At 61.6% G+C, this 57,500-nt stretch carries 53 protein-coding genes and 1 other RNA gene (1 of these 54 running past the window's edge); 42 read left to right on the forward strand and 12 right to left on the reverse strand.

The annotated features are described in order from the left end of the window. Window positions 1-258: 258 nt before the first annotated feature. Together NCT04_RS01710 and NCT04_RS01715 are read left to right on the forward strand one after the other, a co-directional pair. Window positions 259-705, forward strand: a complete 447-nt coding sequence (locus NCT04_RS01710; protein ID WP_250462915.1) for a CHRD domain-containing protein — start codon at window positions 259-261, stop codon at window positions 703-705. 31 nt (window positions 706-736) lie between these two features. Next, complete coding sequence (locus NCT04_RS01715) at window positions 737-1,666, forward strand: alpha/beta hydrolase (RefSeq protein ID WP_250462918.1); 930 nt, start codon at window positions 737-739, stop codon at window positions 1,664-1,666. Here NCT04_RS01715 and NCT04_RS01720 read toward each other — a convergent pair. Further along, window positions 1,636-2,484, reverse strand: coding sequence for an EcsC family protein (locus tag NCT04_RS01720; protein WP_244826944.1), 849 nt, complete (start codon window positions 2,482-2,484; stop codon window positions 1,636-1,638). The two genes, NCT04_RS01715 and NCT04_RS01720, sit on opposite strands and share 31 nt — an antisense overlap. 113 nt (window positions 2,485-2,597) lie before the next feature. Between NCT04_RS01720 and NCT04_RS01725 the strand changes: the two genes are divergently transcribed. Together NCT04_RS01725 and NCT04_RS01730 are read left to right on the forward strand one after the other, a co-directional pair. Next, window positions 2,598-4,193, forward strand: coding sequence for an MDR family MFS transporter (locus NCT04_RS01725; RefSeq protein ID WP_244826945.1), 1,596 nt, complete (start codon window positions 2,598-2,600; stop codon window positions 4,191-4,193). Window positions 4,194-4,213: 20 nt separating this feature from the next. Next, a complete protein-coding gene (locus NCT04_RS01730) occupies window positions 4,214-4,693 on the forward strand; it encodes a MarR family winged helix-turn-helix transcriptional regulator (RefSeq protein WP_250462921.1) in 480 nt (159 codons plus the stop codon). A gap of 4 nt (window positions 4,694-4,697) precedes the next feature. Here NCT04_RS01730 and NCT04_RS01735 read toward each other — a convergent pair whose 3' ends face one another. Continuing rightward, window positions 4,698-5,972, reverse strand: coding sequence for an amino acid deaminase (locus NCT04_RS01735; RefSeq protein ID WP_250462924.1), 1,275 nt, complete (start codon window positions 5,970-5,972; stop codon window positions 4,698-4,700). Window positions 5,973-6,116: 144 nt separating this feature from the next. Here NCT04_RS01735 and NCT04_RS01740 point away from each other — a divergent pair, with 144 nt between their 5' ends. The 3 genes from NCT04_RS01740 to NCT04_RS01750 are packed head-to-tail and all read left to right on the forward strand — an operon-like array spanning window position 6,117 to window position 8,917. Then, complete coding sequence (locus tag NCT04_RS01740) at window positions 6,117-7,004, forward strand: MurR/RpiR family transcriptional regulator (RefSeq protein WP_250462928.1); 888 nt, start codon at window positions 6,117-6,119, stop codon at window positions 7,002-7,004. 1 nt (window position 7,005) lies between these two features. Next, entirely contained in the window at window positions 7,006-8,499 is a 1,494-nt protein-coding gene (locus tag NCT04_RS01745) for an N-acyl-D-amino-acid deacylase family protein (protein WP_250462931.1), read from the forward strand. Window positions 8,500-8,530: 31 nt separating this feature from the next. Then, on the forward strand, window positions 8,531-8,917 hold the full coding sequence (locus NCT04_RS01750; RefSeq protein ID WP_244826950.1) for a RidA family protein: 387 nt from the start codon (window positions 8,531-8,533) through the stop codon (window positions 8,915-8,917). Window positions 8,918-8,960: 43 nt separating this feature from the next. On the opposite strand, the gene queF is transcribed toward NCT04_RS01750, so the two are convergent. Genes queF through ilvA form a run of 3 tightly spaced genes read right to left on the reverse strand, consistent with a single transcriptional unit; the run spans window position 8,961 to window position 12,294 of the window. Further along, window positions 8,961-9,785, reverse strand: coding sequence for an NADPH-dependent 7-cyano-7-deazaguanine reductase QueF (gene queF, locus NCT04_RS01755; protein ID WP_244826952.1), 825 nt, complete (start codon window positions 9,783-9,785; stop codon window positions 8,961-8,963). Next, a complete protein-coding gene (locus tag NCT04_RS01760; RefSeq protein WP_250462936.1) occupies window positions 9,782-10,699 on the reverse strand; it encodes a 5'-nucleotidase in 918 nt (305 codons plus the stop codon). Before NCT04_RS01760 ends, queF begins: the two co-directional genes overlap by 4 nt. An 11-nt stretch (window positions 10,700-10,710) precedes the next feature. Beyond that, the gene (gene ilvA / locus NCT04_RS01765; RefSeq protein ID WP_350029989.1) at window positions 10,711-12,294 is read right to left on the reverse strand and encodes a threonine ammonia-lyase, biosynthetic; all 1,584 of its coding nucleotides are present in this window, start codon (window positions 12,292-12,294) and stop codon (window positions 10,711-10,713) included. Window positions 12,295-12,765: 471 nt separating this feature from the next. On the opposite strand from ilvA, the gene NCT04_RS01770 reads away from it, so the two are divergent. From NCT04_RS01770 to NCT04_RS01855, 18 genes are all read left to right on the forward strand, one after another. Then, on the forward strand, window positions 12,766-16,863 hold the full coding sequence (locus NCT04_RS01770) for a DUF3683 domain-containing protein (RefSeq protein WP_250462938.1): 4,098 nt from the start codon (window positions 12,766-12,768) through the stop codon (window positions 16,861-16,863). Window positions 16,864-16,899: 36 nt separating this feature from the next. Further along, a complete protein-coding gene (locus NCT04_RS01775) occupies window positions 16,900-17,334 on the forward strand; it encodes an HIT family protein (RefSeq protein ID WP_250462942.1) in 435 nt (144 codons plus the stop codon). A gap of 29 nt (window positions 17,335-17,363) precedes the next feature. Beyond that, complete coding sequence (locus NCT04_RS01780) at window positions 17,364-17,774, forward strand: gamma-butyrobetaine hydroxylase family protein (RefSeq protein ID WP_250462945.1); 411 nt, start codon at window positions 17,364-17,366, stop codon at window positions 17,772-17,774. 94 nt (window positions 17,775-17,868) lie between these two features. Then, window positions 17,869-18,600 (forward strand): bifunctional demethylmenaquinone methyltransferase/2-methoxy-6-polyprenyl-1,4-benzoquinol methylase UbiE, encoded by a 732-nt coding sequence (ubiE, locus tag NCT04_RS01785; RefSeq protein ID WP_244826958.1) that lies wholly within the window; start codon window positions 17,869-17,871, stop codon window positions 18,598-18,600. 25 nt (window positions 18,601-18,625) lie between these two features. After that, entirely contained in the window at window positions 18,626-19,630 is a 1,005-nt protein-coding gene (locus NCT04_RS01790; protein WP_250462948.1) for a Tim44 domain-containing protein, read from the forward strand. A gap of 124 nt (window positions 19,631-19,754) precedes the next feature. After that, complete coding sequence (locus tag NCT04_RS01795; RefSeq protein WP_244826960.1) at window positions 19,755-20,447, forward strand: ubiquinone biosynthesis accessory factor UbiJ; 693 nt, start codon at window positions 19,755-19,757, stop codon at window positions 20,445-20,447. Window positions 20,448-20,468: 21 nt separating this feature from the next. Next, complete coding sequence (gene ubiB, locus NCT04_RS01800; protein WP_250462951.1) at window positions 20,469-22,046, forward strand: ubiquinone biosynthesis regulatory protein kinase UbiB; 1,578 nt, start codon at window positions 20,469-20,471, stop codon at window positions 22,044-22,046. Further along, a complete protein-coding gene (locus NCT04_RS01805; RefSeq protein ID WP_250462954.1) occupies window positions 22,043-22,651 on the forward strand; it encodes a class I SAM-dependent methyltransferase in 609 nt (202 codons plus the stop codon). The genes ubiB and NCT04_RS01805 overlap by 4 nt, the downstream gene beginning before the upstream one ends. 134 nt (window positions 22,652-22,785) lie before the next feature. Next, on the forward strand, window positions 22,786-23,175 hold the full coding sequence (locus NCT04_RS01810) for an FmdB family zinc ribbon protein (protein ID WP_250462957.1): 390 nt from the start codon (window positions 22,786-22,788) through the stop codon (window positions 23,173-23,175). Window positions 23,176-23,328: 153 nt separating this feature from the next. After that, complete coding sequence (locus NCT04_RS01815; protein ID WP_244826964.1) at window positions 23,329-23,991, forward strand: DUF502 domain-containing protein; 663 nt, start codon at window positions 23,329-23,331, stop codon at window positions 23,989-23,991. Window positions 23,992-24,089: 98 nt separating this feature from the next. Then, window positions 24,090-25,892 carry an aspartate--tRNA ligase gene (gene aspS / locus NCT04_RS01820; protein ID WP_250462960.1) on the forward strand — a complete coding sequence of 601 codons (1,803 nt, stop codon included), beginning with the start codon at window positions 24,090-24,092 and terminating at the stop codon, window positions 25,890-25,892. A gap of 110 nt (window positions 25,893-26,002) precedes the next feature. After that, a complete protein-coding gene (nudB, locus tag NCT04_RS01825) occupies window positions 26,003-26,479 on the forward strand; it encodes a dihydroneopterin triphosphate diphosphatase (RefSeq protein WP_250462963.1) in 477 nt (158 codons plus the stop codon). Then, the gene (locus NCT04_RS01830; protein WP_250463024.1) at window positions 26,479-27,756 is read left to right on the forward strand and encodes a phospholipase D-like domain-containing protein; all 1,278 of its coding nucleotides are present in this window, start codon (window positions 26,479-26,481) and stop codon (window positions 27,754-27,756) included. Before nudB ends, NCT04_RS01830 begins: the two co-directional genes overlap by 1 nt. 293 nt (window positions 27,757-28,049) lie before the next feature. Next, window positions 28,050-28,727 carry a TetR/AcrR family transcriptional regulator gene (locus tag NCT04_RS01835; RefSeq protein WP_244826967.1) on the forward strand — a complete coding sequence of 226 codons (678 nt, stop codon included), beginning with the start codon at window positions 28,050-28,052 and terminating at the stop codon, window positions 28,725-28,727. Window positions 28,728-28,796: 69 nt separating this feature from the next. Beyond that, complete coding sequence (locus tag NCT04_RS01840) at window positions 28,797-30,584, forward strand: acyl-CoA dehydrogenase C-terminal domain-containing protein (protein WP_250462965.1); 1,788 nt, start codon at window positions 28,797-28,799, stop codon at window positions 30,582-30,584. 372 nt (window positions 30,585-30,956) lie between these two features. Beyond that, window positions 30,957-33,386: a 3-hydroxyacyl-CoA dehydrogenase/enoyl-CoA hydratase family protein gene (locus tag NCT04_RS01845; RefSeq protein ID WP_250462968.1), complete on the forward strand. Its 2,430-nt coding sequence runs from the start codon at window positions 30,957-30,959 to the stop codon at window positions 33,384-33,386. A gap of 27 nt (window positions 33,387-33,413) precedes the next feature. Then, a complete protein-coding gene (locus NCT04_RS01850) occupies window positions 33,414-34,613 on the forward strand; it encodes an acetyl-CoA C-acyltransferase (RefSeq protein WP_250462971.1) in 1,200 nt (399 codons plus the stop codon). 56 nt (window positions 34,614-34,669) lie between these two features. Further along, on the forward strand, window positions 34,670-35,434 hold the full coding sequence (locus NCT04_RS01855; RefSeq protein WP_250462974.1) for an enoyl-CoA hydratase: 765 nt from the start codon (window positions 34,670-34,672) through the stop codon (window positions 35,432-35,434). Between the two features lie 27 nt (window positions 35,435-35,461). On the opposite strand, the gene fdhD is transcribed toward NCT04_RS01855, so the two are convergent. Next, on the reverse strand, window positions 35,462-36,289 hold the full coding sequence (gene fdhD, locus NCT04_RS01860) for a formate dehydrogenase accessory sulfurtransferase FdhD (protein ID WP_250462976.1): 828 nt from the start codon (window positions 36,287-36,289) through the stop codon (window positions 35,462-35,464). A gap of 203 nt (window positions 36,290-36,492) precedes the next feature. On the opposite strand from fdhD, the gene NCT04_RS01865 reads away from it, so the two are divergent. Then, window positions 36,493-36,972, forward strand: coding sequence for a nitrate reductase associated protein (locus NCT04_RS01865; protein ID WP_244826973.1), 480 nt, complete (start codon window positions 36,493-36,495; stop codon window positions 36,970-36,972). A gap of 15 nt (window positions 36,973-36,987) precedes the next feature. Here the strand turns inward: NCT04_RS01865 and NCT04_RS01870 are convergent, their stop codons facing one another. Then, complete coding sequence (locus NCT04_RS01870) at window positions 36,988-37,383, reverse strand: acyl-CoA thioesterase (RefSeq protein ID WP_244826974.1); 396 nt, start codon at window positions 37,381-37,383, stop codon at window positions 36,988-36,990. A gap of 215 nt (window positions 37,384-37,598) precedes the next feature. On the opposite strand from NCT04_RS01870, the gene NCT04_RS01875 reads away from it, so the two are divergent. Beyond that, window positions 37,599-39,482: an ABCB family ABC transporter ATP-binding protein/permease gene (locus tag NCT04_RS01875; protein WP_250462979.1), complete on the forward strand. Its 1,884-nt coding sequence runs from the start codon at window positions 37,599-37,601 to the stop codon at window positions 39,480-39,482. A 23-nt stretch (window positions 39,483-39,505) separates the two neighbouring features. On the opposite strand, the gene NCT04_RS01880 is transcribed toward NCT04_RS01875, so the two are convergent. Next, on the reverse strand, window positions 39,506-40,894 hold the full coding sequence (locus tag NCT04_RS01880; protein ID WP_250462980.1) for an MFS transporter: 1,389 nt from the start codon (window positions 40,892-40,894) through the stop codon (window positions 39,506-39,508). A gap of 372 nt (window positions 40,895-41,266) precedes the next feature. On the opposite strand from NCT04_RS01880, the gene NCT04_RS01885 reads away from it, so the two are divergent. From NCT04_RS01885 to NCT04_RS01910, 6 genes are all read left to right on the forward strand, one after another. Next, window positions 41,267-42,238 carry a LysR family transcriptional regulator gene (locus NCT04_RS01885; protein ID WP_244826978.1) on the forward strand — a complete coding sequence of 324 codons (972 nt, stop codon included), beginning with the start codon at window positions 41,267-41,269 and terminating at the stop codon, window positions 42,236-42,238. 109 nt (window positions 42,239-42,347) lie between these two features. After that, window positions 42,348-43,661, forward strand: a complete 1,314-nt coding sequence (locus tag NCT04_RS01890) for a Glu/Leu/Phe/Val family dehydrogenase (RefSeq protein WP_250462984.1) — start codon at window positions 42,348-42,350, stop codon at window positions 43,659-43,661. A 309-nt stretch (window positions 43,662-43,970) separates the two neighbouring features. Beyond that, window positions 43,971-44,864, forward strand: a complete 894-nt coding sequence (locus NCT04_RS01895) for a glutamate/aspartate ABC transporter substrate-binding protein (RefSeq protein WP_244826980.1) — start codon at window positions 43,971-43,973, stop codon at window positions 44,862-44,864. Between the two features lie 69 nt (window positions 44,865-44,933). Beyond that, on the forward strand, window positions 44,934-45,674 hold the full coding sequence (locus NCT04_RS01900) for an amino acid ABC transporter permease (protein WP_250462988.1): 741 nt from the start codon (window positions 44,934-44,936) through the stop codon (window positions 45,672-45,674). Then, window positions 45,674-46,351, forward strand: coding sequence for a glutamate/aspartate ABC transporter permease GltK (gene gltK, locus NCT04_RS01905; protein ID WP_244826982.1), 678 nt, complete (start codon window positions 45,674-45,676; stop codon window positions 46,349-46,351). Before NCT04_RS01900 ends, gltK begins: the two co-directional genes overlap by 1 nt. Further along, entirely contained in the window at window positions 46,348-47,073 is a 726-nt protein-coding gene (locus tag NCT04_RS01910) for an amino acid ABC transporter ATP-binding protein (RefSeq protein ID WP_250462991.1), read from the forward strand. Before gltK ends, NCT04_RS01910 begins: the two co-directional genes overlap by 4 nt. 71 nt (window positions 47,074-47,144) lie before the next feature. Here the strand turns inward: NCT04_RS01910 and NCT04_RS01915 are convergent, their stop codons facing one another. Continuing rightward, complete coding sequence (locus NCT04_RS01915; RefSeq protein WP_250462994.1) at window positions 47,145-48,047, reverse strand: class II glutamine amidotransferase; 903 nt, start codon at window positions 48,045-48,047, stop codon at window positions 47,145-47,147. 188 nt (window positions 48,048-48,235) lie between these two features. Here NCT04_RS01915 and pyrC point away from each other — a divergent pair, with 188 nt between their 5' ends. From pyrC to rnpB, 3 genes are all read left to right on the forward strand, one after another. Then, a complete protein-coding gene (gene pyrC, locus NCT04_RS01920; RefSeq protein WP_250462998.1) occupies window positions 48,236-49,321 on the forward strand; it encodes a dihydroorotase in 1,086 nt (361 codons plus the stop codon). Further along, complete coding sequence (locus NCT04_RS01925) at window positions 49,322-50,158, forward strand: DUF3025 domain-containing protein (protein ID WP_250463001.1); 837 nt, start codon at window positions 49,322-49,324, stop codon at window positions 50,156-50,158. Window positions 50,159-50,248: 90 nt separating this feature from the next. Continuing rightward, window positions 50,249-50,663, forward strand: an RNA gene (rnpB, locus tag NCT04_RS01930) — RNase P RNA component class A. Window positions 50,664-50,727: 64 nt separating this feature from the next. Here the strand turns inward: rnpB and NCT04_RS01935 are convergent. Then, complete coding sequence (locus NCT04_RS01935; RefSeq protein ID WP_244826987.1) at window positions 50,728-51,150, reverse strand: OsmC family protein; 423 nt, start codon at window positions 51,148-51,150, stop codon at window positions 50,728-50,730. Window positions 51,151-51,789: 639 nt separating this feature from the next. On the opposite strand from NCT04_RS01935, the gene rplM reads away from it, so the two are divergent. From rplM to erpA, 3 genes are all read left to right on the forward strand, one after another. Further along, complete coding sequence (gene rplM, locus NCT04_RS01940; RefSeq protein WP_244826988.1) at window positions 51,790-52,218, forward strand: 50S ribosomal protein L13; 429 nt, start codon at window positions 51,790-51,792, stop codon at window positions 52,216-52,218. A gap of 11 nt (window positions 52,219-52,229) precedes the next feature. Continuing rightward, a complete protein-coding gene (gene rpsI / locus NCT04_RS01945; protein WP_244826989.1) occupies window positions 52,230-52,622 on the forward strand; it encodes a 30S ribosomal protein S9 in 393 nt (130 codons plus the stop codon). Window positions 52,623-52,830: 208 nt separating this feature from the next. Then, entirely contained in the window at window positions 52,831-53,196 is a 366-nt protein-coding gene (gene erpA, locus NCT04_RS01950; RefSeq protein WP_244826990.1) for an iron-sulfur cluster insertion protein ErpA, read from the forward strand. A gap of 68 nt (window positions 53,197-53,264) precedes the next feature. Here the strand turns inward: erpA and NCT04_RS01955 are convergent, their stop codons facing one another. Further along, on the reverse strand, window positions 53,265-54,395 hold the full coding sequence (locus NCT04_RS01955) for an anhydro-N-acetylmuramic acid kinase (protein ID WP_309964158.1): 1,131 nt from the start codon (window positions 54,393-54,395) through the stop codon (window positions 53,265-53,267). Between the two features lie 291 nt (window positions 54,396-54,686). Between NCT04_RS01955 and tyrS the strand changes: the two genes are divergently transcribed. The 3 genes from tyrS to NCT04_RS01970 are packed head-to-tail and all read left to right on the forward strand — an operon-like array spanning window position 54,687 to window position 57,048. Next, entirely contained in the window at window positions 54,687-55,934 is a 1,248-nt protein-coding gene (gene tyrS / locus NCT04_RS01960) for a tyrosine--tRNA ligase (protein WP_250463004.1), read from the forward strand. Then, window positions 55,931-56,404 (forward strand): D-aminoacyl-tRNA deacylase, encoded by a 474-nt coding sequence (dtd, locus tag NCT04_RS01965; protein ID WP_250463006.1) that lies wholly within the window; start codon window positions 55,931-55,933, stop codon window positions 56,402-56,404. Before tyrS ends, dtd begins: the two co-directional genes overlap by 4 nt. After that, window positions 56,401-57,048 (forward strand): histidine phosphatase family protein, encoded by a 648-nt coding sequence (locus NCT04_RS01970; RefSeq protein WP_250463009.1) that lies wholly within the window; start codon window positions 56,401-56,403, stop codon window positions 57,046-57,048. Before dtd ends, NCT04_RS01970 begins: the two co-directional genes overlap by 4 nt. Window positions 57,049-57,051: 3 nt before the next feature. Here the strand turns inward: NCT04_RS01970 and ruvB are convergent, their stop codons facing one another. Next, window positions 57,052-57,500 carry the final stretch of a Holliday junction branch migration DNA helicase RuvB gene (gene ruvB, locus NCT04_RS01975; protein WP_244826994.1) on the reverse strand. Its footprint extends 610 nt past the window's final position, so 449 of the gene's 1,059 nt are visible here — the last part of the coding sequence; the start codon falls outside the window, past its right edge — the gene reads right to left on this strand; the stop codon is at window positions 57,052-57,054.

The raw sequence follows: 57,500 nt of genomic DNA on the forward strand, positions 1-57,500 counted from the left end.
AACAACGCGAAGACGGCACCGGCTATATCGAACCCCACACCCAAACGGACGAACCCGACGCATCGACGACCCCGCTGCATGGAACGACCCAAGACGAGCAGACCGCCCCCCCCCCCGCCCCCCCCCCTTTTTGCATTCGCGCGCGCGAACGGCGTACGCTGGAAAACATCGATCATCCGAATGCTCTACCATGGCGATGCCGTAAGCGCATCAACGATATGAAAGCGAAGCGCTTGGCCGTCACCAAGGAGAGCCAGAATGATCCCGACATGCAGACCACATGTCCGCTGCATCGCAGCCATGATGTGCACGTTGCTCGCATCCTCGGCGGCATTCGCCGATACCATCGCGCTGAAGGCAAATCTGCAGCCATCGAGCGAAGTCCCGCCGCGCGTCAGCAAAGGCCACGGCATGCTCGACGCCACGTTCGACACCGACACCAAGGTCATCACCTGGACCGCGACTTACGCCGAGCTTTCCGGCCCGGTCACGATGGCCCACTTCCACGGTCCCGCGCCCGTCGGTCAGAACGCGAAGCCGCAAGTACCCGCCGACAAACATGCGCTCGCCAGTCCGATGAAAGGTCGGGCCACGCTCACCGAGCAGCAGGTCACGGACCTCATGGCCGGGCAGTGGTATTTCAACATTCACACACAGGAAAACCCGACCGGCGAGCTTCGCGGTCAGGTGATGCCATCGAACTGATCGGCGCGACTCAAAGCCTGAGCCCGCTACGATGAGTTGGCAAAGCGCGTTCGCATGCTGGCTGCTCAAGCGGCAAATGCGGCCGGAAACGGCGAAGCCGACACTCGATGTCGAGCGCGCGCGGACCTACGCATCGCGCCGAATCTGGTTGCCGCGTGTACCGAAGGGATGGCGACTCGATATCGAGCCGGATGGCGAATGGTTGCGCCGCGAGAGCGCCGCGCGTGATCGGCGAACGGTGCTTTATCTCCACGGCGGCGGCTATTACTTTTGCTCGCCGCGCAGTCATCGAGCGATCACGTTCGGTCTTGCGACGCGTGCGGATGCCGACGTGTTTTCGCTCGATTACCGGCTGGCTCCCGAGCATCGCTTTCCGGCCGCGCTCGATGACGCCGTTGCCGCTTACCGCCGCCTGCTCGCGTCGGGCATCGATGCAAAATCGATCGTCATTGCGGGCGATTCGGCCGGCGGTGGCCTCGCGCTCGCCACATTGCTCGCGCTTCGCGATGCACGGGTTCAATTGCCCGCCGGCGCGGTTCTGTTTTCGCCGTGGACCGACCTGACCTGCGGCGGCGCGTCGATGCAAGCAAACGAAGGCCGTGACCCGATGTTCCACGCATCGGTCTTCCCGCGCGTGGCCGCGCTCTATCTCGGCGATGCCAATTCGCGTGATCCCTACGCGTCACCGCTTTTCGGCGATTATCGAGGCCTGCCGCCGCTCCTGATTCAAGCAGGCGACACCGAATTGCTTCTCGACGATGCCACGCGCGTCGCGAAAATAGCGCGCGAAACCAACGTGGATGTGCAATTGCAAATCTGGCGCAACGTCCCGCATATTTTCCAGATCTGGGCGCCATTCATGCCCGAAGCGCGCGATGCACTTACGCAAGCCGCGCGTTTCATAGCGACCACGACGAGCGCCGGCAACGCTCAGCGCCCGCCGATCACCTCGATGGTCTGATACGCGCGCTCGACCGCCGCCGTTCCGTATTGCCGTTCGAGTCTGCGCACAGTGAAGTGTCCGAGCGCCATCTGCTGAAAATGGTCGATGAACACGGTGTTGACCATGGCGCCGAGAACCGCGCCGATGGCCGGAATCGACTTGGCCGCGACCTGCTCGCTGACCTGCACCGAGAAGCGCGACGCGATGGTCTGCAAGAATTTGAGCAGCGCCGTCGAGCCATGACTGCTCAATCCCTTGGCCGCGATTTCGTTGGTCGCGCGCGAGATGGACTGCGCGAGCGCGCCGCGAACGATGAAATAGCCGATGTCGGCGTTATCGTCGTCTTTGTGGGTGCCGCCCATGCCGAGCACCATCATGCATTGCAACTGCGTCTCCACGCGATGCACGTCCTCGCCTTCGCTGCGCGCGATGTCGCAAATCGAGCGAAACATCAACGTGGTCGTGACGGGCAACTCGACGGGCAGCGCAAACAAGCCGAATGCGCCGCCCGCCGCGCCCGTCGTCGCGACGGCGAGTTTGTGCATCAGATTGCGCGGTTTGTCCGGCGGCGGCGCGAGCAGCGAGTCGGACGGCGCGCTGTTGCCGAGCGTGCGCAGCGCAAGCTGCAGGCATTTCTTGAGCGCGACTTGCGTGGCTTCGTCGACTTTCCCCTGAGCCGAGGCTGGAAGCCGTCCCATGAGTTTTTCGATCGGCGCGCCGACCACGCTCGCTAGTTTCATCGTGAGCGAAGGGCTTTCGAGCGCCTCCTTCGCGCGGGACAGAGCGGTGAAATCTTCGGCAGTAAGCGGCGAAGTGATGATGGGCGTCGGTTGCATACGAAAAATGTCCGGGAACGTGCATGAAGAGAGCGGTGGGCCACACGGCTTAGAGCACGCGAGCGTGCTATGATTCCCCATTCTTTGACTCGTCAATAATTGCGTCCACAAAAATGGCCGTTCACACAGCCGCGCATCACTCCAGCGGACAGGTCTTGCCCTTCCGCGAATCGCTCATGGCGATGTTGGGCATCTCTTTCGTCACCATGCTCGTCGCGCTGGACCAGACCGTCGTGGGCACCGCGCTGCCTACTATCGTGGCCGAACTCAAAGGCTTCGATCTTTACGCCTGGGTCGCGACCTCCTATTTGCTGACCTCCGTCATTACCGTGCCTATTTTCGGGCGGCTCGGCGATTACTACGGTCGCAAACCCTTCGTGATCGCTTCGATTATCGTGTTCACGGTGGCGTCCGTGTTGTGCGGACTCGCCAACAGCATGATGTTTTTGGTGCTCGCGCGCGGTTTGCAGGGCATCGGCGGCGGGATGCTGGTTGGCACCGCGTTCGCGTGCATCGCGGATCTGTTCCCGGATTCGGTCGTGCGCCTGCGCTGGCAGGTGCTGATGAGTTCCGCTTTCGGCATCGCCAATGCGGTCGGCCCTTCGCTCGGCGGGATTCTCACGCAGTATTACGGCTGGCGCTCGGTGTTCTACGTGAATCTGCCCGTCGGCGTGCTGTCGCTGTTCTTCGTCTGGCGCTTTTTGCCGCATCTGCGGCATGTGGCGCACGAAGGCAAGATGCGGCTCGACTGGCCCGGCGCCGCGCTGATCGCGGTTGCGCTCGGCGCGCTGCAATTGTTCGTCGAGATGTTGCCGAAGCACGGCATCAGTGTCGAGACGGCGATGCTGTTGGCGGTGGCCATCGTGGCGTCCTACAGTCTGTGGAAGTGGGAACTGCGTTGCAGCTACGCGATTCTTCCCGTCGACATGTTCCGCAACAAGAGCCTCGCCGCGCTGTTCACGCTGGCGATTCTCGGCGGCTTCACCATGTTCTCGCTGCTGTTCTATGCGCCGCTGCTGTTCCAGGGCGGCTTCGGCATGTCGCCGAAAGACGCGGGCATGATGATCACGCCGCTCGTCGTGTTCATTACCATTGGCAGTATCGTGAACGGACGAATCGTGACGCGTCTGAAGAACGCGAATCTCATGTTGTACGTGGGTTTCGCGTTTCTCGCCGCGTCGTGTTTCGGCGTGGTGATCGCGACGCATACGATGCCGCGTTCCATGCTGCTCGTCGTCATGCTGATGGGCGGGCTCGGGCTGGGCTTCGTCATGCCGAACCTCACCGTGTTCGCGCAACAGACCGCGGGACGTCAGCATCTGGGAATTGCGACGGCATTGTTGCAATCGCTACGCATGATCGGCGGAATGATCGGCACGGCATTGACCGGCACGCTCGTGAGCCATCTGTACGCGAGCGGCGTGAGCCTCGCGCTTGAACGAGATCACGCAATGCACTGGCTCGGCGATCTTTCCGATCCGCAAATCCTCATCAATCGCGAAGGACAGGACACGCTGCTCGCGCAGCTTGCGGCTGCGGGTCATAACGGCGCGATGCTGCTCGAATCCGCGCGCGAATCGCTGGTGGCGGCGATCCACATCGGCCTGGCGGTCGCGGCCGTCGTCGCGGTCGTTTCGCTCTGGCAGTCGCGCCGCGTGCCGCCCGTGCGCTTGAAACGAACGCACGAACCGGTCATCCTCGCCGAATGAATTACAACGGAATCGAGAGCATGAACGAACAGGAACGTATCGCGGTGGTGCAGCAGTTTGGGCGGACGTATCGCGCTTTCATGTCGGCGTTCGAAGCAGCCGTCGGCCAGCCAATGCCGCGCTGGCGCATTCTGTTCGCCTTGCATGAGCACGAGGGCGAGGTGTCGCAGAAGAAACTCGTCGAACGCCTGCGCGTGGACCCGGGCGCGCTGACTCGTCAGTTGAAGACGCTGGAAGGTCTCGGCTGGGTCGTGCGCAGCGTGGATGTCCGCGACAATCGCGTGTCGAATGTCGCGCTGACAGCGCAAGGCCGCGCGGCGGCGGAAGAGGGCATGCCGCGCCGCACGGCGTTTCTGCACGACACCATGGCATCGTTGCCGGACGACGCCATCGAGGCGCTGTCGGGCGCGCTTCATATGCTCGAAGCGCGCATTCAGGAAGTCGCGGTGCAAAACGCGGCGAACGCCGCACTCGTCGATACCGCCGCCGAAAAAGCCTGACGCGTCAAAAGAACGTTTCGATCACTTCGGTGACGCGGTATTTAGGATCGACCACGAGCACCTGACGCCACTTGTCGAACGTGAGACACGGGTGCGAGATGTCGAAGGCGATCATGTCGCCGACCTTGAGATCATCGCCGGGCTTGATGCGCAAGTAAGCGTGCTGGTCCATCAGGCCGAAAATTTCCCAGCCTTCATCCGTCGAGATATCGCGTGGCGCTTCCATGCCCGGACGAAAATGCTTCGCCGGTTCCGGCAAGCCCGCGTCGAATGCGGAATCGCGCTTGCCGAGCCCGATGATCGCGCGGTCCGGCTCGGGAATGGACTGCACGTACGCCCACAATTGCAGCGCGGGTTTAAGCCCTTGCCCCATCTTCTTCGCGATGGGATTGCGCGCGAAGATTTCGTTCTGCGCTTTCTTGTAGATGCCGACGTCGTGCGTCAGATAGCAGCCGGGACGCAGCACGACTTCAATGGCGTCGCTGTTCGCCTTGGCGAATTCGTCGGCGACGACGTCGTACCATGCCGATCCCGCGCCCGAGAGAATCGCCGGCTTGCGCGCGATCTTGCCAGCATCGATCAGAGCGCGGGTGGTGTCGACGGCGCTCTTCAAAAAGTCGCGTACCTTCGATTCGTCCTGCAAGACGCCTTCGTATAGTTCGATTCCCGCCAGTTCGATTGTGCCCGGCCAGCGCGCGATGGCCGCGAGCACGGCTTCGCGCTGCGCGTCGTCGCGCACGCCCGTGCGTCCGCCCGGCACGCCGAGTTCGATCAGCACGTTCAGCTTCTTGTGCACGTCGCTGAAGAATGCGCCTAGTTGATCGACGCCATCCGCTGAATCGACGAGACAGAAGAACTCGAAGTTCGGGTCCGTCAGCAGCTCGGCGATCATGCCCATGTTGCGTTTGCCGACGAGCTGATTCGCCAGCAGGATGCGATACACGCCGCCGCGATACGCCGCGCGCACCTGATGCGCCGTGGCGAGCGTGATGCCCCACGCACCGGTGTCGAGTTGGCGGCGAAAGAGTTGCGGCGCCATGGTGGTCTTGCCGTGCGGCGCGAGCTTCACGCCGTACTCTTCGACGAACGCTTGCATCCACTTCAAATTGTGTTCGATGCGCTCTGCATACAGCACGGCGGCAGGCAAGCTCACGTCCTCTTCAAGCAGGTTCCATTGCAGACGCGCCGCGTCCGTCAGGTTGATGCCCGTGCCCGGCACCATGCCGAGACCCTTGCCAAACGGGTCGATTGTCGCGTTCTGATAGTTTGTAACTTTCATGTGCTGCTACTCCATCGTCCGGATGAATAGATTCTGTCGGTACTTAAAATGGCGTCGCGGTTGACGGCATCATGTTACCCAAAGTAGCATTCTCGTTGAAATGTTATTTAGTAACATACACTGTGGGTTAACCCTGTCAGCACTATGAACGGCCACGCCGATTCGCTCACCTTCGATATCGTCGCGCGCATCGCGCAACGCGCGCCCGAATTGCGCAGCGCCGAGCGCAAGGTCGCCGCGCTGATCCTCGACGATCTCACGGGCGCGTCGCGGGCGAGCATCGGCGCGCTTGCGGACAAGGCGGAAGTAAGTATCGCCACGGTCACGCGCTTTGCGAAAGCGGTCGGCTGTCAGGACGTGCGCGAACTCAAGCTGCGGCTCGCGCAGGCGGCGGGCGTCGGGCAACGCTTTCTGAAGCCCGAACCGGACGCCGTGCCTGAAACACTCGCCGCGCGTATCTTCGAGGAGGTGCAGGCCACGCTCGCACAAAATCAGGGTGCGCTGCGTGCCGCGCCCATCGCGCAAGCCGCCGATGCACTCGCGGCTGCGTCGATGATCTACGTGTTCGGCATGGGCGGCGGCTCGACCGCGCTCGCCGACGAGATGCGCTTTCGTCTCGTGCGGCTCGGGCGGCCGGTGGCGTCGTATCAGGACGGACTGCTGCAGCGCATGGTGGCATCGACGTTATCGAGCGAACACGTCGTTGTCGCGCTGTCCGTGACGGGGCAGACGCCGGAGATGCTCGAAAGCTGCCGGATCGCGCGTGAATACGGCGCGTGCGTGATCGCGTTGACCGCGCCGGCGTCGCCGCTGGCGAAGCTCGCGGACTGGCTCATTCCGGTCATCGCGATAGAAACGGATTTCATCTACAAGCCTTCGTCGTCGCGTTACGCAATGATGATGGCGCTCGATCTGCTGGTCACCGAACTCGCGGTGAAGCAGGCCGATCATAGCCGTGAACTGCTGCGCCGCATGAAGCACGCGCTCGATGCGCATCGTGGCGGCGGCGAGCGGCAACCTTTGGGAGACTGACATGGAATCGCCCTCGAAGCAGAAGGCCGATACGTTGATCATCGGTGCGCGTGTGATCGACGGCACGGGTGCGCCCGCGGTCGAGCGCGATGTCGCGGTGCGCGATGGCCGCATCGTCGCCATCGTGGCGCCCGGCGCCCTCGCCAACTGGAACGCCGATGAAGTGTTCGACGCGCAGGGCAAGGTGCTGGCGCCCGGTTTCATCGACGTCCATACGCACGACGACACGCACGTGATCCGCTCGCCGCAGATGATGCCGAAGATCACGCAAGGCGTGACCACGGTGATCGTCGGCAATTGCGGGATCAGCGCGTCGCCGGTGACGTTGAAGGGCAACCCGCCCGATCCGATGAATCTGCTCGGCGACGCCGACGCGTTCAAATATCCGACCTTCGCCGCTTATGTCGATGCCGTCAACGAAGCGCGTCCCGCCGTGAATGTCGGCGCGCTGATCGGCCATACGGCGCTGCGCAACAATCACATGGACCGGCTGGATCGCGCGGCGAACGGCGCTGAAGTGGAAGGCATGCGAGCGCAACTCGAAGAAGCGCTGGATAACGGCGCGCTGGGGTTATCGAGCGGGCTGGCTTATGGTTCGGCGTTCAACGCGCCGCCAGAGGAAGTGGAGGCGCTTGCCGAGCCGCTTGCCAAGGCAGGCGCGCTATACACGACGCACATGCGCACCGAGTTCGATGCAATTCTCGATGCAATGGAAGAGGCGTATCGCGTCGGTCGCCATGCGCGTGTGCCGGTGGTGATTTCGCATTTGAAGTGCGCGGGACCGTCGAACTGGGGACGCAGCGTGGAAGTGCTGAAGTCGCTCGAAACGGTGCGCGAGGGTCAGCCGCTCGGTTGCGATTGTTATCCGTATAACCGCAGTTCGTCGACGCTGGATCTGAAGCAGGTGACGGGCGATATCGACATCACCATCACGTGGTCGGAGCCGCATCCGGAGATGGCGGGCAAGCTGATTCGCGAGGCAGCGGCCGATTGGAACGTGAGCCAGCAGGATGCGGCGAAACGCTTGCAGCCGGCGGGCGCGGTGTATCACAACATGTCGGAAGACGATGTGCGGCGCATTCTCGCGCATCCCGCGACGATGGTTGGCTCTGATGGCTTGCCGAACGATCCGCTGCCGCATCCGCGCTTGTGGGGCGCGTTTCCGCGCGTGCTTGGCCACTACGCGCGCGATACGGCGCTGATGCCGCTCGAAGAAGCGGTGCGCAAGATGACGAGCCTGACGGCGCGGCGTTTCAGCCTGCCCGAGCGTGGCGAAGTGAAAGTGGGTTATCACGCCGATCTGGTCGTGTTCGATCCCGAGCGTGTGCGCGATGCCGCGACCTTCGCGAAGCCGCAGCAGGCGGCGGACGGCATCGACGCGGTGTGGGTGAACGGGGTTTTGACGTATCGCGATGCCGCCGTGACCGGCGCGCGCGCGGGACGTTTCGTGGCGCGCGGCGCGGCATCCAAGCTGGATGCGCAGGGTGCGTTTTGAATTCTTTACGATTGAATCAAGGAGTTGAACGATGAAGCGATATGGCGTTGAAGGCGGCAAGGGACAAGGCGGCGCGCATATGCCGTTTGCACGCGCGGTGGAGGCCGATGGCTGGCTCTTCGTGTCGGGCCAGACGCCGATGGAGAACGGCGAAGTGATCAACGGCGGAATCGTCGAGCAGACGCACAAGGCAATTCAAAACGTGATCGCCATTCTGACGGAAGCGGGATACGGCACGGAGCATGTCGTGCGCTGCGGCGTCTGGCTGGACGATCCGCGCGACTTCGCTTCTTTCAACAAGATCTTCAAGGAGTACTTCGGCGCGAATCCGCCGGCGAGAGCTTGCGTGGTGTCGTCGATGGTGATCGATTGCAAGGTCGAGGTGGATTGCGTGGCTTATAAGAAGGCGTCGGCTTGAACGTCAATGCGGCTCCGGGAAGTCGGAGCCGCATTGGCGAGCTTCACTGCCGCGCCAACCGCGCATTATCCGGCATCGGCAAATTGAAATTCGTCCGGAACGGATTGATATCCAGCCCGCCGCGCCGCGTGTAACGCGCGTACACCGCGAGCCTTTCCGGCTGACATTCCCGCATCACGTCCATGAAAATGCGCTCGACGCATTGCTCGTGAAAACCGGTATGTCCGCGAAACGAAATCAGATAGCGCAGCAAACCCGCGTGATCGATCTGCCCGCCGTAGTAGCGAATCTGCACGCTGCCCCAATCCGGCTGTCCCGTCACCGGGCAATTCGACTTCAGCAGATTCGAATACAGCGTCTCGTCGACGGGTGCTTCGCCATGCGTCGCGCTCAACAGTGAAGGATCGGGCATATAGATGTCCGTATCCAGATCGAGCCTGTCGAGCGACAAGCCATCGAACTCTTCCATCGCGAGCTTGCCGAAATCTGCCGGCGCGGCAAGTTGCACCGATACGGTCGCTCCGCAGATCGCCGATACGTCGCGCTTGATGGCCGCGCGCACGTCGTCGATGGAGTCGAACTTCGTCTGCGCGAACGAGCCAAGGTAAAGCTTGAACGACTTCGATTCGACGATATTCGGCGAATCCGCCGGCACGAAGAACGTCGCCACCGCGATCTGCGGCTTGCCGCGCGCGTTCAGCCACGAAAGCTCGTAAGCGTTCCAGATGTCGGTGCCGAAGAACGGCAGCCGCGCGCCGACGCCGATGGCATCGCGCGCGCTCTTGCGCTCTATCGGAAACAGCAGCGACGCATCGTACTGTTCGGTGTAGTGGACGGGCTTGCCGAGCGGAGATTGTTCGGGTGTCATGTTGCGTTCGCTATGCCGCTGAGAACATGCCCGGTCGGACTCACGCCGCGGGCCGATTCGCAATGGCGAATTTGATCGTCGAAGAAAAAGTCGGGCTCGAATTCACGCAGGAATTCGCCCTTGTCCAGACCGCCCAGGAACATCGCTTCGTCGATTTCGATGTCCCACGCCATCAACGTCCGGATCGCGCGCTCGTGCGCGGGAGCGGAACGCGCGGTGACGAGCGCGGTGCGGATATGCATGGCCGCCTGCTCGCCTTCATTCGCGGCGGCAATGCGTTGCAGCTTGTTCAGCGCTTCGAGCAGCGGCTTCAACGGTCCGCCCGGCAGCGGCAGATCTTTCTTGTTCGTTTCATGGCCGACGAAGGCGAGCAAACCGTCGGCCTGAAACACGCGCTCGGCTTCATCGGAGAAGAGAACGGCGTCGCCATCGAACGCAATGCGAATTTCATCCGCGTAACGGCTCGCTGCGCGCGGCGTTTCCGGCAGCACGCGCGCGGCGGGAAAACCGGCGGCGAGCGCGTCGCGTACATCGTCTGGATTCGCCGATAGAAATAGCGACGCACGCAGCGGTTTCAAGTAGCTGAAGGGCGAACGGCCGCGCGTAAACACGCCGCGTTCGATCGCCAGTCCATGCTCACGACACGAATGGAACGCGCGCAGGCCGCTGATAGGATCGCTGCGCGAAAGAATCACTACTTCCACGCGCTGCTCGCCCGCATTGAGCGCGAGCAGTTTGCGGATGAGTCCGAATGCCACGCCCGGTTTCGCGGGATTGTCCAGCCGCGAGCGTTGCAGCGCTTCGTAACGCGCGAGATCGCCCGCCTCGAACACGCTGTTTTCTTCCTCGAAGTCGAAGAGCGCGCGCGACGAAATCGCGACGACGAGTTTGTCTTCGAGCGTGAACTTGGACATGAAGTCTCGACTTACGCCAGGAACAGCTTGTAGACGGGGTTCTGCTGCTCGTCCCACCACGGATAACCGAGCGTCGCGAGAAAGCGCTCGAACTCGGCGTTATCCGCCCGCGGCACCTGAATGCCAACGAGAATCGAGCTGTAGTCCGCGCCTTGATTCCGATAGTGGAACAGGCTGATGTTCCAGTCCGGCGCCATCGACGAAAGGAAGCGCATGAGCGCGCCCGGCCGCTCGGGAAATTCGAAACGCAGCAGGCGTTCGTCATGCGCGAGCGGCGAATGGCCGCCGACCATGTAGCGAATGTGCTGCTTCGAGAGTTCGTCGTGCGACAGATCGACCGTCGCGAACCCGTGCTCGATAAACGCCGAGCGCATCTGCACCGTCTCGTTGCGCGACTTAATCTGCACGCCGACGAAGATATGCGCGGCCGCCGCATCCGCGATACGGTAGTTGAACTCGGTCACGCTGCGATCGCCGACGAGTTCGCAAAAGCGTTTGAAGCTGCCGCGTTCCTCGGGAATCGTCACCGCGAACACGGCCTCGCGCGCCTCGCCCACTTCCGCGCGTTCCGCCACGAAGCGCATGCGGTCGAAATTCATGTTCGCGCCGGAAGTCACCGCGATCAACGTCTTTCCTTCGATACCTTCGCGTTCCGCATAGACCTTCGCGCCCGCCACCGCGAGCGAGCCCGCCGGTTCGAGCACGCTGCGCGTGTCCTGGAAGACGTCCTTGATGGCGGCGCAAAGCGCGTCGGTATCGACGGTGATGACTTCATCGAGCAACTCGCTGCACAGGCGGAAGGTTTCCTCGCCGACGAGCTTCACCGCCGTGCCGTCCGAAAACAGGCCGACTTCGCTCAAGGTAACGCGCTCGCCCGCCTCGATGGATTGCGCCATCGCGCAGGAATCCTCGGTCTGCACGCCGATGACCTTGATCTCCGGTCTGATCGCCTTGACGTAGGCCGACACGCCCGCCGCCAAGCCGCCTCCGCCGATCGGCACGAAGATCGCGTGAATCGGACCTTGATGCTGGCGCAGGATTTCCATGGCGACGGTGCCTTGTCCGGCGATCACGTCGGGATCGTCGAACGGATGGACGAAGGTGAGGCCGCGCTCTTCCTGAAGCTGCACGGCGCGCGCGTAGGCGTCGCTATACGATTCGCCCGCCAGCACCACTTCGACAGTCGAACCGCCATGCGCGCGGATCGCGTCGATTTTCACTTGCGGGGTGGTCGTGGGCACGGCGATCACCGCGCGACAGCCGAGCCGCGCCGCCGACAAAGCCACGCCCTGCGCATGATTGCCCGCCGACGCCGTAATGACCCCGCGCGCCAGAACGTCGGCGGGCAGGTTGGCCATCTTGTTGTAGGCGCCCCGAATCTTGAAGGAGAACACCGGCTGGTTGTCCTCGCGCTTGAGGTAGACGGCGTTATGCAGGCGCGCGGACAGACTGCGCGCGGGTTCGAGCTCGCTCTCGCGCGCGACGTCATAGACTCGCGCGGTCAGCACTTTCTTCAGGTAGTCGGGATGTGTCATGCGTCGAAATCGTCGCGCAAGCCGGCTGCGCGCTGCTTTTTTGAGGGCGAAAGCATGAATGATAGCGCGGAAGAAGCAGCATTCCGGCTACGACGCCTTATCGCCGACCGACCGGCCGGGCGTAAAAGCGCGGAAAATGCCCGAAACATGTCGTGAACGGGCACGCAAATGCCCCTTCTGCCTGCTAGCCGTCACGAACGGCCTTTTTCGCGATGGGTTAGAATTTCGTTTTACAAATCAGGATCGGCAGATGCACTGGCAGCTTCGGATCGATTTACTGGCGTATGTCCCCCGCGAGCTTCACGCTGCGGCGGAGCGGCATGCGCGCCATGCGCGATCGTGGCGTTGATCCGGACACATTGAAGGCGCCGTGTCGCATCTGGCTCGTCATTACATCCGTGTCATTGCCGGATTTGCGCGATGCGGCGGCCTTCCTACAGAACAGTCTCATCCAAAAATCTGCGCCCCCACGCGCATCGCCGGTGACTTTGCGCTTCCTGACGCGCTCGCCGGCTCACCGAACCGTCGAACATGAACGCACCTCAAGCCTTCGATCCGAACGGCGCCCATGCCGCCTTGCCGCTCGACGTCGAGCCCCGTCTGCGCGAAATTCCCTATAACTACACGTCGTTTTCCGATCGCGAGATCGTCATGCGGCTGCTCGGCGACGAAGCCTGGGCCGCACTCGACGAACTGCGCGGCGAAAGACGCACCGGCCGCTCGGCGCGCATGCTGTACGAAGTGCTCGGCGACATCTGGGTCGTACGCCGCAATCCGTATCTGCAGGACGATTTGCTCGACAACCCGAAGCGTCGCGTATTGCTCGTCGAAGCGCTGAATCATCGACTGGCTGAAATTGAAAAGCGCCGTAACGCCGATCTATCGCAACACGGCGACGACGCAGGCCAGGAACGCGCCGCACGCGTGCAACTGCTGGTCGCGGCCGCGCGCCGCTCCGTGGACGACTTCTCCGCCGAATTCGGCCGCATGGCCGAGTTACGCCGCCGCGCGTCGCGCGTGCTGGGCAAACAGACGCAGAAGGACAACATCAAGTTCGACGGTCTGTCGCGCGTTTCGCACGTCACCGACGCCACCGACTGGCGTGTCGAATATCCGTTCGTCGTGCTCACGCCGGACACCGAGGCGGAGATCGCGGGTCTCATCAAGGCGTGTTTCGAGCTCGGCCTCACCGTGATTCCGCGTGGAGGCGGCACGGGCTATACCGGCGGCGCGATTCCGCTCACGCCGTTTTCCGCGGTCATCAACACGGAAAAGCTCGAACAACTCGGGCCGGTGGAGATGACCGATCTTCCGGGCGTCGATCACAAGGTCGCGACCATTTTCTCCGGCGCGGGCGTGGTCACGCGACGCGTCACGGAAGCGGCGGAGCAGGCGGGCTTCGTGTTCGCCGTCGATCCGACATCGCTCGATGCATCGTGCGTCGGCGGCAATGTCGCGATGAACGCGGGCGGCAAGAAGGCAGTGCTGTGGGGCACGGCGCTCGACAATCTCGCCTGGTGGCGCATGGTGGACCCGGAAGGCAACTGGCTCGAAGTCACGCGCCTCGAACATAACTGCGGCAAGATCCACGACATTCCGGTGGCGCGCTTCCGGCTCGACTGGTTCGACGGCACGCGCGCGCCCGGCGAAAAGCTCCTGAAAACCGAGGCGCTCGATATCGCCGGCCGCACGTTCCGCAAGGAAGGGCTCGGCAAGGACGTCACCGACAAGTTCCTCGCGGGCTTGCCGGGCGTGCAGAAGGAAGGTTGCGACGGGCTCATCACGTCGGCGCGCTGGATTCTGCACAAGATGCCCGCGCATACGCGCACCGTCTGTCTCGAATTTTTCGGCCAGGCGCGCGACGCCATTCCGAGCATCGTCGAGATCAAGGATTATCTGTTCGAGACGTCGAAGGAGGGCGGCGCGATTCTCGCGGGACTCGAACATCTGGACGAGCGCTATCTGCGCGCGGTCGGCTATGCGACCAAGAGCAAGCGCAACGCGTTTCCGAAGATGGTGCTGATCGGCGATATCGTCGGCAACGACGCCGATGCCGTCGCGCAAGCCGCCTCCGAAGTCGTCCGGATGGCGAATGGCAAGAGCGGCGAAGGCTTCGTCGCGGTGAACGCCGAGGCGCGCAAGCGCTTCTGGCTCGACCGTTCGCGCACGGCCGCCATCGCGAAGCACACCAACGCGTTCAAGATCAACGAAGACGTGGTGATCCCGCTCAATCGCATGGGCGAGTACACGGACGGCATCGAGCGCATCAATATCGAGCTGTCGATCAAGAACAAGCTGCAACTGGTCGACGCGCTCGAGGCGTTCTTCAAGACCGGCAAGCTGCCGCTCGGAAAGAGCGACGACGCGAACGAGATTCCGTCCGCCGAATTGCTCGAAGATCGCGTGCAACAGGCGCTCGATTTGATGAAGCGCGTGCGTGAGCGCTGGACTTTCGTCGGCGACAAGCTCGACATGTCCTTGCGCGAGGCGCAGCACTATCTCGTGAATCTCGGCTACGAAGGGCTCGCCGAGAAGTTCGCGGATCGCGTCGATACCCAGCCGGATGCGAGCGTGTTCCATGTCGCGCAAGACCGCACCGTGCGCATCTCATGGAAGACGGAGATTCGCGGCGAATTGCGCCAAATCTTCAACGGCGGCGAATTTAAGCCGATCCTCGACGAAGCGCAGGCCATCCACAAGCAAGTGCTGCGCGGCCGCGTGTTCGTCGCGCTGCACATGCACGCGGGCGACGGCAACGTACACACCAACATTCCGGTCAACTCCGACAACTACGCGATGCTGCAGGACGCGCATCACGCGGTGGCGCGCATCATGAAGCTTGCGCGTTCGCTGGACGGCGTGATCTCGGGCGAGCACGGCATCGGCATCACGAAGCTGGAGTACCTGACCGATGACGAAATCCGCGATTTCCGCGATTACAAGAAGCGCGTCGATCCGCAGGGGCGCTTCAACGCGGGCAAATTGCTCGAAGGCGCGGACTTGCGCAACGCGTACACGCCGAGCTTCGGCCTAATGGGCTATGAGTCGCTCATCATGCAGCAGTCGGATATCGGCGCGATTTCCGAATCGATCAAGGACTGCCTGCGCTGCGGCAAGTGCAAGCCCGTGTGCGCGACGCACGTGCCGCGCGCGAACCTGCTCTACAGCCCGCGCAACAAGATTCTCGCGACTTCGCTGCTCATCGAGGCGTTCCTGTACGAAGAGCAGACGCGCCGCGGCGTGTCGATCAAGCATTGGGACGAATTCAACGATGTCGCCGATCACTGCACGGTCTGCCATAAGTGCGTGACGCCGTGCCCGGTGAAGATCGATTTCGGCGATGTCACCATGAACATGCGCAATCTGCTGCGCAAGATGGGCAAAAAGAAGTTCAACGCGGGCAACGCGGCGGGCATGTTCTTCCTCAACGCGACGAATCCGCAGACGATCAACGTCGCGCGCACCGCGATGATGGGCGTGGGCTACAAGGCGCAGCGTCTGGGCAACGACATCCTCAAGAAGTTCGCGAAGAAGCAGACGGCCAAACCGCCCGCGACGGTCGGCAAGCCGCCGGTGGTCACGCAAGTGATCCACTTCATGAACAAGAAGATGCCGGGCAATCTGCCTAAAAAGACGGCGCGCGCGCTGCTGGATATCGAGGACAACAAGATCGTTCCGATCATCCGCAATCCGCAGAAAACCACGGTGGATTCGGAAGCCGTGTTCTATTTCCCCGGTTGCGGTTCCGAGCGTCTGTTCTCGCAGGTCGGGCTCGCCACGCAAGCCATGTTGTGGGAAGCGGGCGTGCAGACCGTGCTGCCGCCGGGCTATCTGTGCTGCGGCTATCCGCAGCGCGGCGCGGGACAGTTCGACAAGGCCGAGAAGATCGTCACGGACAACCGCGTGTTGTTCCATCGCGTGGCCAATACGCTGAACTATCTGGATATCAAGACCGTGGTCGTGTCGTGCGGCACCTGTTACGACCAGCTCGCGGGCTATGAATTCGAGAAGATCTTCCCGGGATGCAGGATCATCGACATCCACGAGTTCCTGCTCGAAAAGAACATCAAGCTCGATGGCGTGAAGGGCACGCGCTACATGTACCACGACCCGTGTCATTCGCCGATCAAGACGATGGACCCGGTCAAACTCGTCAACGAGCTGATGGGTTCGCAGCAGGACGGCTACAAGATCGAAAAAAATGATCGCTGCTGCGGCGAGTCGGGCACGCTCGCGGTGACGCGGCCGGACATCTCCACGCAAGTGCGCTTTCGCAAGGAAGAGGAAATGCGCAAGGGCGCGGCGAAGTTGCGCGGCATTCCGCTCGTCGCGGAGGCGGGCGCGAACGCCATCAACATGGCGAACGCCTCGGCCGGTGCGGCGGGCGCGCAGCCGGGTTCGGTGCTGAAAGCGGGCGATGGTCCGCAGCCGGACAATGCCGTCACCGACGTCAAGATCCTCACGAGCTGCCCGTCCTGCCTGCAGGGTTTGTCGCGCTACAACGAGGACGCCAACACCGAGGCGGATTACATCGTCGTGGAAATGGCGCGCAAGGTGCTCGGCGAGAACTGGATGGAACAGTATGTCGAGCGCGCGAACAATGGCGGTATCGAGCGCGTACTGGTGTAATAGCGAAATCGGGTTTCGATTCGCTAGAGGTTTGAGATGGACTGTGTGTTTTGCCGTGAAGACGGCGGCGAGGTACTGTGGGCGGACGACGCATTGCGCGTCGTCCTCGCCGATGAGGCCGACTGGCCCGGCTTGTGCCGCGTGATCTGGAGCGCGCATGTCGCCGAAATGTCGGATCTGCAAGACGCCGACCGCGCGCGCATGATGACCGCCGTCAACTGCGTCGAGCGCGCCATGCGGCGCATTCTCGTGCCGGAGAAGGTCAATCTGGCGAGTCTCGGCAACCAGGTGCCGCACGTGCATTGGCACGTCATTCCGCGCTTTTCCAACGATTCCCGCTTTCCTCTGCCCATTTGGGCGCCGCGTCAGCGCACCGTTTCCGAAGCGCAGCTTTCGAAGCGCCGCGCGCAGGCCACCTTGCTGCGCGAAGCCGTGCGCCATGAGCTGAATCAGGTCTTCGGCTCTCCATAAGACAACATCATCAAAAGCCAGGGCTCCCCATGAGCGGACTCACTTCCACGACGCCGATTCCCACCGACGTCGTCGTGCATTCGAAATCCCGCGTGCTCGAACTGCAATATGCGGACGACACGTCGTATCGCGTGCCATTCGAACTGCTGCGCGTTTATTCGCCTTCCGCCGAGGTTCAGGGCCACGGTCCCGGCCAGGAAACGCTACAAACCGGCAAGCGCGATGTCACGCTGATCGGCGTCGATGCGGTCGGTCACTACGCGCTGCAGCTGAACTTTTCGGACGGGCACAATACCGGTATCTATTCCTGGGACATTCTTCACAACCTGGCGACGCGGCAGGACGATTTGTGGCACGAGTATCTGGCGAAACTGGAAGCTGCCGGCCTCGACCGCGACGCGCCCATGACGGCGAAGGCGTCCGGCGGGCATTGCCACTAAACTCGAACTCAATCCAAATACGCGGCATAACGCCGCGGACCCGGCGCGATGCTTGCGCGGGTACACGACAAACGACAGGCGAGGAATCAGCGCGATGAGCAAGACCCACTTCGGATACGAAACGGTCGACGAGCAGGACAAGGCGAAGAAAGTGGCGGGCGTGTTCCACTCCGTCGCGGGCAACTACGACTTGATGAACGACCTGATGTCCGGCGGACTGCATCGGATCTGGAAGCACTTCACGATCGGGCAGGCGCGAGTGCGGCCGGGCTACAAGGTGCTGGATCTGGCAGGCGGCACGGGCGATCTGGCGATGGCTTTCGCAAGGCAAGCGGGCGAAAGCGGCGAAGTCTGGCACACGGACATCAATGAATCGATGTTGCGCGTCGGGCGCGACCGCTTGGTCGACAAAGGCGTGATTACGCCCGCGCTCCTGTGCGACGCCGAGAAGATTCCTTTCCCGGACAATTATTTCAATGTGGTTACAGTCGCCTTCGGTCTACGCAACATGACCCACAAAGAGCGCGCGCTTGCCGAAATGCAGCGTGTGCTGAAGCCCGGTGGCCGGTTGCTCGTTCTGGAGTTTTCGAAGGTTTGGGAGCCGCTGAAGAAGCCGTACGATATCTACAGTTTCAAGATTTTGCCGTGGCTTGGAGAGAAAGTCGCGAAAGATGCGGACAGCTATCGCTACCTTGCCGAATCCATCCGCATGCATCCCGACCAGGAAACTTTAAAAACAATGATGGAACAAGCTGGCTTGGATCGAGTCGAATATTACAATTTGTCAGGTGGCGTGGTAGCGTTACACGTCGGGACCAAATTTTAGTGTTCCACTCTTAATAGGATTCGAAATGTCCGATTCGCGCATACCCCAATCCCGGGGTTTCCTGAGCAGCATTTTCAGGAAGGCCGGAATCTTGGCGCTCGCTGGCGTTATCACGGTTGGCGCAATCTACACTGAAGATGCAGATGCCCGTCGCATGGGCGGCGGCCGCAGCATGGGCCGTCAGTCGGCAACGGCCACGCAGCAGCATCAGGCGACGCCGCCGTCACAGTCCATGCAGCAAGGCCAGGCCGCGCAAGCTCAGCGCGCACCGGCCGCGCCCGCCGCGGCGGCGGCCGCGCAACCGGCACGTAACCGCTGGCTCGGACCGCTCGCAGGTTTGGCGGCGGGTCTCGGCATCGCGGCGCTGTTGTCGCACTTCGGCTTGGGCGAAGCCTTCGCCGGCGCCATGGCCAATATGATCATCATCGGCTTGATCGTGCTCGCGGCCGTCATGCTGTTCCGCTTTTTCATGCGCCGCCGTCAAGCGAATCAGGGCAACACGCCCGCATACGCCGGCGCTTCGGGCGCGGCGTCGCCTTACGGCGCAATGGCGCGTACCGACTTGAACCAGGAGCCGCCGCAAACGCCGCGTTCCACGAGCCTCGGCGCGACTTATATCGATTCGCCGAACCAGCCGCCGGTGACAAACCCGAACGTGCCGGCCGGCTTTGACACGGAAGCGTTCGTGCGCAACGCAAAGGTCTACTTCGTGCGCCTGCAGGACGCGTGGGATCGCGGCAATGTCAACGACATCCGCGAGTTCACGACGCCCGAAATGTTCGCCGAAGTGAAACTCGACGTCGATGCGCGCGGCAGCACACCGAACCGTACAGACGTCGTGCAACTCAATGCCGATCTGCTCGGCGTCGAAGACCGCGCGAACGAGTATCTGGCAAGCGTGCGTTTCCACGGCCTCATTCGCGAGTCCGAGGGTTCAGCGGCCGAACCGTTCGTCGAAGTGTGGAATCTCTCGAAGCAGAAGACGGGCAACGAAGGCTGGCTGCTGGCAGGTATTCAGCAAGTCAGTTAAGTTGTCGATCCAATTGCGCCCGGTCGAAAGACCGGGGGCGGCGGCCGGTATCACGCCGGTTGCGAAGGTAGAATAGAAACCCGCGCCGGTCACCGCTGGCGCGGGTTTTTTCATCTCAGAGCCGATGACGAACGCAGACGAATCCGCCCGTTTTGCAGTAAATCCTGCCTTCAAGACCGCATCCGGCGCCTTCTCGGCCGTGGTGAACCATCTGCTCGTGCGCGAGCCGTGGGCGCTCGAACGCGTCAAGCCTTACGCCGGCAAGTGCGTCAAGCTGACTTGCGGACCTGTTCCCATCGCGCTCGTGGTGCAACCGGGCGGTCTCTTTGCCGCGACGAGCGAAGGTGAAGCCGGGCGTTTCGATGTCACCATCGCGGTTCCGCTCGACGCGTTGCCCGCGTTCCTGCAAGGCGGCCAGGCGGCCGTGATGAAGCACGTTCGAATCGAAGGCGATGCCGAATTCGCCACGACGCTCGCCAAACTCGCCGAAAACTTGCGCTGGGACCCGGAAGAGGATTTGGCGCGCGTCATCGGCGACGCGCCCGCGCATCGCGTCGGGCGAATCGCGCGGACGGTTCAGGAGCAGGCGCAACGCACCGGCCGCAATCTGCTGGATACGGTCGCCGAATATCTGCTCGATGAACGTCCGCAACTCGTACGCAAAAGCGCGCTCGACGGTTTCAACGCCGAGCTTTCCGCGACGCGCGACGCCCTGGCGCGCCTCGAAAAGCGCATCGAAAGACTGGAAAGACGACAACCGGAACGCGGCGCCTCAGCGCGGCCCGGTGGCGAGTCCGTGCGCGACTCGCGCGAATAACGAGCTGAAGCGAAACCGAATATGCGTTTTCTGCGTTTCCTCAAAATATTCTTCACGATTGTCCGCTTCGGGCTCGACGAGCTGGTGATGAGCGGCATCAACGATCGTCGCGTGCGCTATCTCATGCGCATCACGACGTTCGGCCGCAAATTCGAAGTGGCGCGTGGCATCCGGCTGCGCCTCGCACTGGAAAGTCTCGGCCCGATCTTCGTCAAGTTCGGTCAGGTGTTGTCGACGCGGCGCGATCTGCTGCCCGTCGATATCGCGGATGAACTCGCCAAGCTGCAGGATCAGGTTCCGCCCTTCGATTCGGCGGTGGCAATGGAGATCATCGAAAAATCGCTGGGTGCGCCTATCGAAGTGTTGTTCGACGATTTCGAGCGCGTGCCGGTGGCGTCGGCTTCCATCGCGCAAGTGCATTTCGCGAAAATCAAGCACGGCGAGCACGCGGGCAAGTCGGTCGCCGTGAAGGTGTTGCGCCCCGGCATGCTGCCGGTGATCGATTCGGATCTCGGATTGCTGCGCGATGCCGCGACGTGGGCCGAACGCCTGTGGCCGGACGGACGGCGGCTGAAGCCGCGCGAAGTCGTCGCCGAATTCGACAAGTATCTGCACGACGAACTCGACCTCATGCGCGAAGCCGCCAACGGCAGTCAGTTGCGGCGCAATTTCGCGGGTCTCGATCTGCTGCTCGTGCCGGAAATGTACTGGGATTTGTCCGCGCCCACGGTGCTCGTGATGGAGCGCATGGTCGGCGTGCCGATCAGCCAGGTTGAAACGCTGCGCGCGGCGGGCGTCGATATTCCGAAGCTGGCGCGCGAAGGCGTGGAGATTTTCTTCACGCAAGTGTTCCGCGATGGCTTCTTTCACGCCGACATGCACCCCGGCAATATCCAGGTGAGCCTCGATCCGGCAACCTTCGGGCGCTATATCGCGCTGGACTTCGGCATCGTCGGGGCGCTGTCGGACTTCGACAAGAACTATCTCGCGCAGAACTTTCTGGCGTTCTTCAAGCGCGACTATCATCGCGTCGCCACGCTGCATCTGGAATCCGGCTGGGTGCCACCGAGCACGCGCGTCGAGGAACTGGAAAGCGCGATCCGCGCCGTGTGCGAGCCGTACTTCGATCGCGCGCTCAAGGATATTTCCCTCGGTCAGGTGTTGATGCGGCTTTTCTCGACGTCGCGTCGTTTCAACGTCGAGATTCAGCCGCAACTCGTGCTCTTGCAGAAGACGATGCTGAACGTCGAAGGCCTGGGCCGTTCGCTCGATCCTGAACTCGATCTGTGGAAGACCGCGAAGCCGTATCTCGAACGCTGGATGAACGAACAGATCGGCTGGCGCGGCTGGTACGAACGTCTGCAGTTAGAAGCGCCGCAATGGAGCAAGACTATTCCGCAGTTGCCGCGCCTGATTCATCACCTTCTGGCCGAGCATCACGACGCGCCCAAAGGCAGCAGCGACGAAACCATGCGCCTCTTGCTAGCGGAGCAAAAGCGCACGAACCGCTTGCTGATTACGCTGCTCGCGGTCGGACTCGTTGCCATGGCGGGTGCGGGCGTGGTTATCGCCCAGTTGTGGCTGGGGCACGGCGGATGAGCGATCCCAACGTCCCAACTTTCGATCATCGCGATCCCAATTCGCCTGATTTCTGGGACGAACGCTTCGACCGGCGTTTCATGCCGTGGGATCAGGCGGGCGTTCAGGAGGCGTTCAAGGCGTTTGCGGCGTCGCGCGCTCTGCACAATGTGCTGATTCCCGGTTGCGGCAGCGCGTATGAAGCGCTTTATCTGGCCGAGCGAAGCTGGACGGTGCGCGCGATCGACTTCTCGCCGGTCGCCGTCGCAACGGCACGCGCGCAACTGGGCGCGTATGGGAAAAACGTCGAAGAGGCGGATTTCTTCGCGTATCAGCCGCCGTTTTCGCCCGCGTGGATCTACGAGCGCGCGTTTCTTTGCGCGCTGCCGAAAAACTGCTGGGCCGATTACGCGCAGCGCATGGCCGATTTGCTCGAATCCGGCGCGCTTCTCGCGGGCTTCTATTTCCTCGGCGCGACGCCGAAAGGCCCGCCGTTCGGCATCGAACGCGATGAACTTCACGCGCTTCTTACGCCGCACTTCGAACTCATCGACGAGCGGGAAGTTCGAGACTCCATTCCCGTATTTGCCGGACGCGAACGCTGGATGACCTGGCGGCGCGCTTGAAATTCGGCATCGACGCCTCCATTTAGCGGCAGGAAGTCGTAGCCGGAAACCCCCGAAAATCGCGGGTCAAAATCTGTTTGCGGCTATAATTCAAGGCTTTGCAAGCGTCGACAGATCATTGTAGGGATAGCACCATGCCGATTTACGCGTACCGCTGCGCCTCCTGCGGCCACGAAAAAGACGTGCTTCAGAAAATGAGCGACGCACCGCTCACGCAATGTCCCGCTTGCGGACAGGCCACGTTTTCGAAACAGGTCACTGCCGCCGGATTCCAGTTGAAGGGTTCGGGCTGGTATGTCACCGATTTTCGCGGCGGCAATAACGGCGGCAAGGCCAAGGACGCGGCGGCGCCCGCCAAATCGGAGAACGGCTCTTCGGATGCGCCCGCGGCTTCGTCGGAAGCTGGCAGTTCAAGCAATGCAAACGCTTCGAATGACGCCGGCGCGAAGGCGTCGTCCTCGGAAGCGTCGAAGCCCGCAAGCAGTACGCCTTCTTCCGGCACATCCACGTCGGGCGCGGCCTGAGCGGCTGAACGCAAGAGCGCGGCCATTGCGCGATATGCATGCCGTCCGGCATCTCCGGGCGAATATCGCTGTCGCGCTCGTCGATTCGGGCATCCGCCAGCCGTTTCCAACTGAAACGGTGCAACCTTCGGCTAAGACCTTAGCGACTACAACGTGACGACAAAAAAGACTACGCTGAAATCCGTGTTTCTGACTGGCCTGCTCGTGCTGGTGCCTTTGGCCATCACGCTGTGGGTGCTCGGCCTCGTCATCGGAACCATGGATCAGACGCTGCTCCTGTTGCCCGAATCATGGCAGCCCGAGCGCATCTTCGGTTTCCATTTGCCTGGACTGGGCGCGGTACTGACCATCGCGTTCATTTTTATCGTCGGCTTGCTGACGCAGAACTTCATCGGGCAGAAACTCGTATTGTGGTGGGACGCCATCGTGCGCCACATTCCGGTGGTCGGCCCGCTGTACACGAGCGTGAAGCAAGTGTCGGACACGCTGCTTTCGTCGAGCGGCAATGCGTTTCGCAAGGCGTTGCTCATCGAATATCCGCGCAAGGGCTCCTACACCATCGGGTTCCTGACGGGCATTCCGGGTGGCGACGTCCTGAATCATCTGGAGGGCGATCACGTGAGCGTCTATGTGCCGACCACGCCGAATCCGACCTCCGGCTTTTTTCTGATGATGCCGAAAAGCGAAGTCGTCGAACTGGATATGACCGTCGACGCCGCACTGAAGTACATCGTCTCGATGGGCGTGGTAGCCCCGGCGCCGAGCGCACCGATCCCGGTCGCGCCTGCCCGCCGCCCCACCGAGCCGCCGATGTAATGCCGGCACGCGCGCCAAACGTGAGTCAGTCAGTCAATCAAGAACATGACCACAGCGCGCGAGCCGTTGATCAACGAACAACGAAAGACACAAACATCATGTCGATGCGATCTGAATACTGCGGTCTGGTGACCGAGGCCCTGCTGGGCCAAACCGTTTCGCTGTGTGGCTGGGTGCATCGCCGCCGCGATCACGGCGGCGTTATCTTCATCGACTTGCGCGATCGCGAAGGGCTCGTTCAGGTCGTCTGCGACCCGGACCGCGCCGATATGTTCAAGGTGGCCGAAGGCGTGCGCAACGAGTTCTGCGTGCGCGTTCAGGGCGTGGTACGCAACCGTCCGGAAGGCACGATCAATACCAATCTGACGAGCGGCAAGATCGAAGTGCTGTGCCACGAGCTGACCGTGCTGAACGCATCGGTCACGCCGCCGTTCCAGCTCGACGACGACAACCTCTCCGAAACCACGCGCCTCACGCATCGCGTGCTCGACCTGCGTCGTCCGCAGATGCAGAAGAACCTGCGTTTGCGTTATCGCGTGGCGATCGAAGTGCGCAAGTATCTCGACGCGCAAGGTTTCATCGACATCGAAACGCCGATGTTGACCAAGAGCACGCCCGAAGGCGCGCGCGATTACCTGGTGCCGTCGCGCGTGAACGCGGGTCAATTCTTCGCGCTGCCGCAATCGCCGCAATTGTTCAAGCAATTGCTGATGGTCGCGAACTTCGACCGTTACTACCAGATCACCAAGTGTTTTCGCGACGAAGACCTGCGCGCCGACCGTCAGCCGGAATTCACGCAGATCGACTGTGAAACCTCGTTCCTGACGGAACAGGAAATTCGCGATCTGTTCGAGAACATGATCCGCCACGTCTTCAAGGAGACGATGGACGTCGCGCTGCCCGAGAAATTCCCGGTCATGCTGTACTCGGAAGCCATGCGTCGTTTCGGCTCCGACAAGCCCGACCTGCGCGTAAAGCTGGAATTCGCGGATCTCACCGACGCGGTGAAGGACGTCGACTTCAAGGTGTTCAGCATGCCCGCCAACTCGAAAGACGGCCGCGTGGCCGCCTTGCGCGTGCCGAAGGGCAGCGAACTTTCGCGTGGCGATATCGACGGCTACACGGAATTCGTGCGTATCTACGGCGCGAAGGGTCTTGCGTGGATCAAGGTCAACGACAAGGCGCGTGGTCGTGACGGCCTGCAGAGCCCGATCGTCAAGAACCTGCATGACGCAGCGCTCGCAGCCATTCTCGAGCGTACCGGCGCGCAAGACGGCGACATCGTTTTCTTCGCGGCGGATCGCGCGAAGGTCGTGAACGACAGCCTCGGCGCGCTGCGCCTGAAGATCGGTCATTCGGAATTCGGCAAGTCCACGGGTCTGCTGGAAACGGGCTGGAAGCCCCTGTGGGTGATCGACTTCCCGATGTTCGAATACGACGAAGGCGAGAACCGTTACGTGGCCGCGCATCATCCGTTCACGAGCCCGAAGGACGAGCATCTCGAATATCTCGAAACCGATCCGGGCCGCTGTCTCGCGAAGGCGTACGACATGGTTCTAAACGGCTGGGAAATCGGCGGCGGCTCGGTGCGGATCTTCCAAGAAGACGTGCAGAGCAAGGTGTTCCGCGCGCTCAAGATCGGCGTTGAAGAAGCGCGCCTGAAGTTCGGCTTCCTGCTCGACGCGTTGCAGTACGGCGCGCCGCCGCATGGTGGCATTGCGTTCGGTCTGGATCGCATCGTCACGCTGATGTCCGGCGCCGATTCCATCCGCGACGTGATTGCGTTCCCGAAGACGCAGCGTGCGCAGGACTTGCTCACGCAAGCGCCGAGCGAAGTGGACGAGCGCCAGTTGCGCGAGTTGCATATTCGCTTGCGTCAGCCGGAGCAGAAGGCGCAGTAACGCGCGTTCGCTACAGCACGATGAAGAAGGCGCCAAGTGCGCCTTTTTCCGTTTTTGCGTTACAGTCATTCGCCATAGAGGCACACAATGAAACGCGCGCATAAATCGTCATGCTCAAGCCGCCGAAAATCCCTGAATCCGTACTCGTCGTCATTCACACGCCAACGCTCGATGTGCTCATCATCGAACGCGCGGATCACGAGGGCTTCTGGCAGTCCGTGACGGGTTCGAAGGACCGAATCGACGAGCCGCTTGCCGAGACCGCCGCGCGCGAAGTGCAAGAGGAAACGGGGATTGTGATCGGCAGTCCGCTCGTGCCGGAGAACGCGTTGCTCGACTGGAATCACAGCATTCAGTACGAGATTTATCCGCGGTGGCGGCATCGCTATGCCGAAGGCGTCACGCACAATACCGAACACCAGTTCAGCCTGCTCGTGCCGCACTGTCTCGAAGTGACACTCGCGCCGCGCGAACACACTTCACACTTGTGGCTGCCTCTGCGCGAAGCCGCGGATCGCTGCTTCTCGTGGTCGAACCGCGAAGCCATTCTGCAATTGCCCGAGCGCCTCGCGGCGCATAGCCGGTGATGGACATTCGCCCGCGACGCAAATTCAAGCGGCTGCGCGAGGCGCTTTTCTCGGGCCGTCGGCCGTCGCGTCTGTGCTTCACGTCGGGCAATCACGTTCGTATCTTCAAGTGCGGCGTGCAGTTCTTCCCGGCGTTGATAGAGCGCATCGACAATGCGCGCACGTCGGTGTCGCTGGAAACGTATATCTTCGCCAACGACGACATCGGCCGCGCCGTCTCCGATGCGCTCGTGCGCGCGGCCCAACGCGGCGTGACGGTGCGCGTGATCACCGATGGCATCGGCACCGACAGCAAACTGCCGATGTTCACGCTCTGGAAGGAAAGCGGCGTCGAGCATCGCATTTACAATCCGCATCTTTTGTTCGGGCCGCAAGGATGGTCGCGCACGCATCGCAAGCTCGCGATCGTCGACGAGACTTACGCGTTTTGCGGCGGCATCAATATCGTCGACGATTACGATCAGAACGGCACGCGCCTCGAACAACCACGCTGGGACTTCGCGATGGAAGCGCAAGGTCCGGTGGTGAAGGACGTAGGCGAAGCGATCGATTTGCAATGGCAACGTATTCGTCTTGGCGTGAAACCGCGTCAGCCGCGCCAGCCGGGATGCGAGCCCGAGCCGCAGCAAAGCCGCTGGAGCGCGCGCCGTTCGATGCGCGCGCGCAAACGCGCCCAGCTCGGCGAAATCCACGCCGTCGATCAGCCGTGCGTCGCTTTCGTCGCGCGCGATAATTTGTTGAACCGGCGAGCTATCGAGAAGGCGTATCTGCGTGCCATCTCGCATGCGGAAAGCGAAGTGCTGCTCGCGAATCCTTACTTCATGCCTGGACGGAAACTGCGGCGTGCGCTCGTGTATGCGGCACGGCGCGGCGTGCGCGTTTCACTGCTGATTGGCCGCAAGGAATTCGTGGCGCTCGACTACGCCACGCCGTTTCTCTATGGCAACCTGCTCAAGCACGGCGTGCGTATCGCCGAATATGAGAAAACCATGCTTCACGGCAAGGTCGCCGTCGTGGATTCCGACTGGGCAACCATCGGCTCCTCCAATTTAGACGCGCTCAGTCTCGTCTTGAACAACGAGGCCAACATGGTGCTCGTGAATCACCCGGAAATCGCCGGTTTGCACGACGCCATCCTCAACGCCTTCGACGAAGGCCGTCCTATCGACCAGAAGCATTACGCCGTGCGCCCCGTCACCGAGCGCATGCTGAGCTGGTTTGCCTACAACACGTATCGTCTGATGATGAAAATCATCACGATCGGTCAATACGACTGATCACTACGATTTCGGCTCCCGATTCGTGTAGATTGCTGCTGACCAGCAGCAAATTGTTCCTTCATGCACCGCAACATGACCGGTTCAGAAAATGGGAACTCGGGCAGTCACTAGCATGCAGTTATCAATTAAAAAGGGACAATCGAGCGGCTAATGTTGAGACTTATCCTATTGACGTTGGCGGCGGGTTAGAAACGGTTTTCTAATAATTTTCTTGTTTCATTGGCGACTGGCCATAATAATAGAACGGCCGTTCGTTTTAAATCGGGTCACGAGAGGACGGTAGAGACATCATGCGAAAAGGCGAACAGACGCGGGCCGCGATTCTCGACGCAGCGCTTGAATTGGCGAGCCGGGACGGGCTGGAAGGGCTAACCATCGGGTTGCTGGCCGAGCGGATGCAAATGAGCAAGAGCGGAGTGTTTGCGCATTTCGGATCGCGCGAAGATTTGCAGGTGGAAGTGGTACGCGAGTATCACCGCCGCTTCGAGGACGAAGTGTTCTTCCCGAGCCTGCGAGAGCCGCGCGGATTGCCGAGGCTGCGCGCCATGATGGATCGCTGGATGGAAAAGCGCATCCAGGAGGTGACCACGGGCTGCATCTATATCAGCGGCGCGGTGGAGTACGACGACCGCGCGGCGAGCGCCGTGCGAGAGCAACTGGTAAGCAGCGTGACGACCTGGCGAGAGGCGCTCTTGCGCGCAATTCGCCAGTCGAAGGACGAGGGGCATTTGAAGCCGGATACCGATCCGCAACTGATGCTCTTCGAGTTGTACAGTTTCACGCTCGGCCTGCATCACGACGCGCGCTTCCTTCACTTGCCGGAAGCCGTGCAACTGACGCGGGATGCGCTGGAAAAAACGATCGATTCGTATCAGTCGCCGGAATCGACCGCGCGCGTGCACAGCAGTATCGCGGCAAGCGTGGGCGCCACGGCGACTTTAGCTTCACCACAACCCGATAGCCGTTAGCGGCGCCGCACGAATCGCACAACGGTTTGGCGGCGCCTGACGAGAAGCCCGAAGAAACTGGAGAGACTCATGGGACAGTACGCCGCCCCGTTGCGCGACATGCAGTTCGTGCTGCACGAATTGCTCGATGTCGAAGCAGAACTGAAGAACATGCCGAAGCACGCCGATCTCGACGCGGACACCATCAATCAGGTGCTCGAAGAAGCCGGCAAGTTCTGCGCCGAAGTCGTCTTTCCGCTCAACCAGAGTGGCGACCGCGAGGGCTGCACGTATGAAGGCGATGGCGTCGTGCGCACGCCCGCCGGTTTCAAGGAGGCGTATCGCCAGTATGTCGAGGCGGGCTGGCCCGCGCTCGGCTGCGATCCCGAGTTTGGCGGACAGGGCTTGCCCGCGTTCGTGAACAACGCGCTCTACGAAATGCTCAACTCCGCGAATCAGGCCTGGACGATGTACCCCGGTCTCTCGCATGGCGCGTATGAATGTCTGCACGCGCATGGCACGCCGGAGCAAAAGAGCACGTATCTGTCGAAGCTCGTTTCGGGCGAATGGACCGGGACAATGTGTCTGACCGAGCCGCATTGCGGCACCGACCTTGGCATTCTGCGCACGAAGGCCGAGCCGAACGGCGACGGTTCCTTTGCGCTCACCGGCACGAAGATCTTCATTTCGAGCGGCGAGCACGACATGGCGGAGAACATCGTCCATCTCGTGTTGGCGCGTCTGCCTGGCGCACCTGCCGGCACCAAGGGCATTTCGCTTTTCATCGTGCCGAAGTTCGTGCCGGACGCGAACGGCGCACTGGGCGAACGCAATGGCGTCAAGTGCGGTTCGATCGAACACAAGATGGGCATCCACGGCAACGCCACCTGCGTGATCAATCTCGATGGCGCGAAGGGCTGGCTCGTCGGCGAAGAGAGCAAGGGCTTGAACGCCATGTTCGTGATGATGAACGCGGCACGCCTGGGTGTCGGCATGCAGGGTCTTGGTCTCACCGAAGTCGCGTATCAGAACTCGCTCGTCTATGCAAAAGAGCGCTTGCAGATGCGCTCGCTCACCGGTCCGAAGGCGCCGGAGAAGCCGGCCGATCCGATCATCGTGCATCCGGACGTGCGGCGCATGCTGCTCACGCAAAAAGCCTATGCCGAAGCGGGGCGCGCGTTTGCTTATTGGGCGGCGCTCAATATCGACAAGGAACTTTCGCATGCGGATGAAGCGGTGCGTCGCGAGGCGGCGGATTTAGTCGCGTTGCTCACGCCCGTCATCAAGGCGTTTCTCACCGATAACGCGTTCGAAGGCACGAACATGGCCATGCAGATTTACGGCGGTCATGGCTTCATCTCCGAATGGGGCATGGAGCAGTACGTGCGCGATGCGCGCATCAACATGATCTACGAAGGCACGAATTCCATTCAGGCGCTCGATCTGCTCGGCCGCAAGATTCTCGGCGACATGGGCGCGAAGTTGAAGCGCTTCGGCAAGCTGGTCGCGGATTTCGTCGAGGAAGAGGGCGTTAAGCCGGAGATGCAGGAGTTCATCAATCCGCTCGCGGATATCGGCGACAAGGTGCAGAAGCTCACCATGGAGATCGGCATGAAAGCCATGCAGAATCCCGATGAAGTGGGCGCGGCTGCGGTGCCGTATCTGCGTACGGTCGGGCATTTGGTGTTTTCTTATTTTTGGGCGCGGATGGCTCGGGTGGCGCTCTATAACGCTTCTTCTGACGATGCTTTTTATAAGGCCAAGCTCGCTACTGCGCGGTTTTACTTCGCCAAGCTGCTGCCCGAGACAGCCTCTACTATTCGTGCTGCTCGCGCGGGGGCCAAGCCTATGATGGATTACGACGAGGCTTTGTTTTGATTTGTTTTAGGGGAGCCTGTGCTGCTTTCGTGCGGTTACATGCAGTAGCCGCCTCCCCGGCGGAGGGGTAACTTTCTTTGCAGCAGCAAAGAAAGTCACCAAAGAAAGCAGCTTCTGAACCCGCTTCTGAAGCACAACTGGTTCCCCGCTATTCACCACAAACCCTTTGAGCGCTCCCAATGTCCAACGCCTCAGGTTCATCTCAGGGCGAGCCCGCCTTCTGAAGAACAACCGGTTTCCCGCTATTTATCACAGGCCCATTGAGCACTTCCAATGACTAACGTGTTTTGTTCATTAGTTTTGGCGCTCATTGGGTAGCGCGCAGCCATTCGATACAAGTCGCGCACAACCCCTTTTTTTGGAGGCTTATTCGTGGGCACTCTCAACATTCGCAAAGTCGCCGTGCTCGGCGCCGGCGTAATGGGCGCGCAAATCGCCGCGCATCTGATCAACGCTCGCGTACCCGTGCTGCTATTCGATCTGCCAGCCAAGGAAGGTCCCAAGAACGGCATCGCGCTCAAAGCCATCGACAATCTCAAGAAGCTCTCGCCCGCGCCGCTCGGTATCAAGGACGACGCGAACTTCATCGAGCCGGCTAACTACGAAGACGATATCGCCAAACTCGCCGAGTGCGATCTCGTCATCGAAGCCATCGCCGAACGCATGGACTGGAAGCACGATCTCTACAAGAAGGTCTCGCCGCACATCGCGCCGCACGCCATCTTCGCAAGCAATACGTCCGGCCTCTCGATCACGGAACTGTCGAACGGCTTTTCGGATGAACTCAAGGCGCGCTTCTGCGGCGTGCATTTCTTCAATCCGCCGCGCTACATGCATCTGGTCGAACTTATTCCGACCGCAACCACGCAACCGCATATCCTCGATCAACTCGAAACTTTCCTGACGAGCGTGGTCGGCAAGGGCGTGGTGCGCGCGAAAGACACGCCGAACTTCATCGCGAATCGTGTCGGCGTGTTCTCGATTCTCGCCGTGATCGCCGAAGCGGAAAAGTTCGGTCTGCGCTTCGATCAGGTCGATGACCTCACGGGTTCGCGTCTCGGTCGCGCCAAGTCCGCCACCTTCCGCACCGCGGATGTCGTCGGTCTCGACACGATGGCGCATGTCATCAAGACGATGCAGGACAACCTGCCGGACGATCCCTTCCTGCCCATCTACGCCACGCCGCCCGTGCTCGCGAAACTGGTGGAAAACGGCGCACTCGGCCAGAAGACGGGCGCCGGTTTCTATCGCAAGGAAGGGCGCGCGATCAAGGTGCTCGATCCGAAGACCGCGCAATACGTCGATGGCGGCGCGAAGGCCGATGAACTCGTCGGCCGCATTCTGAAGCGTCCGCCCGCCGAGCGCTTCAAGCTGCTGCGCGAGACGGACAATCCGCAGGCACAGTTCCTCTGGGCCATTTTCCGTGACGTGTTCCACTACATCGCGGTGCATCTCGAATCGATCGCGGATAACGCGCGCGACGTCGATCTCGCCATTCGCTGGGGCTTCGGCTGGAATCAAGGGCCGTTCGAAAGCTGGCAAGCCGCGGGCTGGCAGCAGATCGCGAAGTGGGTGCAGGAAGATATCGATGCAGGCAAGGCGCTCTCGAAAGCGCCGCTGCCCGCGTGGGTGCTCGACGGTCCCGTCGCGGAAAAAGGCGGCGTGCATACGAGCGAAGGTTCGTGGTCGCCGCGGGAACGCCGCTTCGTGCCGCGCTCGAGCTTGTCCGTGTACGAGAAGCAAGTATTTCGCGCGCCGCTCGTCGGCGAGACCGGCGCCGATCCCAAGACCTTCGGCAAGACGCTCTTCGAAACCGAAAGCGTGCGCGCCTGGCTCGATGACGAGCAAAGCGATGTCGTCATCGTGTCGTTCAAGACGAAGCTGAACACCATTGGCCCGGGCGTGATCGACGGTCTCACGCAAGCCATCGAACTCGCCGAGAAAGCGTATCGCGGCGTGGTGATCTGGCAGCCGACTTCGCTTGCGCTCGGCGCGCCGGGCGGTCCGTTCTCGGCGGGGGCGAATCTCGAGGAAGCCATGCCCGCGTTCATGATGGGCGGCGCGAAGGGTATCGACCCGTTCGTGAAGAAGTTCCAGCAAGGCATGTTGCGCGTGAAGTACGCGAATGTGCCGGTTATCGCGGCCGTGTCGGGCATCGCGCTTGGCGGCGGTTGCGAGTTGCTGCTGCATTCGGCCAAGCGCGTGGCGCACGTCGAAAGCTATATCGGTCTCGTCGAAGTAGGCGTGGGTCTCGTGCCTGCGGGCGGTGGCCTGAAGGAAGCCGCGTTGCGCGCCGCCGATGCCGCGAACGCCGTCAACGCAACGACCGATCTGCTCAAGTTCCTGCAGAAGTCGTTCGAGAACGCCGCGATGGCGAAGGTTTCCACCTCCGCTTTCGATGCCCGCGCGATGGGTTATCTCAAGCCCACGGACACCATCGTCTTCAACGTGCACGAGTTGCTCGACATCGCGAAGAAGGAAGCGCGCGCGCTCGCCGATACCGGCTACCGCCCGCCCTTGCGCGTGAGACAGGTGCCGGTGGCGGGCCGCTCGGCGATTTCGACCATCAAGGCGTCGCTCGTCAACATGCGCGATGGCCGCTTCATCAGCGAGCACGACTATCTGATCGCGAGCCGCATAGCGGAAGCCATGTGCGGCGGCGACGTCGAAGCCGGCAGTCTCGTCGATGAAGAATGGCTGCTTGCGCTCGAACGCCGCGCGTTCGTCGAGTTGCTCGGCACGCAGAAAACGCAGGAACGGATCATGGGCATGCTGCAGACCGGCAAGCCGGTTCGTAACTGAACACGCGACCTATTGGAGCTGCAAATAATGAGCAAGCAATTGCAAGACGCATATATCGTCGCCGCGAGCCGCACGCCTATTGGCAAGGCGCCGCGCGGCGTGTTCAAGAACACGCGCCCGGATGAATTGCTGGTTCACGCCATCCGCTCGGCTGTGGCGCAAGTGCCCGGACTCGACACGAGCGTGATCGAAGACGCGATCGTCGGCTGCGCCATTCCCGAAGCCGAGCAAGGGCTGAACGTCGCGCGCATGGGCGCCTTGCTCGCGGGTCTGCCGAACACGGTCGGCGGCGTGACCGTGAACCGCTTCTGCGCATCGGGTCTGACGGCGCTCGCGATGGCCGCGGACCGCATCCGCGTGGGCGAATCCGACGCGATGATCGCAGGCGGCTGCGAGTCCATGAGCATGGTGCCGATGATGGGCAACAAGCCGTCGCTGTCGCCGCATATCTTCGATCGCAATGAGGACGTCGGCATTGCGTACGGCATGGGGCTGACCGCCGAGCGCGTGGCCGAGCGCTGGAAGGTGACCCGCGAGGCGCAGGACGCGTTCGCGGCGGAGTCGCATCGGCGTGCGTTGGCGGCGCAAAAGGCGGGCGAATTCGCCGATGAAATCGCGGCTTACACGCTCAACGAACGCTTCCCCGATCTCGCTTCGGGCGAAGTGCGCGTGAATGCCCGCGAGATCGCGCTAGACGAAGGTCCGCGCGCCGATACGAGCGTCGAAGGTCTCGCGAAGCTGCGCGCGGTGTTCGCGAACAAGGGCTCGGTGACGGCGGGCAACAGTTCGCAAACTTCCGATGGCGCGGGCGCGTTGATCGTCGTGTCGGAGAAAGTGTTGAAGCAATTCAACCTCACGCCGCTCGCGCGCTTCGTGAGCTTTGCAGTGCGCGGCGTGCCGCCGGAGATCATGGGCATCGGGCCGAAGGAAGCGATTCCCGCTGCATTGAAGGCCGCCGGTCTCAAGCAGGATGACATCGACTGGATCGAACTCAACGAGGCATTCGCGGCGCAGTCGCTCGCGGTGATTCAGGACCTCGGGCTCGATCCTTCGAAGGTCAATCCGCTCGGCGGCGCGATTGCGCTCGGGCATCCGCTCGGCGCGACCGGCGCGATTCGCGCGGCGACCGTCGTACATGGCCTGCGCCGCCGCAATCTGAAGTACGGCATGGTGACGATGTGCGTCGGCACCGGAATGGGCGCTGCGGGCATCATCGAGCGGCTGTGATGACGTGGTCCGCCAGCGCGTCGAGAGTTGGCGGACCATACGACAGGAGACGGAAGATGGAGATTCTCATCGAACGCGCGGATGGCGTGCTCTGCATCGTGCTGAATCGCCCCGAGAAGAAGAACGCGATCACGGCTGCGATGTATCAGGAGATGGCCGACGGTCTTTACGAAGCCGAGAAAGATCCTTCCGTGCGCGCCGTGCTGATTCGCGGCAACGGCGGCGCCTTTAGCGCGGGCAACGACCTCGAAGACTTTCTCAACGATCCGCCCAAAGACCAGGACGCGCCCGTGTTTCAATTCCTGCGCCGCCTGAGCGCGATGCCGAAGCCGGTGGTTGCGGCGGTATCGGGTGTGGCGGTAGGTATCGGCACGACGATGCTTCTGCATTGCGATCTCGTCTACGCGGCCGAGGGCGCGAAGTTCTCGCTGCCGTTCGTGCAGCTCGGCTTGTGTCCGGAAGCGGCATCGAGTCTATTGTTGCCGCGTATCGCCGGATACCAGCGTGCGGCGGAAAAGCTGCTGCTCGGCGAAGCATTCGATGTCAAGGAAGCCACCGAAATGGGCTTTATCAACGGCGTGCTCGCTGCCACCGAACTCGATGCCTACGCTCTTGGCAAGGCGAGGAAGCTGGCCGCGTTGCCGGCGTCGTCGCTGCGCACGACCAAGTCCTTGCTGAAGGGCGCACAGGCGGCGGAAGTCACCGCGCGCATGGGCGAGGAAGCGGGGCACTTTGCGCGCATGCTCGCCGCGCCGGAAGCGCGTGAGGCGTTTCAGGCGTTCTTCGAGAAACGCAAACCGAACTTCAGCGCGTTCGAATAAAGCCTGCGCAAAACGCCTGAAGCGCGTTCAATCCGCGTCGTACTCGACGAAGCTGTTTTCGCGCGCGAAGCTGACGAGCCTCAGGCTCGCTTTCTTCGCGATGGCGATGGCAAGCGAAGTCGGCGCGGAGATAGTCGCGATCATCGGCACGCCGACGCGCGCCGACTTGCGCACGAGTTCGTAGCTTGCGCGGCTCGACAGAAACACGAAGCCTTGCGTCGTGTCCACACGCTGCAGCACGAGATGGCCGATGAGTTTGTCGAGCGCGTTATGGCGGCCGACATCCTCGAACGCGTGCAGCACCGCGCCTGTTTCGTCGCACCATGCAGCGGCGTGCAGGCCGCCGGTGAGCTTCGTCAGCCGCTGATGCGCGGGCAGATCGCGCGCGGCGCGTTCGATGGCACCGGGCGCGAGCTTCGCGAGAAAGCCGGTATCCGGCACGGCTTCGGGCTGCAAATCCAGCAAGTCGATACTCTCGATCCCGCACACGCCGCAACCCGTGCGGCCCGCCAATGCGCGCCGCTTGTCCTTCAGCGAAACGAACGCCTGCTGCACGACTTGCAAGTGCACTTCGGCATGAGGCAGCGCGTCTGCTTCATCGCGGTAATAGACTTCGATGTCGTGAATGTCGCTGCCCCGCTCGACAATACCTTCCGTCAGCGAGAAGCCCACCGCGAAGGCTTCGAGATCGCGCGGCGTGCACATCATGACCGCGTGCGAAATGCCGTTGTAGACGAGCGCAACGGGCCATTCCTGGCCCACGTTATCCGTGACGATCGCGCTCTCGCCCTTGCGATGTCTGCGCACGTTGCGTTCGACATAGCCGGGTTGATCGTCGGTATCGAGTCGACTCACTTGCTGCTCCTTCTTTACCGCATGGCCGCCGCGTTCAAGTAAAGTGTGGGTATGACACTTGCTGCCATGTCATGCTGTCCGCGTTTTCTAAAGCGCGCGCCAGCGGTTCATTTGCAACGGTTCCAGCCAGATTCAGAGCCCTACAATAACTTAAGCGGGCGATGCGCGCCGCGCGCGCCCCTCAATCCAACGAGGCTAACGTCATGGGACTTTACGACGCCGCTCGTCTCTTCGGCTTCGAGGTTGAATCCTCGGACAACTTGCGTTTTATTCCGCTTGCCGTGCGCTTCAATCTGGATCGCTTTGGCATGCGTATCGCGCTCGAGGAATGGCAACAGCTTCCGTATGAAGATCGCGCGTTGCTTGCACGCTTTCCCGTGGAAGACGATGCGGAACTCGAAAAGAACTTCGATCTCGCGCTCGAGGAGATGCTGAAAACACATGCCAATGCCACGCCGGAACAAATCGAGCGCGACACCGATCCCGTCTGGGCACATGCCGATGCCGTGCCTGAATCCGTGATTCGTCAGAGCAGTCTAGCTGGTGTGAGCGCGCCGAGCTTGTCGCGCTGGGGCAAGCTCGATCGCTTCCAGCGTTACGCGCTAGCCAAGCTCTCGCGCAACGCAGACAAACTCAATCACGACTTCTTGCCGGCCATGCGCGAATTCGGCCTGACCGAATAGACGTCTGCGAGAAGGTCAATCGAGCGCGGGCAACACGCGCGGGCGACGATCGCGATCCGTGGCGACATAGGTCAGTGTCGCCTCCGTCACCTTGACCACTTCTTCCGCGAGACTCATGCGCTGCGCATAGACCTCGACGGATATCGTCACCGACGTGTTGCCCGTCTTGACGATGTCCGCGTAGAAGCTCAGCAGATCGCCGACGAATACCGGATGCTTGAACAGAAACGAGTTCACGGCGACGGTCGCCACGCGTCCGTTCGCACGCCGGCTCGCGGGAATGGAACCCGCGATATCCACCTGCGCCATGATCCAGCCGCCGAAGACATCGCCGTGCACGTTGGCGTCGGCGGGCTGCGGAACGACACGCAGGGCGACCGGCTTTTGGGGAAGACTGGATTCTTGGGGCATGGAAAGGGTCCGGTGTTGCGTCGCAGCGGCCGTGAGCGGGGCCTTGAACCTTCTGCGACAATGCATATGTATAGATGACTCGCGAGCAGCAAGCCAGCGAGTCTCGCGAATTGTACCGGGATAGCACGCGTAGATCGCGCTCCCGCAAGAACCCCCAAGCGTCTGAAACGCCGCCCCCGCGCAACGTGCCCGAAGGCGCCCGAAAAATACGACTCATGCGCCGCATCCCCACGAGAGAGACGGACGCGCCTGCCAAGGGCTCGCGCCGCGACTGGCAGACGATCCGCTCGCTGTTGCCTTACCTCGCCACGTACAAGGTGCGCGTGGCGTTCGCGCTTGCGTGTCTCATCGGTGCGAAGGTGACGAACCTCGGCGTGCCTATCGTGATGAAGCATATCGTCGATAGCCTCTCGTCCGTGCAGCATCTCACCGCGCTTGGCCGCGCGCAGGACGCGCCGGGGCTCGTGCTGATTAGCGGAATCGGGTTGCTGGTCATCGCTTATGCGCTCGTGCGGCTGTCGACTTCGATTTTCACCGAACTGCGCGAACTGCTCTTTGCGAAGGTCACGGAGAGCGCGGTGCGCCAGCTTGCGCTCAAGGTGTTTCGGCATCTGCACGCGCTGTCGCTGCGCTTTCATCTGGAGCGGCAAACGGGCGGCATGTCGCGCGATATCGAACGCGGCACGCGCGGCATTCAGCAACTCGTGTCGTATTCGCTCTACAGCATTCTGCCGACGCTCGTCGAAGTGGGGCTCGTGCTCACCTTCTTCGCGACGAAGTACGAAGCGTATTACGCCATCGTCACGTTCATCGCGTTAGTGACGTATATCGTGTTCACTGTGAAGGTGACGGAATGGCGAACGCATTTTCGCCGCACGATGAACGATCTCGACTCGAAGGCGAACGCCCGCGCGATAGATTCCCTGCTCAACTACGAAACGGTGAAGTACTTCGGCAACGAAGAGTGGGAAGCGCGCCGCTACGACGAGAATTTGCAGCGCTATAGAACGGCGGCGATCCAGTCGCAGCGTTCCTTGTCGATGCTCAACTTCGGGCAGCAGACGATCATCGGCACGGGGCTCGTGTTCATTCTCTGGCGCGCGACACAAGGCGTCATGGCCGGACGGCTCACGCTCGGCGACCTCGTGCTCATCAACACCTTCATGTTGCAGTTGTATATTCCGCTGAACTTTCTCGGCGTGGTGTACAGGGAATTGAAGCAGGCTTTGACCGATACCGATCGCATGTTCACGCTGCTCGGCGCGGGCCGCGAAGTGCCGGACGCGCCCGATGCGCGGCCGCTTGCGGTGAAGGGCGCGGCGGTGCGCTTCGAGAACGTGAACTTTGCCTACGAGGCGGCGCGGCCCATCCTGCATGGCATCGACTTCGCCATTCCCGCTGGCACGACGACGGCGGTGGTGGGTCATAGCGGCTCCGGTAAATCGACGCTGGGACGGCTGCTGTTTCGCTTCTACGATCTCGACCGCGCGGCGGGCGGCCGCATTCTGATCGATGGTCAGGACATTCGCGACGTGACGCAGGATTCGTTGCGCGCGGCAATTGGAATCGTGCCGCAAGACACCGTGCTTTTCAACGACTCGATCTACTACAACATTGCTTACGGAAAGCCCACTGCATCGCGCGACGAAGTGATCGCGGCGGCGCGCGCGGCGCATATCCATGACTTCATCGAAACGCTGCCCGCGGGTTACGACACGCCGGTCGGCGAACGCGGCCTCAAGTTGTCGGGCGGCGAGAAGCAGCGCGTGGCCATCGCGCGCACGCTTTTGAAAAATCCGCCGATCCTCATCTTCGACGAAGCCACTTCCGCGCTCGATTCGAAGTCCGAGCGCGCGATCCAGCATGAACTCGATAACATCGCTCGCGAGCGGACCACGCTCATCATCGCGCACCGGCTTTCGACGGTGGTGCATGCGCAGCAGATCATCGTGATGGATCACGGGCGCATCGTGGAGCGCGGAACGCACGCGGAACTGCTGCGTGCGGGTGGTCTCTTCGCGCAAATGTGGGCGCTTCAGCAGCAGCGCGGCAGCGATGATGTCGCCGCGATGGGGCAGCGGGATACGGCGGGGGTTTGATCGCCCTCGCCTCGGAATGCGCGCTACTCCATCGCATGCGCGCCGTTCATCGCCATGCCTTCGGCCCCGAGCGCCGCCGTCGATGACCAGCGCAGCCACTGCGCGCGCAGCACGAACAGCGCACCGAACGCGCACGTAGCGATCACGCCGAAAGTCGCGAAGCCCATCTGATAGCTGCCGGTGCTTTCCTTCGCAATGCCCATCACCACCGGCAGATAGAATCCGCCGATACCGCCCGCCGCGCCTACGATCCCCGACAGCAAGCCCGTCTTGCCCTTCCAGCGATGCGGCACGAGCTGAAACGTCGAGCCGTTGCCAAGCCCGAACGCGATATACAGGCAGATCAGCAATGCCAGACCGCCGGCGACAGGCGGCATCCAGATGGCAAAGGCAAAGTCGCCCACGGCGATCACGGCAAGCAGCACGAGCAGCGCACGCACACCGGTCACGCGATCCGCGACATAGCCGCCAAAGGGCCGCACGATCGCGCCGAGAAACGCGAGCAGCGACATGAAAAGCCCGGCTTCGAGCTTGGGCATCTGATAGAGCGAAGTAAGCAGCAGCGTCACATACGACGACATGCCGACGAAGCCGCCGAACGTGATGCTGTAGATGAGCATGATGACCCACGTATCGCGCTCGCGCAGCACGGTGCGATACCGGCCCGGCAACACCGCGATGGCGATGATCGCGCCTATCACCGGCAGCAGCAACACGCCTGTGCGTCCTGCACCGAAGACGCCGCCGCTCACCGCCAGCACCAGCACGATGAGGCTCACGAGCGTCACCGCGAAACTCGACAGCGCGCGCCATGTGCTGCCGCTTTTCTCGCCGAGATCCGATGCCCACGCGTACAGCGCGATGGCGGTCAGCGCGAGCAACGGCAGTGCTGCGGCGGTGGCGAGCTGCCAGCCGAAGGCATCGGCGAGATGCGGGAACAGGAAGCCGTCGAGCACCGCGCCGATGTTGCCCGCAGCCGCGAGACCCAGCACGAGCCCCTGGACCTTCGGCGGATAGTTGCTGCCGGCCATCGGCAACGCGACGGCGAAGCTCGCGCCGCCCATGCCGAGGAACACGCCGAGCACGAGCAAGAGCGCATACGACGGCGCGCCGGGCAACAACGGCAGCACGATCGACGGAATCGACGAGAGCACGACGCCCATCAGCGCGACGCGACGGCCATCGGTCGATTGATAGAGGTTGCCGAGCGTCACGCGCAGAATCGCCGCCGCGAGCACCGGCACTGCGACGAGAAAGCCCTGCTGCGCCGCTGTCATCGCGATGTCCCGGCCGATGAACGGCGCGAGCGGTCCATACAGCACCCAGACGGTGAAGCCTGTATCGAAGTACAGGAAACAGGCGAGCAGCGAGCGCCAGTTGCCGCTCTTGAGCGATGCGATCAGATTGGACATTGCGAATTCCAGATGTAGGCGTGTGGCGAAGTGCTTCTGCCTGGTTGACCGATCAGCAGGCAGCGCATAGGCGAGCAATCGGCTTGAGCGGGACCAGGAAAATTTGCAAGCACCATGCCAAAGAAATGTGTGCGCAATCGGCTGGCTGCGCGACGCCCTTATCGGCGAGGCTTGAGGGCATGTGCCGCTTACGCTGCGAGCCGCTTGCCCGCCTTATGTCCACGCGACGAGGCGCGCGCTGCGGCACCGCGTTCGTGCGCGAGCCGCATGGGTATGGTGCGTCGCGCTTGCGTGAGGTTCATGGGGCGTGCAGGGCGCATCCCTATAAAATGCTTTCTTCGCCGCATAGCGCGCGCAAGGCGCTCATCCACGATGGAACTCAAATGGCTCGAAGACTTCGTCTCGCTCGCGGAGACGCGCAGCTTTAGCCGCTCGGCAGAACTTCGGCATATCACGCAGCCCGCGTTTTCGCGGCGCATCCAGGCGCTCGAAGCGTGGCTCGGCACCGAGCTCATCGACCGTTCGGTGTATCCGACGCGTCTCACGCAAGCCGGTCAGGTCTTCTACGAGCAAGCGCTCGCCATGCTTTCGCAGTTTCACGAAGCCCGCATGCTGCTGCGGGGTCAAGGCGGCGTGCCCGCGGCGACCATCGAGTTCGCGGTGCCGCACACGTTGTCGCTGACTTATTTCCCGCGCTGGCTCGAACACGTCGAAGCGCGGCTCGGGCGCATCCGCACACGCTTGCGCGCGCTCAACGTGCACGACGCGGTGCTGTCGCTCGTCGAAGGCGGCTGCGATCTCGTGATGGGCTATCACCATCCGAGTCATCCCGTCGCGCTCGATCCCGCGCGCTACGACATGCTCACGCTCGGTAGCGAGCCGATCAGTCCGTTCTCCGCGCCCAACAAGGGCGGACGCGCGCGCTACACGCTGCCCGCAAGCGCGGATGCGCCCGCGCCGTATCTGTCCTACACGCAGAACGCGTATCTCGGCCGCATGACGGAGGTGATCATCGCGACGGCGCCCACGCGCCTCTATCTCGACAAGGTCTACGAGACCGACATGGCCGAAGGCCTCAAGGCAATGGCGCTTGCCGGTCACGGTGTCGCGTTCCTGCCGCACAGCGCGGTCGAAGACGCAGTGGAAGAAGGCAAGCTGATCCGGCTCGACAGGGGAACACGCGGCACGAGCGCCGGTCAGTTCACGCTGACGATGGAGATCCGCCTCTACCGCGACAAACTGGCCGCTCAAGGGGAGGAACCGCGTCAGGCGTTGATCCGCGCGCTATGGGATGCAGTAGGCGAAGAAGTGCTCGATGCATCGGCGCAAAAGCCCGGTGGATAAGCGTTTGCTACGTTATGCAAGAAACGCATGATCGAATGAGCAAACGGCATTGGCATTGCGCACGCTGTTTTTCGACAATGGGCGCATTCCTTCACCGCTGGAGCATCAATTGTCCTCTTCGAAGCACTCGCTGCAAGCGCCGGACGCCAAACACGCGATCCCGTCGTACCTCCATGCCGACGATCTCGGCCCCTGGGGCAACTACTTGCAGCAGGTCGATCGCGTCGCACCGTATCTCGGTTCTCTCTCCCGTTGGCTTGAAACCCTCAAGCGCCCGAAGCGCATTCTCATAGTCGATTGCCCGATCGAACTCGACAACGGCACCGTCGCGCATTTCGAAGGCTATCGCGTGCAGCACAACACGTCGCGCGGTCCCGGCAAGGGCGGCGTGCGTTATCACCAGGACGTGACGCTTTCCGAAGTGATGGCTTTGTCCGCGTGGATGTCGGTAAAGAACGCGGCAGTGAACGTGCCGTACGGCGGCGCGAAAGGCGGTATTCGCGTCGATCCGCGCATGCTATCGCGTGGCGAGCTCGAACGTCTGACGCGCCGGTACACGAGCGAGATCGGCATCATCATCGGGCCGAACACGGACATTCCCGCGCCGGACGTGAACACGAACGAGCAGATCATGGCTTGGATGATGGACACGTACTCCATGAACCAGGGGCAAACGGCTACGGGCGTCGTGACCGGCAAGCCGATCGCGCTTGGCGGCTCGCTCGGTCGCAAGGAAGCGACGGGGCGCGGCGTGTTCGTCGTCGGCTCGGAAGCGGCGCGTCGCATGGGGCTTGAGATCGAAGGCGCGCGTATCGCGGTGCAGGGCTTCGGCAACGTCGGCGGAATCGCGGCGCGGCTGTTCCAGGAAGCGGGCGCGCGTGTCATCGCGGTGCAGGATCACACGGGCACGCTGTACAACTCGAAGGGTATCGACACGCTCGCGCTCGCCGAGCACGTCGCGCAGAACGGCGGCGTTGGCGGCTTTGCTGGCGCCGATCCGGTATCGGCGGACGAGTTCTGGACCATCGAGACCGACATCCTCATTCCGGCCGCGCTGGAAGGCCAGGTCACCGAGAAGAACGCACCGAAGATCAGAACGAAGATCGTCGTGGAAGGCGCGAACGGCCCGACCACGACGGCCGCCGACGACATCCTCCACGACAAGGGCGTGCTCGTGATCCCCGACGTGGTGGCGAATGCGGGCGGTGTGACGGTGTCGTATTTCGAATGGGTGCAGGACTTCTCCAGCTTCTTCTGGACCGAGGACGAGATCAACCAGCGGCTCGAACGTGTCATGCGTGAAGCGTTTGCGGCGGTTTGGCAAGTGGCGAGCGAGCATAAGGTTTCGGTGCGCACGGCGGCGTTCATCGTGGCCTGTACGCGCATTCTCATGGCGCGTGAAATGCGCGGCCTGTATCCCTGATCGCATGGCCACGCGCTCGTGTCGGATGTGGCATGAGGCAAGCGGCTCGCATGACGCGTGCCGCATGAACGACCGATGAAATTTGCGGGCGACGCTCCTTCGGGACGTCGCCCGCATTTGCATGAGGATTGCTATAACATCGCGGTTTTCTGTCGCGACGCAGCTCGACTGAAGTAAGTGCTCAAGCGCCAATGCCGGAGACCTTTCCGCCGACATCCCGAAAATAAGACAGAGTGGGTTAACAATCATTCTTTCAGAATAATTACCCTGCTAAACTTGCCCCGATTTTTGCCACAGGAGATCGAACACATGAAGATTAAAAAAGCTGCGCTGCTCATCGCCGCGCTCGGATTCATCGCGGCTAGCGCTCACGCGCAAGACGCCGGGACGCTCAAGAAAATCAAGGACACGGGTGTGATCTCGCTGGGGCATCGCGAGTCGTCCATTCCTTTCTCGTACTACGACGACAAGCAGAACGTCGTCGGCTATTCGCATGAGTTCGCGCTGCAGGTCGTGGAAGCGGTCAAGCAGAAGCTCAACATGCCGAATCTGAAGGTGAAGCTCACGCCGGTCACTTCGCAAAACCGTATTCCGCTCGTGCAGAACGGCACGGTGGACCTCGAGTGCGGCTCGACCACGAACAACGCGGAACGTCAGCAGCAAGTGGCCTTCTCGAACACGATTTTCGTGATCGGCACGCGCCTCATGACCAAGAAGGATTCCGGCGTGAAGGACTGGGCGGACCTGAAGGGCAAGACGGTCGTGACGACCGCCGGCACGACTTCCGAGCGCCTGCTTCGCAAGATGAATCAGGACAAGAGCATGGGCATGAACATCATCAGCGCGAAGGATCACGGCGAGTCGTTTCTCACGCTGTCGACCGGCCGCGCCGTCGCGTTCATGATGGACGATGCGCTGCTCGCGGGCGAACGCGCCAAGTCCAACACGCCGAACGATTTCGTGATCGTCGGCGCGCCCCAATCGCATGAAGCGTACGGCTGCATGATGCGCAAGAACGACCCCGAGTTCAAGAAGGTCGTGGACGACGCCATCGCCAAGGTGGAAACCTCGGGCGACGCCGACAAGATCTACAAGAAGTGGTTCGAAAGCCCGATTCCGCCGAAGGGCCTCAACCTCAACTTCCCGGAAAGCGACGACATCAAGGCTCTCTTCAAGAGCCCGAATGACAAAGTAATCGACTAACCGGTTCGACTATCGAGCGAACGAGACGGAAGGAGCTTGCTTCTTCCGTTTCTTTTTGGAGTGAGGTCCATGTCTTACCACTGGAACTGGGGCATTCTGCTGAGTCCGGTTTCGACCGGCGAGCCCACCACGTATCTCGGCTGGCTGATTTCCGGCTTCTGGGTGACGATTACCGTGTCGCTCGCGGCTTGGGTGATCGCGCTTGTGGTCGGCTCGTTGTTCGGCATCTTGCGCACGGTCCCGAATCGCTTCCTGGCGGCCATCGGCACTGTCTATGTCGCGATCTTCCGTAATATTCCATTGATCGTGCAGTTCTTCGTCTGGTATCTGGTGATACCAGAATTGCTGCCGCCTTCCATCGGCAACTGGTTCAAGCAACTGCCGCCATCGGCGCAGTTCTTTTCCTCGTCGATCATTTGTCTCGGACTCTTCACCGGCGCGCGCGTGTGCGAACAGGTGCGCTCGGGCATCAGCGCGCTGCCGCCTGGTCAACGCAACGCGGGTCTCGCGATGGGTTTCACGCAATGGCAGACGTATCGCTATGTGTTGATGCCGGTCGCTTATCGCATCATCGTGCCGCCGCTCACGTCGGAATTCCTCAACGTGTTCAAGAATTCGGCGGTCGCGTCGACCATCGGTCTGCTCGACCTTTCGGCGCAGGCGCGGCAACTCGTCGACTACACGGCGCAGACGTATGAGTCGTTCATCGCGGTGACGCTCGCCTACATGCTCATCAACCTCGTCGTGATGAACCTGATGCGCTGGGTAGAAGCGAAGACCCGGTTGCCTGGCTACATCGGAGGCAAGTAATGCATCAATTCAACTGGAGCGGCATTGTGGGCGCGTGGCCCACGCTGTGGACGGGCGCCATCATCACGCTGCAGATCACGGTGCTCGCCATCGTGATCGGCATTGTCTGGGGCACGGTGCTCGCGCTGTTTCGTCTGTCGGGTGTGAAACCCTTGCAGTGGTTCGCGAGCGCTTACGTCACGGTGTTCCGCTCGATTCCGCTCGTGATGGTGTTGCTGTGGTTTTTCCTGATCGTGCCGCAGTTGCTGCAGAATGTGCTCGGCTTATCCGCCGATATCGACATTCGCCTCGCTTCCGCGATGGTCGCGTTCTCGCTCTTCGAAGCTGCGTACTATTCGGAGATCATTCGCGCGGGCATTCAGGCGGTGGCGCGCGGTCAGGTGAACGCGGCGTTCGCACTCGGCATGACCTACGGCCAGGCGATGAAACTCGTCGTGCTGCCGCAGGCTTTCCGCGCAATGGTGCCGCTGTTGCTCACGCAGGCGATCGTCCTGTTCCAGGATACGTCGCTCGTCTACGTGATCAGTCTCGCGGACTTCTTCCGCACGGCGACGAACATCGGCGACCGCGACGGCACGACCGTCGAGATGGTGCTGTTCGCCGGCGCGTGCTATTTCGTGGTTTGCGTGTTGGCATCGGCACTCGTAAAAAGTCTTCAGAAAAAGGTCGCAAGATGATCTCTATCAAGAATGTTTCCAAGTGGTATGGGCAGTTCCAGGTGCTGACGGACTGCACGACCGAAGTGAAGAAAGGCGAGGTCGTCGTGGTGTGCGGCCCGTCGGGTTCGGGGAAGTCGACGCTCATCAAGACCGTGAACGGGCTCGAACCGTTTCAGAAGGGCGAGATCACCATCAACGGTCAATCGCTCACGGACAAGAAGACCAATCTCTCGAAGCTGCGTTCGAAGGTCGGCATGGTGTTCCAGCATTTCGAGCTGTTTCCGCATCTGTCGATCGTGCAGAACCTGACGCTCGCGCAGATCAAGGTGCTGGGCCGTTCGAGCGACGAAGCGACGACGAAGGGTCTCAAACTGCTCGATCGCGTGGGCCTGCGCGCGCACGCGGACAAGTTTCCGGGCCAGTTGTCGGGCGGTCAGCAGCAACGCGTGGCGATTGCCCGCGCGCTGTCGATGGACCCGATTGCCATGCTCTTCGACGAACCGACCTCCGCGCTCGATCCCGAGATGATCAACGAAGTGCTCGACGTGATGGTCGAACTCGCGCAGGAAGGCATGACCATGATGTGCGTGACGCACGAAATGGGCTTCGCGAAGAAGGTCGCGCATCGCGTGATCTTCATGGACAAGGGATTGATCGTCGAGGACGACCAAAAGGAAGCGTTCTTTGCGAATCCGAAGTCGGATCGCGCGAAGGACTTTCTGGCGAAAATCCTGCACTGACGCGTTTTCGCGGCGTCATGCAAAACGGCCTTCCGTGAGGAAGGCCGTTTTTATTCAGCGTTCGATTCGTTTTATTCGATCCCGAGTTCGGTTTCCACCGACGCCGTCGACTGAATTTCCTCGATCTTCAGCGCCGATCCCACGCACGCTTTGGCAAGCGGCTCGGCGGCCTTCTTCGCGACTTCATCCGGCACCGGAATGTTCACCGTGCGCGAGAGCGCGCCTTTCTGGAACATGGCGAGATCGCCGGGCGCAAAACGCGTCCAGACTTCGTTATCGGTGAGCGGCGAGGTGGCGATGACCGCCACGCGATCTTCCGGCGTCGTGTACTTGGCGAAATCGATCGACATGTCCGCGTCGATCAGATGCGCGGTCGAAAACGGCCAACTGCGAACCAAATAGTACAAATGCGTCGAGCAGTGCGAGAAGAGCGCCTGGCCGTTGGACATCAGGAAATTGAACACGCCGTGCTTCGTGATCTCGCCTGTGAGTGAGGCGAGCGCGTCGAACAATTCTTCCAGCGGCGGTTGCGAGCGCGGAAACGCCTTGCGCAAACCTTCCAGCAGCGTGCAAAAGGCAAGCTCGCTGTCTGTGTTGCCGACGGGTTGATACAGGCCGTTCAGTTCGGGCGCGTAGTCTTTGAGATCGCCGTTGTGCGCGAAGATCCAGTGCCGTCCCCACAACTCACGCAGGAACGGATGGCAGTTTTCCAGCAGGATATGCCCTTGCGTCGCCTTGCGAATATGCGCGATGGTGTTCTTCGATTTGATCGGATAGCGCTTCACCATCTCCGCGAGCGGCGACTTGGCGGACGATTCATGGTCGATGAAAAGCCGGCACGCCTTGTCCTCGAAGAACGCGATACCCCAGCCGTCCGCGTGGTGATCCGTGACCCCGCCACGCGCGGCGAACCCGGTGAACGAGAACGTCACATCGGTCGGTTCGGCGCAGTTCATTCCGAGAAGTTGGCACATGTTGCTGAAAGCGAGAGCCGGTAAGGGCATTGAGCCCGTTGTTACAATACGTCCGACAAGCATATCACCGGGGCAGTCATCCAAAATTCGAACGGCGTCGGGCAAAACGCGGCGTTGTCAATTTTCCACGGATGTTTTTGCCAGGTCTTTAGATCTCCCGACTCCAACGTTTCCGCCGCCATCACGCCATGTCCAATTCCGCCTCGCCCGATTCGCTCACGACACTCACGATTGCGCGTCCCGACGACTGGCATCTGCACGTGCGCGACGGCGCGATGCTCGCCGCCGTCCTGCCGCATACGGCGCGCCAGTTCGGTCGCGCGATCATCATGCCGAACCTGAAGCCGCCCGTGACGACCACGGAAATGGCCGCGGCTTATCGCGAGCGCATCCTGTCCGCGCTGCCGAAAGACGGCGCCGCCGCGCGTTTCGAGCCGCTGATGACGCTTTATCTCACCGACAACACGCCGCCTGACGAGATCCGCCGGGCGCGCGAAAGCGGCTTCGTGCACGGTGTGAAGCTTTATCCGGCGGGCGCGACGACCAATTCGGACGCGGGCGTGACGAGCCTCGGCAAATGCGCGAAGACGCTCGAAGTCATGCAGGAAACGGGCATGCCGCTGCTCATCCACGGCGAAGTGACCGATGGCGATATCGATATCTTCGATCGCGAGAAGGTGTTCATCGACCGCGTGCTGCTGCCGCTGCGCCGCGATTTCCCCGCGCTCAAGGTCGTGTTCGAGCACATTACGACGAAAGACGCCGCCGACTACGTGCGCGACGCCGAAGGTCCGGATGGCACGATCGGCGCGACCATCACCGCGCATCACCTGCTGTTCAACCGTAATGCCATTCTCGTGGGCGGCATCCGGCCGCATTACTACTGCCTGCCGGTGTTGAAGCGCGAGACGCATCGCGTGGCGCTGGTCGAGGCGGCGACTTCCGGCAACGCGCGCTTTTTCCTCGGCACGGACAGCGCGCCGCATCCGAAAGGCTTGAAAGAGCACGCGTGCGGTTGCGCGGGCTGTTACACGGCGCTCCACGCGCTCGAACTCTATACGGAAGCCTTCGATAAAGCCGGCGCGCTCGACAAACTGGAAGGTTTCGCGAGCTTTCATGGCGCGGATTTCTACGGCTTGCCGCGCAGCGCGGAGAAAGTGACGCTCGAGCGCGCATCGTGGACGCTGCCCGCCGAATTTTCCGTCGGCGACGAAGAGGTCGTGCCGCTGCGTGGCGGGGAATCGATCGGATGGCGCTTCGTGGAGGCAAGTTGAGTGAGCGGCGCGTCGGGGGCGGCTGAAGACGGCGTTGGCCGTTTCGCGGCAATCGACTGGACGCGCCCGTGGTTAACATCGATCGAAGCGCGCGGCAGGCGCTGGCAAGCCGCCGCGCTCGATAGCCCGGCGTGCTATCTGTCCGTCCTGAACGACGACGCCCAAGCCGCCGCGCATGTCACGGGGCGCGCTCGGCCGCTCGCGTTTATCGCGCAGGAAGCCTTGCCGGACGGGGCGTCGTATGAAGGGCATATCGCCGAAACGGGATGCGTGCCCACGCGCCATAACCTCCACGATTTTTTCAACGGCCAGATGTGGTTTGCGTATCCGCGCGTCAAGGCGGCGCTCAATGCGCGACAGGCCGAGCAGATCGAGACGCGCGGTATCGGTCCGACGCGCGGCGGCGTGCGCGATGCACTTACGCTTTTCGACGAAAACGCGGTGTTTTTCGCTTACTCGGACGCAATGCTCGCCGATGCCTTGCGCCGCTTCGACTGGCGTGCGCTTTTCATCGAGGGCCGTGCGGCGTGGGGTACGCGCTGTGAGGCGCGCATCTTCGGACACGCGTTGCTGGAGAAACTCGTTGCGCCGTACAAGGCGTGCACGGGTCACGCGTGGCTCGTGCCGGTGCCCGCTGACTACTTCTCTCTTGACGATACCGCCCGCCGCGCCTTGCTCGATGAACGCGTAACGGCAAGCCTGAATGCCGGGACGATCGAAAGCCGCGCTTTCTCGCCGATACCGGTGCTTGGCGTGCCGGGCTGGTGGCAAGCAAACGAATCCCCCGAGTTTTACGACGATACGACAGTGTTTCGTCCGGGCAGACGCAGCGCGTGAGACGTCGCGGCCAACGCAGCGCGCACGATTCGCAGGCAAAATACTATTCCTCGAGATGCGGTAGACACCCGATGCTAGAATCGACCCCGCAAAGCAGGCCAGGCAGTCGCGGCTTCGACGTTTCGTGCGTCGAGGGCGAGGAAAGTCCGGACTCCACAGGGCAGGGTGATGGCTAACGGCCATCCGTGGCAACACGCGGAACAGGGCAACAGAAAGCAAACCGCCGATGGCTCCTGGCGCAAGTCGGGAGATCAGGTAAGGGTGAAACGGTGCGGTAAGAGCGCACCGCGGCCATCGTGAGACTGGCCGGCACGGTAACCTCCACCCGGAGCAATTCCAAATAGGCAGGCGCGCATCTTCGAGATGCAGGACGGTGCCCCCGTTCGTCTGCGGGTAGGAAGCTTGAGCGCGTCAGCAATGGCGCGCCTAGAGGAATGACTGCCACGCGCGATCGCTTTCGGGCGTATTGCGTGCACAGAATCCGGCTTATCGGCCCGCTTTGTCGTATTCCAAAAGAAAGAGCCGGCGTCACGCGCGTGATGCCGGCTCTTTTTTGCTTGCGCGCTCGCTTAGACTTCGACGATATCGAACGAATGCGTCAGTTCGGCGGTCTTCGCCAGCATGATCGACGCCGAGCAATACTTGTCATGCGACAGGTTGATCGCGCGCTCGACGGTCGCCGGGTTCAGATTCTTGCCCGTGACCGTAAAGTGAAAGTGAATCTTCGTGAAGACCTTGGGATCTTCGCTCGCGCGATCGGCCTTGAGCGTGACGGAGCAGCCTTGAATCTCCTGGCGGCTCTTTTTCAGGATCATCACCACGTCGTAGGCGGTGCAGCCGCCGGTGCCAAGCAGCACCATTTCCATCGGACGCGGCGCGAGATTGCGTCCGCCGCCTTCGGGCGCTCCGTCCATCGTAACGATATGACCGCTACCCGTTTCGGCCGCGAACGCCATGCCGTCCGGTCCCATCCAGCTCACTTTGCTTTCCATGCTCAGGCTCCAGCGTTCTACGTTTACAGGGGTTTCATTGTAGCGGCTCGCGGTCGTCGGGATGGCTGCGCATGCGCGCATCTACCGGTTGACGAGCAAACCTTTACGTGAGGGTATTGCCGCCGGATAACAGATTCGCGAAGTGGAGGAAGGACTCTAGCGGGTTAAATCGCTCTGGATGACCGCTGAATCCGTTCTATCGCGATGTTTTATAAGGGGAAGTCGCGCGCACTGCACCTTTATGGAAATTCCACATTATGAACTCATCTTTCACGATGCAAATCTTCTTGCCTCCCCGCATGACCGTGCCTATACTCGTCTCATTGATTGTCGCAGTTAGACACATCTACCGCGTCTCCTCCACCTCCTCCTTTGGTGGATTAAGCCCGAGCCCTCAGCGCTCGGGCTTTTTTTCGCCCACAGCGCCCTTGTGGCGGGCCCAAAAGCGTCATTCTTTTGACCTCCGCGACTATTTCCCTTTATAATTCAAAGTTCTCTTCGTTCCACGCCCGCGAAGAGAAGTCAGGGAGAGCCTGCAGCGCGTCCTGAACGCAAGTTCTTGAACGCTCATATAAGCAGGACCGAACAAAGGTAAAGGCTGAAAACAGCCAAGGGCAGATTTAAATTTTTGGATCGATCATGAAGACGTTTTCCGCAAAAGCCCATGAGGTGACGCGTGAATGGTACGTGATTGACGCGACGGATAAGGTTCTCGGCCGTGTCGCCAGCGAAGTGGCACGCCGTCTTCGCGGCAAGCACAAGCCTGAATTCACCCCGCACGTCGACACTGGTGATTTCATCATCATCATCAACGCCGGCAAGCTGAAGGTCACGGGCAATAAAGCTACGGACAAGAAGTACTATCGTCACTCGGGCTACCCGGGCGGCATTTATGAAACGACGTTTGGCAAAATGCAAGAGCGTTTCCCGGGCCGCGCGCTCGAGAAGGCCGTGAAGGGCATGCTGCCGAAGGGTCCGCTCGGCTACGCAATGATCAAGAAGCTGAAGGTCTACGCCGAAGCAACGCATCCGCATACGGCTCAACAGCCTAAAGCGCTCGAGATCTAAGGGGAGCCCACATGATCGGTAACTGGAACTACGGTACGGGCCGCCGCAAGAGCGCCGTCGCTCGCGTCTTCATTAAGTCGGGCAAGGGCGATATCGTCGTCAATGGCAAGCCCATCGCCGACTACTTCTCGCGCGAAACCTCGCTGATGATCGTGCGTCAGCCGCTGGAACTCACGAATCACGCAAGCACGTTCGACATCAAGGTCAACGTGTCGGGCGGCGGTGAAACGGGTCAGGCAGGCGCGGTTCGCCACGGCATCACCCGCGCGCTGATGGACTACGACGCAACGCTCAAGTCGCAACTGTCGAACGCTGGCTTCGTCACCCGCGACGCGCGTGAAGTGGAACGTAAGAAGGTCGGTTTCCACAAGGCACGCCGCCGGAAGCAGTTCTCGAAGCGTTAAGCGCTTTGGCGCTTCGCCTCCGTCTTACTGGACGCGAAGTTGCCCGAAAAAGCCGCCCGCACCGCACGTGCCGGCGGCTTTTTTTGTTCTGACGCGCGCTGCGCCAAATTGTGTCGAATTTGCTTTAGCCCATTGATTTCATGGACATCGAGCACGATGTTAGGAAGAGCCCTACAATAGCGGTTAGAAGCTTAATTGGAGAATTCGAATGAGCACTGTGAGCGACACCCCCACGACCGAGATGCCTTTGCCCTTCGTCTTCACCGACGCGGCCGCGGACAAGGTCAAGCAATTGATCGATGAAGAAGGCAATCCGGAACTGAAACTGCGCGTGTTCGTGCAGGGCGGCGGATGCTCGGGCTTCCAGTATGGTTTTACGTTCGACGAAGCCGTCAACGAAGACGACACCGTAATGGACAAGGCGGGCGTGCAATTGCTCGTCGATTCGATGAGCTATCAATATCTCGTCGGCGCGGAGATCGACTATAAGGACGACCTCAATGGCGCGCAGTTCGTGATCAAGAATCCGAACGCCACGACCACTTGCGGTTGCGGATCGTCGTTCTCGGTCTGAGTTCGGTTTAGCGGTCGAATGAAAAACGGAGCCTTCGGGCTCCGTTTTCGTTTCAGGCTTTAGTGGGCTCAGTGCGGATAGATTGCGCCGAGCACGCGTTCGCCCGCTGCGCCCGTCACGGCTGCCAGATTGCCGGGCTTGCGCGCGACGCAGCGCATTGCGAGCCACGCGAAGGCAAAAGCCTCGACCTGTTGCGGCGGCACGCCGAGCGCGTCGGTCGTCATGACGGGAACGCCCGCCACGCCGCTTTCTTCCAGCGCCTGTTGAAGCATCCTGAGCAGCACCGGATTACGCGCGCCGCCGCCGCAAACGTAGACCGCGCGGGCGTCGGATGCGTGACGCTCGATCTCGCGCGCCACCGAAGTCGCCGTCAGCGCGGCGAGCGTGGCTTGTACATCGGCGGGAGCGAGGCCCGTGAACGCCGCGAGTTTGGCGTCGAGCCATGCGGGATTGAACAAGTCGCGCCCGGTACTCTTGGGCGGTGCTTCCTGAAAGAACGGTTCGTCGAGAAACGCGTTCAAGAGAGCCTGATCGACTTGACCCGATGCCGCGAATTGTCCGCCATCGTCATAGGGTCTTTGCAGATGACGAAGCGCCCATTCGTCGAGCAGCGCATTTGCCGGGCCGCAGTCGAAGCCGCGTACCGCGCCGCTCGACGAGAGAATCGTGATGTTGCTGATACCGCCGAGATTGCAGACCACGCGCGTTTCGTTTTTCGCGCCGAAGAGCGTCGCGTGAAACGCCGGCACGAGCGGCGCGCCCTGGCCGCCGGCGGCGACATCGCGGCTGCGGAAATCTGCTATTACGTCGATGTTCGTCATTTCCGCCAGCAACGCGGGATTGTTGATCTGGCGCGTGTAACCCTTTTCCGGCCGATGCCGCACCGTCTGGCCATGCACGCCGATTGCGCGCACCTTTGTGGACGAATAGCCGCTCATGCTCTGCAATTCGTGGCAGCAAACGGCGTAGCGCGTGGCGAGCGCGTTGGCGGCGAGCGCCTCGCGTTCAAGCTCGTTGGCGCCGGGCGCTTGCAGTTCGAAAAGCGCGTCGCGCAGACCCTTCGAGAACGAGACGTGAGCCTCGCCAAGAACAACGGGCGTCTTGCCGGTCGCGAACTGCACCGCGACGCCATCGACGCCATCCATGCTCGTGCCGGACATCAAACCGAAGTACACGCCGTCCGCCGCGCCGCTTTCGATTACCTCGGTCTTTTTACCCACGCTGCTCTCCTTCGATTCGCTCGAGTCCGCTAAGCCGCGATTATCCGCGTAACTGGCCGAATCGTTAAGCGGCGTCAAAAGCCTCGTTCTGCAATTCGGGCGCGATTGCTGGCCGAAAGGGCGCGAAAGGGCACGTCATCGCGTAAAATCGTCGGCTCGAACCTGCAATTGCACTCATTTTCGCGAATGTCGCCGCGTTGTTCGGACGGCTTCGTCATCGGCGTTAGTGCCGCCCGCGACCGCTCATTTTGACCTCACAAGCCGCAAAGCATGACCACTGAATCCAACGCACCTGCCGCGCAAGCCTTTCCGATTACCGACGAAGTGCGCAACGCGCTCGCCATTGCCAAGCGCGGTTGCGACGAACTGCTGATCGAAGATGAATTCGCGCAGAAGCTCGCCAAAAGCGCGGCCACGGGCAAGCCGCTGCGCATCAAGCTCGGCCTCGATCCGACGGCGCCGGACATTCATATCGGCCATACGGTCGTGCTGAACAAGATGCGCCAGTTGCAGGACCTCGGGCATCAGGTCATTTTTCTGATCGGTGATTTCACTTCGCTGATCGGCGATCCCTCCGGCCGCAACGCCACCCGCCCGCCGCTCACACGCGAGCAGATCGAAAACAACGCAAAGACGTATTTCGAACAGGCCGCGCTCGTGCTCGACCGCGAGAAGACCGAGATTCGCTACAACAGCGAATGGTCGATGCCGCTCGGCGCCGACGGCATGATCAAGCTGGCATCGCGCTACACGGTCGCGCGCATTCTGGAACGCGAGGATTTCACCAAGCGCTTTCAGGGCGGCGTGCCCATTTCCATCCACGAGTTGCTTTACCCGCTGATGCAAGGCTACGACTCCGTCGCGCTGAACGCGGACCTCGAACTCGGCGGCACGGACCAAAAATTCAATCTGCTTGTCGGCCGCGAATTGCAAAAGCAATACGGTCAAGAGCAGCAATGTATTCTGACGATGCCGCTGCTCGAAGGTCTCGATGGCGTCGAGAAGATGTCGAAGTCGAAGCACAATTACGTCGGCATCAGCGAGAAGCCGACGGAGATGTTCGGCAAGCTGATGAGCATCTCCGACGTGCTCATGTGGCGATATTTCGAACTGCTGTCTTTCCGCAGCATCGAGGAAATCGCGGGCTTCAAGAAGGAAGCGGAAGGCGGCCGCAATCCGCGCGACTTCAAGGTGTTGCTGGCGCAGGAGATCGTCACGCGCTTTCATTCCGCGCCGGATGCCGAGCGCGCGCTCGAAGACTTCAATCATCGCGCGAAGGGCGGCGTGCCGGACGATATCCCGAGCGTCACGCTCGCGGGTGCGCCGCTCGCCATTGGTCAGTTGCTCAAGCAGGCGGGACTCGCGCCATCGACGAGCGAAGCGCTGCGTAACATCGAGCAGAACGGCGTGAAGATCGATGGCGTGACCATCACCGACAAAGGCTTGAAGGTCGAGGCGGGCGAGTTCGTCGTGCAAGTCGGCAAGCGCCGTTTTGCGCGGATCACGTTGACCGCATGATTGCGCTCATCCAGCGCGTGGCGCGCGCCGACGTGCGCGTGGGCGAGCGTGTCACGGGCGCCATCGGCGCAGGCTTGCTCGCGCTGGTCTGCGCCGAGCGCGGCGACAACGAAGCAACCGCCGACAAGCTGCTGGCGAAGATGCTTGCGTATCGAGTCTTCAGCGACGCTGCCGGCAAGATGAATCTTTCCGTGCAGAACATGGATGGCGCGGGGCGCGCGGGCGGCGTCTTGCTGGTGTCGCAATTCACGCTTGCCGCCGATACGTCGAGCGGCTTGCGTCCGAGCTTCACGCCCGCCGCGCCGCCCGACGAAGGCAAGCGCCTCTTCGACCACTTCGTGCTCGAGGCGCGTAAGAAGCATCCGGTGGTCGAGACCGGCGAATTCGGTGCGGACATGCAGGTATCGCTCGTGAACGACGGGCCGGTCACATTCTGGCTGCAAGTGCGGCCGCAACCGGAAACGCCATGACCACTCAGGTCCTTTTCATTCGCCACGGCGAAACCGACTGGAATCGCATCAAGCGCATACAAGGGCATATCGACATTCCGCTCTCCGAGCACGGGCGTCTGCAGGCCGAGCAACTGGGCCGGCGCATGGCGCGCGAGGGCGGGCTCGATGCGGTCTATTCGAGTGACCTGCAACGCGCGCAGCAAACGGCGCGTCCTTTCGCGGATGCGCTCGGGCTCGAACTGTGTCTTTCGAAGGGACTGCGCGAGCGCTTGTACGGCGCGTTTCAAGGTCATGACAGCGACGAGATCAGCGAGAAGTTTCCTGCGGAGTTCGTCGAGTGGCAAACGCGGGACCCGGGTTTTACGCCGCCGGGTGGCGAATCACAGCGGGTGTTTTATCACCGTGTCGTGCATGCAATGGAGCCTATCCTAGCCGCGCATCCGGGCGGGCGCATTGCGTGCGTGGCGCATGGCGGCGTGCTGGACTGCATCTATCGGTTTGCTAAGAAGCTGTCGTTGCAGGACGCTCGCGACTGGCCGTTGTTGAATTGCAGCGTCAATGTCGTTGATTACGACGGGGATGCGGCGAGGGTGGTTTCGTGGGGCGACGTTTCGCATCTGGCGACAGATACGGACGACGATGGGTTGCGAAAGCAAGCCTAACCCTCACCCCTTCGCATCCCAAAGCTCCCGAATCGGCCCTGCATCGGGCGCAGCCAGCCCGAAGTGCCGATACGTCAGCAACGTCGCCACGCGTCCGCGCGGCGTGCGTTGCAAATATCCTTGCTGAATCAGATACGGCTCCAGCACGTCTTCGATGGTATCGCGCTCTTCGCCGATAGCCGCCGCAAGATTATCCACGCCCACCGGGCCGCCATCGAACTTCTGCAGGATGGCTTCGAGCAGCTTGCGGTCCATCAGGTCGAAGCCGACGGGGTCGACATCGAGCATCTTCAGCGCGGCATCCGCGACTTCGGCGGTAATGTTGCCGTCCGCTTTCACCTCGGCGAAATCGCGCACGCGGCGCAGCAGCCGGTTCGCGATACGCGGCGTGCCACGCGAACGCCGCGCAATCTCGAGCGCGCCCTCGGGCACGATCTCCGCCTTCAGCAACG

The sequence above is a fragment of the Caballeronia sp. GAFFF2 genome (assembly GCF_023631485.1).
Taxonomy (GTDB): Bacteria; Pseudomonadota; Gammaproteobacteria; order Burkholderiales; family Burkholderiaceae; genus Caballeronia.

Coding starts and splice junctions, on each gene's coding strand:
- NCT04_RS01710 (WP_250462915.1), top strand. CDS start 259: ATGATCCCGACATGCAGACCACATGTCCGCTGCATCGCAGCCATGATG.
- NCT04_RS01715 (WP_250462918.1), top strand. CDS start 737: ATGAGTTGGCAAAGCGCGTTCGCATGCTGGCTGCTCAAGCGGCAAATG.
- NCT04_RS01720 (WP_244826944.1), bottom strand. CDS start 2,484: ATGCAACCGACGCCCATCATCACTTCGCCGCTTACTGCCGAAGATTTC.
- NCT04_RS01725 (WP_244826945.1), top strand. CDS start 2,598: ATGGCCGTTCACACAGCCGCGCATCACTCCAGCGGACAGGTCTTGCCC.
- NCT04_RS01730 (WP_250462921.1), top strand. CDS start 4,214: ATGAACGAACAGGAACGTATCGCGGTGGTGCAGCAGTTTGGGCGGACG.
- NCT04_RS01735 (WP_250462924.1), bottom strand. CDS start 5,972: ATGAAAGTTACAAACTATCAGAACGCGACAATCGACCCGTTTGGCAAG.
- NCT04_RS01740 (WP_250462928.1), top strand. CDS start 6,117: ATGAACGGCCACGCCGATTCGCTCACCTTCGATATCGTCGCGCGCATC.
- NCT04_RS01745 (WP_250462931.1), top strand. CDS start 7,006: ATGGAATCGCCCTCGAAGCAGAAGGCCGATACGTTGATCATCGGTGCG.
- NCT04_RS01750 (WP_244826950.1), top strand. CDS start 8,531: ATGAAGCGATATGGCGTTGAAGGCGGCAAGGGACAAGGCGGCGCGCAT.
- queF (WP_244826952.1), bottom strand. CDS start 9,785: ATGACACCCGAACAATCTCCGCTCGGCAAGCCCGTCCACTACACCGAA.
- NCT04_RS01760 (WP_250462936.1), bottom strand. CDS start 10,699: ATGTCCAAGTTCACGCTCGAAGACAAACTCGTCGTCGCGATTTCGTCG.
- NCT04_RS01770 (WP_250462938.1), top strand. CDS start 12,766: ATGAACGCACCTCAAGCCTTCGATCCGAACGGCGCCCATGCCGCCTTG.
- NCT04_RS01775 (WP_250462942.1), top strand. CDS start 16,900: ATGGACTGTGTGTTTTGCCGTGAAGACGGCGGCGAGGTACTGTGGGCG.
- NCT04_RS01780 (WP_250462945.1), top strand. CDS start 17,364: ATGAGCGGACTCACTTCCACGACGCCGATTCCCACCGACGTCGTCGTG.
- ubiE (WP_244826958.1), top strand. CDS start 17,869: ATGAGCAAGACCCACTTCGGATACGAAACGGTCGACGAGCAGGACAAG.
- NCT04_RS01790 (WP_250462948.1), top strand. CDS start 18,626: ATGTCCGATTCGCGCATACCCCAATCCCGGGGTTTCCTGAGCAGCATT.
- NCT04_RS01795 (WP_244826960.1), top strand. CDS start 19,755: ATGACGAACGCAGACGAATCCGCCCGTTTTGCAGTAAATCCTGCCTTC.
- ubiB (WP_250462951.1), top strand. CDS start 20,469: ATGCGTTTTCTGCGTTTCCTCAAAATATTCTTCACGATTGTCCGCTTC.
- NCT04_RS01805 (WP_250462954.1), top strand. CDS start 22,043: ATGAGCGATCCCAACGTCCCAACTTTCGATCATCGCGATCCCAATTCG.
- NCT04_RS01810 (WP_250462957.1), top strand. CDS start 22,786: ATGCCGATTTACGCGTACCGCTGCGCCTCCTGCGGCCACGAAAAAGAC.
- aspS (WP_250462960.1), top strand. CDS start 24,090: ATGTCGATGCGATCTGAATACTGCGGTCTGGTGACCGAGGCCCTGCTG.
- nudB (WP_250462963.1), top strand. CDS start 26,003: ATGCTCAAGCCGCCGAAAATCCCTGAATCCGTACTCGTCGTCATTCAC.
- NCT04_RS01830 (WP_250463024.1), top strand. CDS start 26,479: ATGGACATTCGCCCGCGACGCAAATTCAAGCGGCTGCGCGAGGCGCTT.
- NCT04_RS01835 (WP_244826967.1), top strand. CDS start 28,050: ATGCGAAAAGGCGAACAGACGCGGGCCGCGATTCTCGACGCAGCGCTT.
- NCT04_RS01840 (WP_250462965.1), top strand. CDS start 28,797: ATGGGACAGTACGCCGCCCCGTTGCGCGACATGCAGTTCGTGCTGCAC.
- NCT04_RS01850 (WP_250462971.1), top strand. CDS start 33,414: ATGAGCAAGCAATTGCAAGACGCATATATCGTCGCCGCGAGCCGCACG.
- NCT04_RS01855 (WP_250462974.1), top strand. CDS start 34,670: ATGGAGATTCTCATCGAACGCGCGGATGGCGTGCTCTGCATCGTGCTG.
- NCT04_RS01865 (WP_244826973.1), top strand. CDS start 36,493: ATGGGACTTTACGACGCCGCTCGTCTCTTCGGCTTCGAGGTTGAATCC.
- NCT04_RS01870 (WP_244826974.1), bottom strand. CDS start 37,383: ATGCCCCAAGAATCCAGTCTTCCCCAAAAGCCGGTCGCCCTGCGTGTC.
- NCT04_RS01875 (WP_250462979.1), top strand. CDS start 37,599: ATGCGCCGCATCCCCACGAGAGAGACGGACGCGCCTGCCAAGGGCTCG.
- NCT04_RS01880 (WP_250462980.1), bottom strand. CDS start 40,894: ATGTCCAATCTGATCGCATCGCTCAAGAGCGGCAACTGGCGCTCGCTG.
- NCT04_RS01885 (WP_244826978.1), top strand. CDS start 41,267: ATGGAACTCAAATGGCTCGAAGACTTCGTCTCGCTCGCGGAGACGCGC.
- NCT04_RS01895 (WP_244826980.1), top strand. CDS start 43,971: ATGAAGATTAAAAAAGCTGCGCTGCTCATCGCCGCGCTCGGATTCATC.
- NCT04_RS01900 (WP_250462988.1), top strand. CDS start 44,934: ATGTCTTACCACTGGAACTGGGGCATTCTGCTGAGTCCGGTTTCGACC.
- gltK (WP_244826982.1), top strand. CDS start 45,674: ATGCATCAATTCAACTGGAGCGGCATTGTGGGCGCGTGGCCCACGCTG.
- NCT04_RS01910 (WP_250462991.1), top strand. CDS start 46,348: ATGATCTCTATCAAGAATGTTTCCAAGTGGTATGGGCAGTTCCAGGTG.
- NCT04_RS01915 (WP_250462994.1), bottom strand. CDS start 48,047: ATGTGCCAACTTCTCGGAATGAACTGCGCCGAACCGACCGATGTGACG.
- pyrC (WP_250462998.1), top strand. CDS start 48,236: ATGTCCAATTCCGCCTCGCCCGATTCGCTCACGACACTCACGATTGCG.
- NCT04_RS01935 (WP_244826987.1), bottom strand. CDS start 51,150: ATGGAAAGCAAAGTGAGCTGGATGGGACCGGACGGCATGGCGTTCGCG.
- rplM (WP_244826988.1), top strand. CDS start 51,790: ATGAAGACGTTTTCCGCAAAAGCCCATGAGGTGACGCGTGAATGGTAC.
- rpsI (WP_244826989.1), top strand. CDS start 52,230: ATGATCGGTAACTGGAACTACGGTACGGGCCGCCGCAAGAGCGCCGTC.
- erpA (WP_244826990.1), top strand. CDS start 52,831: ATGAGCACTGTGAGCGACACCCCCACGACCGAGATGCCTTTGCCCTTC.
- tyrS (WP_250463004.1), top strand. CDS start 54,687: ATGACCACTGAATCCAACGCACCTGCCGCGCAAGCCTTTCCGATTACC.
- dtd (WP_250463006.1), top strand. CDS start 55,931: ATGATTGCGCTCATCCAGCGCGTGGCGCGCGCCGACGTGCGCGTGGGC.
- NCT04_RS01970 (WP_250463009.1), top strand. CDS start 56,401: ATGACCACTCAGGTCCTTTTCATTCGCCACGGCGAAACCGACTGGAAT.